Genomic DNA, 48,638 nt, shown 5'->3' with positions numbered 1-48,638 from the left:
TACCTTTAGATACTGCATCAGAAGTATTACCTTTAGATACTGCATCAGAAGTATTACCTTTAGATACTGCATCAGAAGTATTACCTTTAGATACTGCATCAGAAGTATTACCTTTAGATACTGCATCAGAAGTATTACCTTTAGATACTGCATCGGAAGTATTACCTTTAGATACTGCATCAGAAGTATTACCTTTAGATACTGCATCAGAAGTATTACCTTTAGATACTGCATCAGAAGTATTACCTTTAGATACTGCATCAGGAGTATTATCTTTAGAAACTAATGTACTATCCCGACTATTATTTAATAAATTAGCACATATTTTTATATATTCACCAATAGATGATAAAGGTATATGTTGATCTTTATTATTATAACTATAATTGATTGGTAAATTTGTATTCTTAATAGATTTTAAATTTTTTAAATTAGTCCATTCATCATTGAAGTTAGTCTTTGAATTACTGATATTAGTATTAATTTCTCTTGTTATTTCAGAAATAATCATTTTTTAACACCTTATTTAAGAATAATTATAGATAGTCTATTACTCTTATTTTTTTAAGTTTATAAAAAATCGCACAATAGTAATCAATCAACTCAATTTAATAAAAGAAGCATATATAATTTATAATTAAACATAGAAATAAAAAAAGATATCAACAAGTGATATCTTTTTTTAGTTTACTAATTTATATTCCGCTGGAATTTAAAAATAATTTATTTCTTAATCATTCTTTTAAATCATTATACACCGTAGCTCTTGAAACACCGAGGTATTGTGCGGTAATTTCCATTGCTTTACGCAGTGAAAGATAACCTTCATCCTGTAAACAGAGTAACAACTCGCGCCTTTGATGCGGTTTTAGTGCTCTTGGTGTGACTGAATAAGTCGCAGAAAACTCATCAATACGTTTTTTCAGCGAATCTTCAGTCACTGAACTAAAGGTTTCAATAATGTCATTACCTTCTTCAAGGGTTGCAAATTGGTTAAGCACCATTTGTAATCCTTTGATCATTGAAATATCAATATTCAAGCATAACGCTGCAACATAATTGCCTTGTTTGTCTTTAATACCAATAGAGGTACTTTTTGCTGTTCTTCCATCTGGAAACTGATTCGGGTAATTTGCCACAATCTGAGGAAAGTCCGACGATTCAATACGTGCCATTCCCAATTCTGTTGCTCTATCCCCTACTTTTCGACCTGATAGATTATTTTCAATGACCATAATGGTATTTTCACTATCGGTTAGATCATGAAGTACAACTTCACAAAAAGGCGATAATGTTTTACCAATGCCTTGTGCAATAAATTGTAGTTGTTCTACCAGCCACTCTTGGTCTTCTGTTTTATGTGACATAACGATCCCTGCAATAGCTAAAACGTAAATGATTTATACAATTTTAACTGATTTATTCAAATAATTAATCGTTATCTGCAGGATAATCAGATTTTGCCTGATTTAAAATAGCTTTTGCCATCCATTGAGTCATATCAATGACCTGTTGATCATCCATTTTCCAGATATCTTTCATTACTAAAAAGACTTCAGACCCATAAATTAAAGAGAACGATTTAATCACCTTATCCCACATTTCTTCAGGATAATGTGCTTTTAATGGTTCAATAACTTTGAGTAAAATCTCTTTACGGTGACCGCGAATAAACCGTTTTTCTGCATATTCACTTGATTGTCTCTCTTTTGCCCATTGCTGTAATGAGACTTGTAATGCACCACGCAGCGCGCCTTCATGTTTAAACATTTGTGGATAGGCAAGATTGAGCAATTCAGTAATGCGTTGTTGTGTATTATCTTCAGGTGTGGGGCTCCATGCAATGATCGGCGCTAAACTTGCGTCAACTGTGGCACTAATTAAATCACTTTGTGTGGGAAAATAACGATATGCGGTTGCTCTCGAAACACCTGCATGTGCCGCTAATTCCGACACAGTCGGTAACATTCCTTGCTCAAAAAGCCCCAATGCTGTTGTCACCAATAATTGATGGGTTCTTTTTCGTGTACCGGACATTGCATCCGTTTCATCACTGTAACTCATAGAAAATCCTTCGTTATTTCTACACTTTTATGTGTCTGACTTATCTTAAGCTAAATACTCACAACACTTAACGTTTACTTTAGGTGATTAATTGCACCTTATCGACTTTTAATAGATAAAAAATAAAAATAATGAGACAACAGTCTCAAAACAGTGCTATTATAAATGAAACTCAAGTCTCATTGTGATTATAATCTATCCGTCGATAATCATAAAAGGTATGGGAAGGCTTATGAAACAGTATTCTGGCTCTATCTATATTGCCACAACGCTTGATACTAAAAGTGCTGAAATTTTTTATGTCAGTGATTTAATTAAAAAAGCAGGCCTTCCTGTTAAAACCGTTGACTTGACAACCAAACCCACGGCATTAGCAAGAGAAGCCGATATCACCGCAACAGAAGTTGCACGTTTTCACCCTAATGGCCCAGAAGCCGTGTTTTGTGGCGATAGAGGGAAAGCAATAGAAGCGATGTCAATCGCATTTGAACGCTATTTAACTCAGTCTGATGATGTCTTAGCCATTCTTGGGCTAGGCGGTTCTGGCGGAACGGCACTGATTACACCAGCAATGCAATCTCTGCCAATTGGCGTACCTAAATTGATGGTATCAACGATGGCGTCTGGCGATATTTCAGGCTATATCGGTGCAAGTGATATTTCAATGATGTACTCCGTCACAGATGTATCCGGCTTAAATCGCATTTCTCGTAAAGTCCTAAGAAATGCGGCGAACCAAATAGCTGGTGCTGTTTATTTTTACCAAGAAGAACAAGTTGTTGATAAACCAGCTGTCGCATTAACGATGTTTGGTGTCACTACACCTTGTGTACAGCAACTTACTCAAAAACTTGAAAATAATTATGACTGCCTTGTTTTTCACGCAACAGGAAGTGGCGGTAAAGCCATGGAAAAACTGGTAGACAGTCACTTACTTCATAGCGTGCTCGATCTTACAACAACAGAAGTGTGTGATTACTTGTTTGACGGTGTACTTGCTTGTGATGAAGACCGTTTTGGTGCAATCGCCCGTACCAAAATCCCTTATATAGGTTCTTGTGGTGCATTAGATATGGTGAACTTTGGTCGCCCATCGAGTGTTCCGGAGAAATATAAAGGGCGTCAATTTTATCATCACAATGCGCAAGTCACCTTGATGCGTACAACACCAGAGGAAAACCGTCAATTAGGTATCTGGATCGCTGAAAAACTCAATCAGTGTGAAGGTCCATTGCGGTTTGTATTACCACAGGGCGGTTTTTCAGCTCTGGATATTGAGGGAGCCCCTTTCTGGGATCCTCAAGCAAACCAAGCTTTTTTTGATGCATTTATAACAACATTTAAAGAGACAGAGACTCGTCAGTTAGTCATCAGTCCTTATCACATAAACTCTGCTGAGTTTACTCAGCAAATTTATGATTTACACCAGGAACTTATTTGTTAACCACGGAGAAAGAAGAATGACTCATTCACGTGAAACATTACTAAAAAAATTCAATGAAATGATTGCTCGCCACGAACCAATTATTGGCGGTGGTGCAGGCACAGGGCTTTCAGCTAAGTGTGAAGAAGCCGGTGGTATTGACCTTATTGTGATTTATAACTCTGGGCGTTATCGTATGGCTGGCCGTGGCTCTTTAGCGGGTTTATTAGCTTATGGTAACGCTAATGAAATTGTTATGGATATGGCAAAAGAAGTATTACCTGTTGTTAAACACACACCTGTACTTGCTGGTGTTAATGGTACAGATCCTTTCTGTAACTTTGATAAATTCTTAGATGAAGTTAAAGCAACAGGCTTTGCTGGTGTACAGAATTTCCCAACAGTAGGCCTGATTGATGGAAATTTCCGCGCTAATCTAGAAGAAACAGGTATGGGTTATGGCCTTGAAGTGGATATGATCCGTCAAGCTCATGAGAAAGATCTATTAACCACACCTTATGTCTTTAGCCGTGAAGATGCGATTGCAATGACTGAGGCTGGCGCAGATATTATTGTACCTCATATGGGATTAACAACCGGTGGTAATATTGGTGCTGAAACAGCATTAACATTAGCAGACTGTGTGCCTTTAATTAATGACTGGGCCAAAGCGGCAAAAGCTGTACGTTCTGATGTCATTGTGCTTTGTCATGGTGGTCCAATTGCAACGCCAGAAGATGCACAATATATCTTAGATAATTGCCCAGATTGTCACGGCTTCTATGGTGCTAGTTCAATGGAACGCTTACCGACAGAAGTGGCATTAACCGCAACAACCAAAGAATTTAAAAATATTAAACGCTAATTCAAAATTATCAAGTTTGCCTAAGCGTTAATCTATATTGCCCACATAATGTGGGCAATATTTTATGCAGAATGTACTAATTACAATTAAACCAATTTTGCAATTAATGTATTCAAATCCCCTGCTAAAAAATCAACAGGTGGGATCTCAATAACCGTATAAGCACCTGCACGTTGTTTCATACTTGCTCTTGCGGCAGATACCATAAATTGAGACGTCAATGCAGGGTTGTTAATATGCATTGAATATTCAAATAATTGGTTATGTGTTTTACCTGACACGCCTTTATGGATCATCTGAACGCCATGTCCCACATCTTTTAAGCTATCGACACAATCCACTTGTTTCACATGAGTTTCATCAGAAGAAAAATAGCTATCAGCTTTAATGGCCTGCTCTACTTGATTAAAATTCGCCCCGGCATCCAACTCCACGTAAACCATACGACGATGAACCCCCGTCCCTAATGGAATAGTCATGGAAAGCGCATCTTTTACGCCATCAATCGTTTTAGCTGCTACACTATGCCCCATGCTCATACCAGGACCAAAGTTAGTATAAGTGAGCCCTTTTGGTGCCATGGCTAACATTAACGTACGAATAATAGAATCTGAACCAGGGTCCCAACCCGCAGAAATAACCGCTACACGGTCGTGTTTTTTTGCAACTTCATCTAGTTCTGTTTTTAATGACACAATTTCACTGTGAACATCAAAACTATCTACTGTATTAATACCTAAACTTAGAATAGATTTAGCTAATTCTTTAATTGCACGAGTCGGTGAACATAAGAGAGCAACATCAACATTACCTAATGTTTTAATATCGTTAGTCACGGTAATATTTTGCAGTTCTTCTGGTACATTATTGATATCACGACGAACAACCCCCATTAATTCAAAATCTTGAGCAGCTTGAACTGCTTCTAATGCAAATCGACCAATATTGCCATAGCCAACAATAGCCACTTTTATTTTAGTATTCATTAATTCCCCTGACTTTAACGTTACCATCTCTTAATGATAATAATGATTAGTTATCAATGAATAAACCATATATATATCTTTTTTGCCAGATAAACATTATTTACACTATTACCTTATAAATAAACCTTGTAGAATCTCTCATCTTCCTACGCGTTTTATTAATAATATCGATTTCACTCTGTGTTTAAGAAGGTTTTCAATGCATCAGTCTGATGTAGCGGATCGCTCACTTTTTTCCCTTAGTTGGCCAATATTTATAGATATTTTTCTACATCTAGCCACACTATTAATTAATACTTACATGGTAAGCCACGTTTCCACTGCTTACTTAGCAGCTATGGGCGTTGGTAACCAAGTTTTTGATCTTTTTATCACCATTTTTAGCTTTATTAGTGTGGGATGTAGCGTAGTTATTGCCCAATACTTAGGTGCAGGTAAAAAAGAAAAAGCCAGCCAAGCAATTCATATTTCTATCGCTTTTAACGCGTTACTTGGCATTAGTAGTGCATTAATCATTCTTTTCTTTGGCTACAATATTCTACATATTATGAATACGCCTGAGCATTTAGTGCAAGATGGCTACAACTACCTACATATTATTGGTATTTGCCTTATTCCTGAGGCTGTTTCAATTATTCTTGCCGCTTGTCTGAGAGTTTATGGCAAATCTAAAGCAGCGATGTATGTCACATTGATCGCCAATATTGTTACTGTTATTGGTAATATGATTGTGCTTTATGGCTTTTTTGGTTTACCACAATACGGATTAGTCGGCGTTGCTTGGTCAACTGTTGTCGGCCGTATTATTGCTGTTATCTTACTGTGTGGATTACTGTTCTACGGTTTGCGTATTAAATTCGAAGCTAAACAACTCGTCGTGTGGTCTAAAAATATGTTAGGGAAAATCCTACATATCGGTTTACCCGCAGCGGGAGAAAACTTGGTTTGGATTTTACATTATATGACTGCATCAGCCTTTATTGGATTAATGGGCGAAGTCCCTCTTGCAGCACAGACTCTCTATTTCCAACTGTCATTATTTTTAATGCTCTTTGGTATTGCGATTAGTATTGGTAATGAAATATTAGTGGGTCACTTAGTTGGTGCAAAACGTTTTGATGATGCTTTTACTAGAGGCTGGAAAAGCTTAAAAACGGGGGTAATATTTACCATCGGGGTGGTTATTGTCTATTGGTTTATGCGTGATCCTATTTTGTATTCCATTACAGAAGATCAACGCATTATTGACCAATTAATTCCTCTGTTTATTTTGTCGGTATTTTTAGAACCAGGACGTACTTTTAATATCGTGATGGTGAATGCCTTGCGTGCAGCAGGCGACGCTAAATTCCCGTTGATGACGGCAATCTGCTTTATGTGGGGTGTGGCTATTCCGGTAGGCTATTTCCTTGGAATAAAAATGGAAATGGGTCTAATTGGTATCTGGATTGGTTTCCTTTGTGATGAATGGCTACGTGGATTAACTAACGCATGGCGCTGGCGGTCTCGTAAATGGCAAACTAAACGTTTGGATATTTAATCTTAAAAAGCCTGATAAATCATTATCAGGCTTTAACTAGAGATCTCTACTTAAACCTTCTTTATGATATTTAGCTAAAACCAAACTAATTATCGCATTTAAAATATCGTTAACTCTTTTTATATTGTTACCTTTTGAAAGATTTATATTTTTCTCGTAGCCATTTAATATTTTATAAAAAACATTCGTCAAATAATAGTTTTTCTTATCATTCCTAAAAATCAACTCTTTTAATGATATTTCTTTTATTTCTTGAAGGAATTCATTTTTAGCAAACTATATAACCAATTAAATTCAATCTAATCACTATAAAACACACACTTATTTTTTCATCTTTTTTAATAACTCATCTAGTGTAAGTTTTTTATTTTTATTAGATATATTAAGTTGTTCATCGATTTCACTTAAAAATTCATTAAATGAATCATCATTATTTTCATTTAATTTATCATGCCCATCAAAAACTTCTTTCTGTTTCTCTGCCTCTTTTAAATGTTCAACTTCATTTAAATTACTGTTATCTGTGGCTGTGATTTTGTCTATAACACCACTTTCATCATTACTTTGTTCTTTTTTTAAATATTGCAAATAAATAATATTATTAATTTTTTTATTTAAATTAAAAAAATAATCTGAGGTTTCCATTTTTTTTAAATAATCTTCTTTATTAAAATAATCTGTTTTTTTATGTTCTTTATCTCTATTGTAATCATCTAAATAATTAGCGACTTTAGCAAGAAACACATACCCATAACTATTCTCTCCATCGGATAACCGATCTAACAATGAAATATTTTTTGTAATGTCAAGCAAGAAAGATTTAAAGCTTTCTTTTTCAGAAGGAATTACATTTTTACTGACATTAGGATTAAATTTATCATCCATATTTTCACTGATACTTTTTGACTTAGTCATTATTAAATAACCGTCATTCATACTATTATATTTCAAATTAGATGTGTTTTCATAACCACCAAATTTCACATAATTATATTCATTCTTATTATCTAAATTAGATGTGTTTTCATAACTACCAAATTTCACATAATTATATTCATTCTTATTATCTAAATTAGATGTGTCTTCATAACTACCAAATTTTACATAATTATATTCATTTTTATTATCTAAATTAGATGAAATAAAATGGCTATTGAATTCACTCGATGACTTGATGCTATTGTTTGCTGATGATTTGAACTGTCTATCTGTAATATAATCAATTAGTGATAATTTACTTTTCAATATACTATCTTGTTTACTTAAATGAATATTATTAATAGCCTCGTCAATTGGAATCAAATCTCCATTTGGAAGTTCAATATTATTCAAAATATTCTGTTTTTCTTTTAAAGGACTTTTTTTATCATTTGTAATCTTAGCCTCTACTTTTTCATTATTTACATCATTTTCTCCTTTGTTTCGAATGCTTAAATTTTTAGACTTTAAAAATGTAGTATTTTTATCAAATCTAATTTGATAATTATTCTGATAAATGAATTCATTTATTGAGTTCTTTACTCTAATAGATAATTTAGAAATAGATAATTTTATTTTTTCATTTATAGAGCCTACTTTATTAGTAATAAAGCGTGCTTTTTTACTGACTTCATTAATAATATCCATTGTTTAAATATTTACGTTAAGTTATTTATAAATAATATTTTACTCTCGATTTTTTTCTCATCTATCACTTTTCTTTTCTATTTTTTAAATAAATATCCTTAATTTTAAGAAAAGACACTAATCATTTTAAATAATATATATTAATTATGATAAAGATATAACTTTAGATAAAACGATTTTTTATGATTACCCCCATAAAAACAGAAACAGCAAAGTAACAAAAATAACTTTACAAACACAAAACACAATTTTTTTTAATAAATAAAAAACCAAAAACTAAATATTAATCAACATTAAAATTTTTTTGTAAAAATAATATTTTTTCTCTAATTCCCTATTGTTTTTTTTATGATACAAGTAGGTGTTGCCCTTTCCAATAAATGAGACAACTAAGCTTTAATAGAGAGAATACAAAAAAATCAAACACAATGGAGTCTTGTTATGAATCTCGTTGAACGGTTTATTTCTTATACAAAAGTTAACACCACCACTAATAGGGAAAATGGCGCTGCTGGCATTATGCCTTCGTCAGAAGGTCAGCGCGTGCTCGCACTACAATTGGTTGAAGAGTTAAAAGCGTTAGGTGTTGAAGATATTAAAATTCGTGATACCGCAATTGTTACCGCAACACTTCCTTCAAACCTTGATTATAAAGTTCCAACCGTTGCCTTTTTTGGTCATTTAGACACTAGTGCAGAACAAACTAATGATACGAAAGCGCAAATTCTACCTTATAAAGGTGGTGACCTTTGCTTAAATAAAGAACTTGATATTTATTTACGTCAAAGTGAATTCCCTGAATTAGAAAACTATATTGGTGACGATATTATCGTAACCGATGGTACTAGTTTATTAGGCGCTGATGACAAAGCTGCTATCGCTTCTATTATGGATATGTTGCAGTACTTTAAACAGCACCCTGAAGTTAAACACGGAACAGTTAAAATTGGTTTTGTACCCGATGAAGAACAAGGTTTACGTGGTTCAAAAGCCTTTGATACTAAAGAATTTGGTGCTGATTTTGCCTATACCTTAGATTGTTGTGGTATTGGTGAGTTAGTGTATGAAAACTGGAATGCAGGTGATGTGGAAATTACCTTTACAGGTGCATCCGCTCATCCAATGTCAGCAAAAGGTAAATTAAAGAATTCGCTATTAATGGCACATAAATTTGTTGCTATGTTACCGGGTGGTGAAGCACCTGAATATACAGAAGGCCGTGAAGGTTATTATTGGGTAAAACAATTAGCCGGAAATAGCGCACGTACCGTATTAAAAATGGATGTACGTGATTTCACCGAAAAAGGTTATGCCCACCGTATGGCTTTTTTAAAACAACTTTCAGATTATTGCGAAGGTTTATGGGGCGAAGGTTCTGTTACTTGTAAACTCGCTGACCGTTATGCCAACGTCTTTAATAGCCTACAAGGTGATAATCGCTACCCTATCGATATTGCAGTTGCCGCTTATGAAGCAAATGGCATTACTCCTCGCCCAATTCCAATGCGTGGTGGCTATGATGGTGCAGCACTCTCTCAAAATGGTCTGCCTTGTCCTAATATCTTTACTGGTGCTCATAATTTCCACTCTATTTATGAATACCTACCAGTCAAATCACTTTATGCTGCCAGCGATGTCTTAAAATCTGTCGTTAAGATCACGGCGGAGCGCTTTGCACCTGGAGCTAAAGCATGATCCAAATTCTTGCGGTCTTAATTGTCGTTGTTATTGTCGCTAGAATGATCTTAAAAGGATATAAAGCTGAGCCTGTTTTGTTAGTTGCTGGTTTAGCCTTAATGGTGCTAACCATGATGTTTGGCTGGGGAGATATTCTTCCTAAAAATGTCAAAACAACAGGTATTGGTTGGTTAGATCCTTTTGAAGTTATGCGTGATCTCTTTAGTAGTCGTGCCGCTGATCTTGGTTTGATGATCATGGCACTAATGGGATTTGCACATTATATGGATCATATTGGCGCCAATGAGGCCGTTGTGCGTGTTGCAACTCGTCCATTGAAGAATATGCGCTCACCTTATGTGTTGCTATTTTTCTCTTTTTTACTCGCGAGTATTTTGCAACTTGCTATTCCTTCAGCAACAGGATTGGCTGTTCTATTAATGGGTACGATGTTCCCGATTATGATAGGGCTTGGCTTATCTCCAGCATCTGCTGCAGGTGTAATTGCAACTTCATTAGGCGTTGCTTACACACCAACTGCCATTGATGCCATACGTGGTGCAAAAGCAGTTGACTTAGGAGTTGTTGAATATGTGCTTTATTACCAAGGGCCTGCAGCAATTGCAACTGTATTAGCGGTTGGTATTACACATATCTTCTGGCAACGCCATTGTGACCGCAAGGCCGGATTTGTGCCTCAATTAGGTAAAATATCTGAAGAAGCAAAGAGTGATAAAAATGTGCCTGGCTTTTATGCCTTACTGCCAATGTTACCTATCATTATGGCAGTAAGTTCATCAAGCCTATTTGTTGAAGGCATTCACCTTGATGTAGTCACAATTGTATTGATTTCAATGGCGATCTGTATGCTGATTGAAACATTACGCTTACGTGATTTTAAATCGGTCTGTGCGGGCTTCCAGCATTTCTTAAAAGGTATGGGTTCTGCATTTAGTAATGTTGTTGGATTATTAGTCGCTGCGGGTGTTTTTGCTCATGGTATTAAAGTGAGTGGTGCAATAGACAGCCTGATCGTTATGGCGGAATCTGTTGGCCTACCACCATTTGCAATGGCATTGGTCTTCGCTGTCGTAACATTAGCGGCAGCGATTATTATGGGTTCAGGTAATGCACCTTTCCTTGCATTCGTTGAATTGATCCCACAAATTGCTCATAGCATGGGTGTAAACCCAATTGCGATGATTTTACCAATGCAACAAGCTTCACATATGGGACGAGGTATGTCTCCTGTAGCTGGTGTTATCATTGCTGTATCTAGTGGTGCAAAATTACAACCATTTGATGTTGTAAAAAGGACTGCAATACCGCTTATGGTAGGTTTTATATTCCACAGTGCTATTATTGCTATCTTCTATTATTGATAAATATACCTGAAGCAATATTCTTGCTTCAGGTTATTTTTAAATAATAAACATATTAAAAATAAATAGAGATATTTTATTGTAATCTTTATAAATAAAAAAACGAATATCTATTTTTATAAATAAATATTTAACTGTTTATTTTTTAAATAAAAAATTAAAACTATCATCATGAAAATATTAACAAAATAACAAAGCATTATTCTTATACACTCAAAAGAAATGAGATTATCATCTATTCTGTTAAAATAAAAATGTGATATTGAAATGATTCACCCATTATTTTAGCAATCCTGAGTTAGCCCACATTAAGTATGATGATTATACTAGCAATAGAATTGTGTATTCGTTCTATTGCATTTTTATTTAATTTCACCGTTAATTTCTTAAACTCTCTTATTTACATTTTTTCATCCTCTCTCATTTATATATTTGAATACAAAAGCATCACCTCTGTAGCGATAAATCACATTAAAGAGCCAAAATGTTTGCTTTCATTTTATGTAGAAAAAATTACCAACATAGAAGCTACAAAGGGTAATATTTTCTAAAATTTTGTATAGTGATAGTAAATTCAGAAAAAACTTTCTCCAATAAATTCAGTATGATGTTGATATTAAAAATAGAATATCCCTTTGAATTCTCATACTGTTTATTGGATGTATGCAATGAAAGAACCATTATCTGCTCGTTGGAAAATATTAATAGCAGCAGTTAAACAACAAGTAAAACCCGCTTTAGGTTGTACAGAGCCTATTTCACTTGCATTAGCAGCAGCAACAGCGGCAAGTTACTTACAACATGCTATTACCCGCATTAATGCAGAAGTCTCTCCTAATTTAATGAAGAATGGCATGGGCGTAACCGTACCGGGCACAGGTATGGTGGGATTATCTATTGCCGCAAGCTTAGGTGCTGTGGGGGGTGATTGTAAAGCAGGTCTTGAAGTATTAAAGAATGCCACACCAGAGCACATTGAGCAAAGTAAAGCACTATTAGCGGCTGGCATTGTAAATGTTTCGATTAAAAAAGCGTGCCAAGAAGTTCTATATAGCGAAGTGACTGTAGAAGATGGTGAAAACAGTGCAACAGTAATTATTGCGGGTAACCACACTCATATTGTTAAAATTATTCATAACGGTCATGTTGTTCTTGATAACACTTATGCCAGTTCAGAGCGGTCTACATCGCCTTGCGAAATAAAAGAAACGTTAACCCAAACCAATACTCAAGAAATTTACCAGTTTGTTACCCAAACGCCAGTAGAAGAAATTTCTTTTATTCTTGAGTCTGCACACTTAAACGATGCTCTATCAAAAGAAGGTTTGAACAATACTTATGGTTTACATATTGGGCAAACTTTACAACGCCAACAACAGCGTGGTTTATTAGCAAAAGATTTATTATCAGAAATCATGATCCGTACTTCTGCTGCGTCTGATGCACGTATGGGGGGTGCCGTTTTACCTGCAATGAGTAACTCTGGCTCAGGTAACCAAGGGATTGCCGCAACGATGCCTGTTGTAGTGGTTGCTGAATATTTACAAGTTGGCGAAGAGAAAATGGCAAGAGCATTAATGCTTTCTCATTTACTGGCTATCTATATTCACCATAAATTCCCTGCGCTATCTGCATTATGCGCAGCAACAACAGCATCAATGGGCGCGGCTGGCGCAATCGCATGGTTAATGGATGAACGTTACGAATCTATGGCTATGGCAATTAGTAGCATGATTGGTGATATCAGCGGTGTAATTTGTGATGGCGCTTCAAATAGCTGTGCGATGAAAGTTTCAACCGGAGCGAGTGCAGCTTATAAAGCTGTGTTAATGGCTCTAGACAACACTTATGTGACAGGTAATGACGGTATTGTCGCTCATGATGTTGATTCTACAATTGAAAATCTATGTGCACTAGCAAGTCGTGCAATGCAACATACCGATGTTCAAATTATTGAAATCATGGAATATAAAGCTGTTGCCAATGGCTAATTGGAACGTTTAAAAAAACACCCCATAATGTTGGTTATTATGGGGTGAAACATAAGATCCTAGGAACAGGATCCTCCTCAAGTCAGGAGCTTATCAATATTCGTTACTGCTATTTACGGTTACTACTCTACTTCTTACTGCTTTCTAACACTCACTACAGGGTATTAGGTTAATGAGCCTTCTTTTCTGTGTTAGGCATTAATGCATCAAAATTAGCTCTTATCTCTTCTTCTGGTAATTGAATACCAATAAAGACCAATGTGCTTTGACGAGTTTCATCTCCATTCCACGGTCTATCCCAATCCGCACTATAAAGACGTTGTACACCTTGGAATAACAAGCGATTAGGTTGGTCTTTAATATTTAATATCCCTTTATAACGTAAAAGATTATCAGCAAAGCTTAATAATAATTTTTCCATTACGTCTGAAATTTCTTGTAATTCAACGGGATAATCAAAAGTTAACACAATCGAATTGATGTCATCTTGCTTCTCTGCTTGATAACGAAACAGAGGTTGTTTGACATCGAGATTATCGTTCAACATAAAACCTTTTACGTTAAACAATAACCCTAAATCAATTTGTCCATGAATAACGGTATGTACAGGTGCTCTGGCATTTATACGTCTTAATCGTGCCATTAATTCAGGAGAGGCTGGAGTGACATCTGTTTTTGTTAACAAAATACGGTCAGCATAACCAATTTGTGATTGTGCAATCGTAAATTGATCCAGTTGTTGCTGAGCATGAACATTATCAACAAGTGTGATAATGCCATCTAATAAGTAGCGCTGGCAGATGATTTCATGAGAAAAGAATGTTTGGCTAATAGGACCAGGATCTGCCATGCCAGTACATTCAATAACTAATCTATCAAACTTAATTTCACCGCGATCTAGACTGTCACATAAGTCTAATAGTGTGTTTTCTAATTCATTCGATTTACTACAACAAATACAACCATTGGTCAGTGTTTTAATTTGCGTGGCTCTATCACCAATGATTTCATCATCGATAGGTACTTCACCAAATTCATTTTCAATAACGGCAATTTTATATCCATGCTCTTCATTGAGCATATGACGTAAAAGTGTTGTCTTACCTGAACCTAAAAAACCGGTCAGTATTGTCACTGCAATAGGTTCCATCATTTATCTCCTTTACGGATCATTAGCAACAGCGAAAACCGCCTTTACCATCACCACCGCCATAACGGGCTTCCTGACGTTCACGGAAAAACTCGTTATAGGTCATAACAGGCTTATCTGGATGGTTATCTTTCATATGTTGCACATAATTATCGTAATCAGGAATACCTATTAGCATACGTGCTGCTTGTCCTAGATATTTTCCAGCTTGTCCTAAATTACCAAACATAAGTTTCTCCTAAGCCCCGCACCGGCAAGCCAGCGCGGGGGTTTAACCTATCTACCTAAATTAGTGACCTGAGGACACTTTTACATCTTTTGGCATAGGAACATATGGTGTTTCTTGTGCTGTTTCTTCTGGATTTTTACGTGCTTTCATTGCGGTACGGAAACCGTAGAAAATGATGCTGTAAACAACCAATAAGAATAGAATACTTAAACCAGCATTGGTGTAGTTATTAATTACAATATGATTCATATTGTTAATTTCAGCCGCAGTTAAGTCGGCACCACCCGCTAAAATCTTAGCTTTGTATTCATTTGCTAAGTAGAAGAAACCTTCCATTTGTGGATCATCGCTGAGAAGTTTCAGACCTAATGCCCATGTTGTACAAATTAATAACCATACTGCAGGAACAACTGTCACCCAGATATATTTAGTACGTTTCATCTTAATTAAGATAACCGTACCTAATACCAGCGCAACCGCCGCTAACATTTGGTTTGAAATACCAAACAGTGGCCACAAGCTCTTAACGCCGCCTAATGGGTCAACAACGCCTTGGTATAACAGATATCCCCATAATCCTACGCAACCCGCGGTACCAATCACACCTGGAATGAACGAGTTTGTTTTCTTCAGATAAGGGATAAAGTTACCTAACAAGTCTTGGAACATAAAGCGACCAGAACGTGTACCTGCGTCTAGCGCCGTTAAAATAAAGAGCGCTTCAAACAAGATACCGAAGTGATACCAGAAGCCCATATCCGCAGCCGGAATGATTTTATGGAATACCATCGCGATACCAACGGCTAAGGTAGGCGCACCACCAGCACGGTTTAAGACAGAAGGCTCACCGATATCTTTCGCCGTTTGTAGAATTTCTTCTGGTGAAATAACAAAGCCCCATGAACTCACCGTTGCAGCAGTATGTACAGTAACTTCTCTTAACTGCTCCATAATAACAGCTGTATTTTCACCACCTAATTCATGAAGGTTTGGCATAGTAATACCTAAACCTGCTGGTGGTGTATTCATTGCAAAATACAGACCCGGTTCAATGATAGATGCAGCCACTAACGCCATGATCGCAACGAATGACTCCATTAACATTGCACCATAACCGATAAAACGCGCATCCATTTCATTTGCGATAAGTTTAGGTGTTGTACCTGAAGCAATCAGTGCGTGGAAACCAGAAACGGCACCACAAGCGATAGTAATAAATAAGAATGGGAATAAAGCCCCTTTCCATAATGGACCAGTACCATCGACATATTGAGTAACCGCAGGCATTTTCAGTTCAGGATTTAGGATAACAATCCCGATAGCTAAACCAACGATAACCCCAATTTTCAGGAACGTAGCTAAATAATCACGAGGAGCAAGGATCAACCAAACTGGCAGTAATGCCGAAACAAAAGCATAACCAATCAAGCCGAAAGTGATTGTGGTATCTTTGAAGGTTAATGCAGGACCCCAATATGGGTCACTCGCAATAACGCCACCAAACCAAATCGCCGCGATCAGTAAAACGATACCGATAACAGAGACTTCACCGACACGACCTGGACGGATATAGCGCATGTAGATACCCATAAACAGGGCAATAGGCACTGTTGAACAAACAGTAAACACACCCCATGGGCTTTCTGCTAATGCTTTAACAACGATAAGTGCAAGCACAGCAAGAATGATGATCATGATAAGGAAACAGCCGAATAAAGCGATAGTACCCGGAACTGGACCCATCTCTTTCTTTATCATCTCACCTAGTGAGTTACCATTACGGCGTGTTGAAATAAACAACACCATAAAGTCTTGAACAGCACCAGCAAGCACAACCCCAGCTAATAGCCAAAGTGTACCTGGTAAGTACCCCATTTGAGCAGCAAGAACGGGGCCAACTAAAGGACCCGCACCCGCGATAGCTGCAAAGTGGTGACCAAATAAAACATAACGGTTAGTTGGAACGTAGTTCAAACCGTCATTGTTGACAACAGAAGGTGTCGCTCGAGTTGGATCTAACTTCATTACTTTTTGAGCGATATAAAGACTATAGTAACGATAAGCAACTAAGTAGACAGCAACAGAAGCAACAACTATCCATAGTGCACTGACGTGTTCACCACGACGAAGTGCAACCACTGAAAGACAAAAAGCACCGATAATCCCGAGGATCACCCAAGGTACGTGCTTTAAAAATGCATTTTTGTTCATGAGACACCTTTTTTTTCAGGCAAGACCGAACAGCCAAAGAGTAATGCGGGACAACAGAGAATTATTTGAGCGAATCTGAAAGATAACTACCCGCTGCTACATAATAAGAATTCTTATAAAGGAATGGGGTGACTAAATCTCTTAGCGGTTGTATAACGAATTAAGCGGTCTGTTTTCTCAGTTAAGTGGTTCTGCTATTTTTAAATGATGATTTTTTTGTGATCAAGGTAACAAATTTATGACTTTCAATAAGTTAGGAAATCACTAAATAGAAAAAAAACCACCTTTTCACTAACAAAAAAGGCGGTTTTTTATAACATTATTTCATTAAATGGTAATTATTGGCTAAATTGAACTGATATCAAAAGCACACTACCTTTTCGAGCTGGTGAACCATTAAAACGCCATTGATATGCAGCATCAATAACAGCATTATCTATGCTCATGTCACCACTGCCAGATTTCAATAACACCACAGTAGGAACACCTTGGGGATCAACATCAAGTTGTAAGATCATATCCCCTGTTTTAGGTGCTGTATTAGGTGCTTTCACTTTCGGCAATACCTGATCACGGTCATTGATATTGGCTGATGAGAAATCAATACTAAATGTCCGATTTGATTGCTCAATTTTATCGGTATTCAATGGTAAGCGAACAACTTTGCTATTCGGATCTGATGCTGGTATTGCACGTTGAGCTAATTGAATCTGAGTTAAATCAATACTGAGATAATCATCTTCTGGCTTGATTTCGATATCTTCTGGTAAGTAACGCATATCCATTCTTGCGCGCAAGGTCTGATAACGCTCTAAACGCGCGCCCTCAAGTGTATCCATCACCATACGCATTTCTAACAGTTGCATAAGAGAGCCAATACTTTCTTTCGACTTCTGCTGTGAGGCTTTGGCAAATGCACCTGCTGCAATTTCAGGATCTTCATCAAGCCATGTTATTCCCCAGCCTAACCAAACATCTTCACGATCAGGATCTAATGCAATAGCCTGTTCAAAATGTGTACGCGCATTAAGTAATAAGGTTTGCCAATATTTTTTCTCTTGAGGATAAATATTAGGCGATGTTGCTAAATTATTTGTTCCTATGTTGTAATATTGCAATTCAAAACGCGCCACTGTTCTCACAATATCGGCATTATCTTGATGAAGAGCGAGCTTTTCATTTAAAAAGCGAATACTGTTATGCCAATTTTCATGATTATTCTCGCTATTAGGCAATGCCTGCAACTCCTTTAAGATTGCTTGTAAGGCCGCACGCTTTTCTTGCTGTTTTTGCGATAGTCTAGGGTAATACGAAGCATAAGGATCATAACTAGAGCGAGTGACTTCTCTTTCATCGTCTAATTCTGGCGCTTGTTTTTTCAATTCTGAATAAATATTTTCGGTAAGTGTTATCCCTTTAGTTTCTTGTCTTGCGTAAGCTTTAACCAGTTTTATCAATGTTGATTGCAACTTAACAGCATACTCTTTCCAACCAAGGCGAGTACTTTCAAAACGCACTGTTACACGTTGACGATATCCGTCTTTATTTGGCATAAAGCGCCAATGACGAGCAGCACTCACAGCTTGATCATCAAAAGCATCAACACCACTACTGTTTTGTACCCAAAGTCCTGAAATGCGCCCTTGAGGATCGACATCAATGGATAAAATAACCTCTGCTCGAGGGATATATCTTCTGATTGTTGGATAACGGATCTCAGTTAAGTTTTTCACTTCATGAGGTGATTCAACTATCACTTCTCCGGGATACTGTTTTTCCATCATTGATTGCATTTCAAGATAAGTGGTTAAATCACTATTTATTGCGTTACTCACTGGTAATCGTTGATTTGCCAACGTTGTGACATCTTCAGGAGGAGAGCTATTTTGTCGATAATAACGATCTTCAATAACACGCGCTTGTAATATCTGATAAATCTGACGCTGGTTTTCAGTAAGCTCCGAAATCGCTTTTTTCAACAATTGTTGTGCTGAAATATCATCATGACTTTGCTTAGCCTGTTTCAACGTATCGGCCACCATTAACGCTAACATCGCTTTTTCAACTTGAGCATCGGGAGAGCGATGAGCTATATAAGTCAATGCTAAAACTTGCCATGCCTCGGGTGATAAGGGGGCAACCGCAATAACATTAATACCAGATTGCGTTAATTGAGCATCATGACTATTTGAAAGGGAAGCTAACGCCTGAGCAACCATAATCTCAGGTTGATTTAATAGCCAGTCACCATAAAAATTGAGTGTTTTTAAAGCGTCTACGCGTTCTGGTGTTCCTTTTGCATGAACTAAATAAGCGTCTTTCGCTTTTGTCGCAGTAGCCACATCATCACTAAAATAGTCTAATCCTGGTAAAGCTATTCGTGCTTTTTCAATAGCGCTAAGCGATGCCAATGCTTTAGCTTGATTAGACCGAATAACTTTACGAATATCATCTTCACTATTAACAACAAAATAATGATAATTTTGCCATTCTGACTGCTCGATGTTTTGTAAAACAAAACGACGACGATCTTCTAGTTCATTCGTTGGGATCACTGAAAATGACACGCCCAGCGCCATTAAAAGCACTAGCCCCCCGCCAAACAAATAGTAAATATTTTTAGCTCTCCATGATTGCAATAACATTACAATCGTCATAATGAGAGAGCCTAGCCATAATCCCAGTAAGAAATTACGCTCATCAAAGCGAACAGATGAGGGGAGAATTTTACTATTAAAACCATCAATCAAGCTAAAAGTTGAAACTAAGAAGGCTGGCAACCAAAAAGGGAACAGTAACGTTATAACGCCAATAATAATGAGGATCAGCTTTATTCTTTTTTTCATGTTATTTTCCCTAAATTATGGCTTTTTTTTCAAAATATGCATTGAAGGGAAAACAAAAATAACTAACAAGATAATGGCTGAAACCATTAAAAACATCACACTCAACATCGTTATTAGTATTTGTTCAATATAATCCGCTTTGATTAAATCAGCGATCCAACTAGAACCTAAACTACCGCTGACGCCTTGTGGAATAAAGTTCATCAGTAATAACCCCAAAACCACAGGAACAATCATGGCAATAGCGGTATGTAAAATGACTTTAGGTACTTTGTTTATTGCTTGTTTTATCGCAACAAAAATTGCAGGAGGTTGCATCGGTTTAGACGGCGCTGTACGTATTGTCGCTTGTCTAGCAATAGTATTTTGTACCCTTGTTTGGCGTACCTGTTCTTGTTGCGTTTGATTTTGTTTTTGAGTCGTTGCTACTTGCTGTAACTGAGCTTGCCTTACACATGCTGCACAAGCTTTACCCGCAAAATGCTGATGATTTTTGTCTTTCTGGCAAACCAACATTTGCTGTTTTTCAGGTTGAGCATATTCATAAAGCGCTGTAGCCCATGTTTTAGCACTGGGTCTTAATGAAGGAGCTCCTGAAAACGCTTTATCAAAGAGTATTCTTAATGCATCAGGTAATTGTTTATGCCCACTCGCCATACTGGGTGTAATTAAATTATGTGCTTTTATGCCATAGCCATAAAAACGCCCAGCAATACGCCTTGGAATATCTGTAGGTACCGTGTCATTTTTAGGGCGACCACTAAAAGGGTGGATACCAAAATTAAGCAACTGAAAAATAATTACCGCTAAAGCAAATCGGTCTTGCCACTCTTCTTCTGTTTCTGGAATAGTTTGCTTGGCTTGAAATTCTGGCGCTAAATATTCAACGGTAAATTGCCCTGCCGGATAACGAGTATTCTCTCCTTGTATACTAAATCCATCACAATCAAGAAGAGACATATACAAGCTTGATTTATAAAACCGCAAATTCAACGGTTTCATATCAATAATACAGTGTCCTTGCTGATGTAAAGCGTCAATCAATGAGCAAAGGTTATATGCAAGACTCACTTTCGCCCCCATCCCTGTGGGTAAACCATGAGCTTTGGCTTGGCGTTCTTGAAGAATGTATTCCAACTCAATAGTATTTTTGACATCAAGTTCCGGCATCACAAAGCCAACAAATTGCTTTTGGCTATTATATAAACGTGCTTGAGGCCATGCGAGTTGGATAATAGGCGTACCGTTAACAGAAACGGGCTTTAATGCAGGTTCTAACTTCTGCATTGCCGTGATTTTTTTCAGATAATAGGCTTTATCAATTTTATCATGATAAACTTTTGAGACTTGGGATGGGGCATTATTAATATGACTAACGCTACCTGCACCACCGCTTTTTATCAAATTACCTATTTGATAAATCTTACCGTTTTCATCTTGTAATTGCCTAGATACTGATTGAGCTATTCCTTTCTTTCTTGCTTTTACCACAACTCTTCATCCCTGATGCAAATAACTAAGGTTTTATCATCGCCTGTGATTGAATGCGTTCGAGGATCAGCTAAAGTCCCTGCTAATGCCTCACTTCCGCTATCTTCTGATACTGTTTTTAAATAACGGATCACAGGAGTGATAAACGGTTCATAAAGTGCATCACACGCTTTATTCATGGCAAAAGGCTGTACACCATCAGACATCAAAATAACTTGTTTTACCGGTTTATTTAGGGGAATGACGCGTAAATGCGCTTCCCAATTTTCTGACGTCACAAACCAAGTTTGATTCGCATATTCTCCATTTTCAGGCTGTGATACATAACGGGTGCCATCACAATATTCCACCACCGCAATACCATCACCCAAATGGAACAAATAACCACAATCATCACTTACCCAACAGGCAACCAGTGTTGATGCATATTCATTAAGCGCACACTGTTTTATTTCTGCATATTCAGCCAGTTGGTGGCGAATATCTTCAATAAGCTGTTTAGCCCCTTGTGTTATCTGTTTTTCGGTTAACAAATCAATGTTTGGCCACTCTGTAATGCGTAGCGTAAATAACCGAGCAACAAGCTGAGCACCTTGTTCACTATAACGAGAGGAGCCAGCACCATCACAAACAGCGGCGATAAGATATTCGCCTTTACGGCGAATAAAATAAGCATCCTGACAGGGAATTTGACGTTCTTGATGGGCAATACCTGTCACAGATGCCCCATAAGCTAACCAATCATTCATCAAACAGGTACACTCGCCCAAGAATCAGTAGAAGGTAATTGTGCTGTGCCGCCCGGTGTTGATTGAGAAACCACCTGCATGCTAGCACTTAGCCACAAGAACAACTCTTTAAATTGTAGCCCTTTAAGCATTTTCACCCCATTAACACCATTACGGCTAAAGCTTCCCATTACCTCTGCTGATGCACCATCAACCATGATAGGAAATACCGCTGTTTTTTGGCTTTCTTCTGCTTGACGACAAAGCTGTGCGGCCTGTTCCCATTGGTCTGTCGGAACACCATCAGACATTAAAAATAGCCAAGGACGAGTATAAGCAACACCCGCTTGTTTAAAACGCTGTTTTTCAGCTTCAATTTCTTCAAGTGCTAGCGTAATAGCTTGTCCCATTGGCGTTGTGCCATTCGCCTCTAAAACAGGTGCCGTAAAATCCATCGCATCTTTCCAATCACCATGAATAGTACATTGGTCATATCCGCCATATTCAATCACTAAAATACGCACACGCTTTGCCGCAATAACGTCATTTTTTAATTCTTGTTCAAGTAACTTAAGGCCTTCATTGAGTTGTTGAATAGGCTGCCCATACATACTACCAGAGCTATCTAACACTAAGATCAGAGGGGTTCTTTGTTCACTATTATCAACCAAGGCTACGTCAGGGATCATAAGATGCTCCATCATTCAGTTATTATTTTTCATGATAATGGTTAATGTAACATAAAGACGCAAAATTCATCAGAAAGAAAAAAGCGATAAAGTGAAGATAAAAGATATTTCTTAAAAAAAACCGTCTTAAAGCTTAATGGACTAATTTTTAGCGAAAATGGCAAATTTTTTCGAAGTTTAAGATAAAAAAAAGGCACCTCATGACATTAAGTAAAGAGGTACCTTTTTAATAAACTATTTATGATGTTAATAGTGGATTTTTTGGCGTCCAGCAATAGAGTGTGAAAGCGTTGTACCATCGACCATTTCAAGCTCACCGCCCACAGGAACGCCATGGGCAATTCGGCTGGCAGCAATATCATACTGAGCACAAATTTCAGCAATGTAATTGGCTGTTGCTTCACCTTCAACAGTCGGGTTTGTCGCCAAGATCACTTCTGAAATAGTCTCTTGGCTTAAGCGCTCTTCAAGTCTATCTAAACCAATATCCATAGGCCCAATACCATCTAAAGGGGATAAATGCCCCATTAAAACAAAGTATCGGCCCGCAAACTGCCCTGTCTGCTCGATAGCATGAATATCCGCAGGACTTTCGACAACACAAATTTGCCCATTTTGCTGACGGCGAACATTGGCACAAATAGTACAACGCTCTTCTTCAGTAAACGTTCGACAATCACAGCAATGACCAATTTCAGACATTGCTCGTGTGAGTGCTTGTGCAAGTCGCATACCACCGCTTCTATCGCGTTGAAGTAGTTGGAAAGCCATCCGTTGCGCTGATTTAGGCCCGACGCCGGGTAAACAACGCAACGCTTCCATTAATGATTCAAGAAGTGGGCTGGTTTGCATTAGAATGGCATCTTAAAGCCTGGTGGCAGTTGCATACCGTTAGAAACAGAAGCCATTCTTTCTTTTTGTGTTTCATCAATACGACGTGCAGCATCATTAAAGGCAGCAGCAATCAAATCTTCTAGCATCTCTTTGTCATCTTCTAGCAGGCTAGGATCGATTTCAACACGACGGCAATTATGAGCACCATTGATAGTGATCTTAACTAAGCCAGCGCCAGATTCACCTGTCACTTCTAAGTTTGCGATCTCTTCTTGCATTTGTTGCATTTTTTCTTGCATTTGTTGGGCTTGCTTCATCAGATTACCCAAACCACCTTTTCCGAACATAATTGTCTCTCTTTGTAAAAGCCACACAGTATGAAGTCATACAACATGTTGCGATTAAACAGGTCGGATACTCTCTTCATCCAATTCAGCATCAAAATATTGCTGTAATGTTTGAATCGTTTTATCCATAATAATCGATTGACGCGATAACGCCAATTTTTCATCATAAATGGCTTGTCGCCACTCCAACGGTGTTTTTACCGCTGGATCATCATCTTCTATAATTGTGAGTGAAATTGCTTTTCCATGCAATTCACTTAACGCATTAGTAAGCGTGCGTAACGCATTTGCTGAATTTAAATGTTTCTGTTTAGTTCGTAAATGCAAAATAACGTTTTCTTCGCTTACTGTCTCTTTATACGCATTTAAGGCCAATTGTTGCACTAATTTGGGTAGTGGCATTTTGTTTATTTCAGCCGCCCAAGCATCTCTTTCTTGCGACTCTTTAGCAATTTTCGCTGCTAATTCAGGTGTTTTTTCATATTCGAGAACCTCTTTGATCTCTTTGGGTGAAGAAACAACCTGTTCCGTTGACATTAATTCAGGATTTTGCGGACGCCACTGATACTCTTCTTTTTTCTTTTTTTCAGGCGCATTAGTCTGACGCTTGGCAACTTGCTGACGTTTTTCACTCACGGCTGCTAGCCGCTCTAATGCACTAGCAGCCGGCTTAGCCCGATTAGGCGTCGCCGGTTCAGACTTTTTTGGCGGGGTTTGTTGTTCCGTCCCCTTGATTGCCTGCCTTGCTCTTAAAAGTTGTGCTGCCGGACTATTACCTAATGACGCACTCTTTTCTATGGGTGAAGAAGATTGATTAACCATTTTAGACGAGTGAGTCTGCACAGTTTGCGGAGCATAATGTTCAGACATTCTATTCGTAGGCAAGGATGCTGAAGGTAGAGTTTGTGCTAATGGTGCTGAAGGTATTTCATCAACCACTGTTTTAGGATGAAAAGCAAGCGCACGTAACAGAGTCATTTCAACCCCCATGCGTCTATCTGGTGCATAAGCCAGTTCTTTTCGCCCAACTAATAAGGTTTGATAATAGAGTTGTAAATCTTGTGGAGAAACAGACTTAGCCAATAAGCGTAAACGTTCTTGAGTAAATTGTTCTTGAGGATTTTCTTCACTAGGCAATAACTGCAACATAGCAATTTGATGCAATAATGAGAGGGTTTCTACCAGAAAATTTTCCCAGTCAGTCCCTCTTGAAGCAACTTCATTCACCAGCGACATGACCTGTTGACCATCCGCTTTTACCAACGCTTCAATCAGTGCTAAAGGTTGAGCGTCATCAATAGTGCCAAGCATTTGGCTAACCACTTCCGTACTGACGACACCTTCACCACTTGCAATAGCTTGGTCTGTTAAACTTAACGCATCTCGCATACTACCATCAGCAGCGCGTGCAATAAGTTGACGTGCTCTTATATCATTTTCAATATGTTCTGCTAAAAGCACTTTTTCGAGTTGCGTCGCAATTTGATCAATATCTAATGCTCGCAAATGAAATTGCAAGCAACGTGATAAAATCGTGACAGGTAATTTTTGTGGATCAGTCGTCGCTAATAAGAACTTAACGTGCTCGGGCGGCTCTTCTAATGTTTTTAGTAACGCATTAAAGCTATGACGAGAAAGCATGTGAACTTCGTCAATCAAGTAGACCTTAAAACGTCCGCGAGCTGGTGCATATTGCACATTATCCAGCAATTCACGAGTATCTTCTACCTTGGTTCGAGATGCAGCATCGATTTCAATTAAATCAACGAAACGCCCTTGTTCTATTTCAAGGCAATTTGCACATTGACCACAAGGTTTACTCGTAATACCAGTTTCACAATTAAGCCCTTTGGCAAATAAGCGAGCAATCGTCGTTTTTCCGACGCCTCTTGTGCCAGAAAAAAGATAGGCGTGATGAAGTCGCTGATGATCAAGACCATTAGCTAAAGCAGTCAACACATGACGTTGACCGACAACATCGTTAAAAGTTTGTGGGCGCCACTTACGGGCAAGTACCTGATAGCTCATTGATTCCGCTAAATTTGAACAAGATTTGTCTCTATGCTAACACAGGGGCGACCTATTGAGCGAGATCTGTAAGAAACAAATGAGATATTGATGAGAGAACCCGCTGAAATTAAAGATAAGGTAAACGGTAACAATTATGCGGGCAATATACATTTATAAAAATAGAAAAACTTATAAACGATATATAAACACCCGCACTCTTACTTGTGTTTACGATAAGAGCTTAATTCGCCCTTCTCTAAACAGTGAAGAAATTAATGTCCTGGAAAATCAACCAGTGTAAAGCTGTGAACACCTTGTTTTTCTAAGCGTTCGATACCGCCTAAATCAGGTAAGCAGATAATGAATGCGGCTTCTGTCACAGTCCCCCCTAAACGGCGGATAAGACGAGCAGTTGCTTCAATGGTGCCACCTGTTGCCAGTAAATCATCGACCATTAATACTTTGTCTTGATCCGTAATGCTATCTTTGTGGATCTCTAAAGTATCTGTGCCGTATTCCAGATCATAAGTTTCACTGAGCGTTTCGCGAGGCAATTTACCTTTTTTACGAACAGGAACAAAACCAACACCTAGGCGTAAAGCGACAGGAGCACCAAACAGGAAGCCACGCGCTTCGGTACCCACAACTTTAGTGATACCCTGACCTTGATAGTGTTCTACCAATAAATCAATGGTTGCCTGATATGCAGCAGGATTATCTAATAATGTAGTGATATCACGGAATAATATCCCTTCTTTTGGATAATCAGGAATGGTCTCAATACTGTCTTTAATAAATTGCAGTTGTTGCGCGTTAGCAGTCATAATCAGTGCCATAATAAAAAACGAAACGATAGAATCTATGCAATATGCCGTTAAAATGCAACAGAAAGCCAATTAACAACTCTTTTTTGTTGCTTTAAGTCAATTCATGTTTTTATCAAAACAGGGACAAGAACCAGATGAACAAACCCGATCCTTTAAGCTTGTTTAAAAAACAGATAGACAATCTAGCCGAAACAGTGGCGCCTATTGCAAACAAAAAAATTGCAGCACCTTGCTTCGACACAGCACTATTCCACCGCCGAAGTGATTCCCTTGGTGGCTATATGCAACAGATCCGCGATAATTTTACTCAGTTAATCGCCTGTGTTGAGGCACAACGAGGCCAGCAGGTTAAATTTCTGGCCACACAAATCCTACAACAAATTGAAGCATTAACTCGTGAATTATCAACACAAACACTAAGAAAGCAAGAAAACCAGCTTACTCAACGAAAAAAAAGTGTCGATTTATACCAAAAACTTGCCCAACATCAGGATTATGAACGTCGATTACACGCCATGATCCAAGATAGAGAGCTTTCATTAATACAAACACAGAATTTTATAAATCAACAAGCGTTACAAAAAGAAATTGCCGCGCTTGAAAATCGCCTTGCACGTTGCAAAAATGCCCTGTTCTCTATCGAAAAGAGCATTGAAAAACAAGAAGATAAATTTTAAAGGAAGTGAACATGAGTTTAAAAGAAGCACCGGAGTCTGTTCAATTGGCCGTCGAACTTATCTATTTACTTGAAAGTCACCATATTGATCCTAAAACAGCACTAGAAGCACTTGAGATTGTGCGCCAAGATTATGAAAAAAAATTAGCAGCACAATCTACTCATTCATCCCTTTAATTAAGCAAAAGGCGTATTAGCTTCAGGTGTTGAGCCATCAAGAGGACGTTTTACCTCTTGTACTTCATCACCTTGTTTATTATGCAAATAAACATCAAGTTGGTTAAACGCAATATTGATATTATTTTCATTACATAGCTTATCAATAGCACGGTTAACTTCATCTATTACAATATTTCTATCGCCTAATGTTCTAACATAAAAACGCAAATCATGGTTCAGAGTACTTGCCCCAAATTCAGTAAATAGCACCACCGGCTCTGGTTCTGTCATCACTCTGACATTATCTTTGGCCGCCTTCATTAAGATCGCTTTGACCTTATCGAGATCAGAGCCATAAGCAACACCTACTTGAATAATAATACGTGTTACCGTATCAGAGAGTGTCCAGTTAATAAGCCGTTCGGTTACAAACGCTTTATTTGGAATAATCACTTCTTTGCGATCAAAGTCAGTCACTGTCGTTGCCCTAATTCGAATTCGGCTAACCGTACCGGAATAAGTACCAATAGTAACCGTATCACCGATTCTGACAGGTCTTTCGAACAAAATAATTAAGCCAGACACAAAGTTTGCAAATATCTCTTGTAAACCAAACCCTAAACCAACTGTTAAAGCCGCCGCTAACCATTGCAGTTTTTCCCATGCTACACCTAATATTCCCAGTGATACGATGGTTCCAATAGCAATAATAATGTAGGTCAAAATAGTTGTGATCGCGTAAGAAGCACCTTGTTGCAGTTTTATACGAGATAAAATTAATACCTCTAACAATCCCGGTAAATTTCGAGTCATAAACCAAGAAATGGCCATAATAGAAACAGACAATAATAGATCTGCAACAGTAACTGCCTTAACAACATTACCGAGTTCTGTCGGTAATGTGTAATTCCAGAGCGTTATGCCATCCAAATAGGTAAAAACAGTAATAAAATCAGACCAAATTCCATAGAAACTAGAAGCAAAGATGATAAATAAGATCATCGTTGTCAGCCTTAATGATTGCTGATTAATTTGCTCCATATCCATTGGTGGCTCTTGAATAGGTTCAAGACTGTTATCTTCACCTTCTTTTTTCTCTTTTAACATAGCTTGCCTACGCTCAAGCGCTCGACGATATGCAAGCCTTCTCGCCGCAACGGTTAATCCGCGCAAACTAGCGTGGTAAGCAATAAACCACAACATCAGCAGATATAAACTATCAATCCAACGATTTGCCAAGCGTAACGCCGTATAGTAATAACCAAAAATCACTAAACCCATTAAAATTAAAGGTGAAAACGTTAATAAAGTAATCACAACGGTTCTAATAACATGGTTACCTTTTTCTTGCCACATTTCACGGCAAAATGGCAGTGTGAAAAAACTAATACCAAATAATGAAATAATCGCAACTAACTGCCCAATCACATCGCCCACCAGCAACAATGGATTATTAATGCCATAAGCAGAAAGTAAAATAATCGGCAACATAGGAAAAGAAAGCCGTAATAAACGTTTACGGTTTTGTTGGACTCGCTCTACGGGAATTTTAAAATGTTTTACCGCAACACCATTGTCAGACATTAAGCGATAAGACCATTCGAACATCAGCCAAAATACCGCAAATTGCCAAGCGAAAGACCAGATAAACTCTTGTTGTACATTAAAGCTATTTATTAGCCAATATCCTATCGCTAAGACAAAACAAGACAGAGGTAAGGTTTTAAGAAAAACAATTCCCAGTGCAAGCGGTGTATGTAACTGAGAATCTTTATTGAGTTTATTTATATCTCCGTTGAGTTTTTCAAACTGAATATCAAGTTTCTTACGTTGCCAAATCAGTATTGAACCGAACAAAATTAACGCAATAAGAACAGGAAGTGATTTCTTAGCCCCGATCAGCAGATTTTCATTTGACCAATAGAGTTTAAAACCTTGAAACTCTGCAATAGCCTGAGAAGGGAATGCTGAAAACCAATTAAGATTAATTGGCTTATTACTGCTTACCCAGAAAATTTGCTGAGCCAATGTGTTTTCGAGTGAACTGACCACACTGCGTAATTGTTGTTGATCCATTTGTAGGTTAATCGAACCTGAGATTTGATTACCTAATTGGTTGTTGAGCTTATCAAGTAATTCACGTCTAGCATCAACTAGTAATTCTAATGCGCTACGTAACTCTTTTTGTTCATGGGGATCAGAGGCTTCAGGATGAGCGACTTGGTATTCATGCATCAACTGATCAATATAAACACTGGGCTGTATTATTTGATCGCGTTGTTTGTTTATTTCAAATTGCTCTAAACGTAAGTCCGCAATTTTATCGGGTAAGTTATTAATAAAAATACCATCCGGTAAATCAACTTGCTCTTCAAATAAGATACGAGAAAGCAATAAGCTTCCTTTGAGGACATCAATTTGTTCTTTCAAATTTCGCTCAGATTGAATTGCTCGATCTAAACGATTCTTGACCATTAGGCTATGGCGATTTAGCTCATTATTATTTTGCGTTGTAACAATCAACTTATCACTAAGATGTTTATTGATTTCTGTTTGCTCTAAATAAAAAGGATTATTATTAATTTCCTGATTTTCAAGTCCTGTACTTTGCGCTTCTTTCGCCGTTTCTTCTGAACTGTCTAAACGCTTATTACTAATCTCTTCTTGGATGAGTTGAGCATGTTCTTGGGAAAGGTCGATATAAGCAGAACTATAATCACGTTGGAGTTGTAATAGGCTTTGTAGTTGCACATTAAATTGTAAGGTGCGTTTTTGATAATTGTTTTGTTGTTGAAGATAATATTGTTCTACTTGTAATAATTGTACTGCTGAAGGCCGCATTTGTGCTTTATCTGCACTACTTTTATTCAACAAGATTCTTATTTGTTGCAGTCTTTCTGAGTTATTAAATAAAACAGACTGTGCTCTTTCTGGTTGTGTTTGTAACACAATAAGTTCATTGCTGTAATTGGCTAAATCGTCTTGCGCTTTTTGTAATGATTGTAAGACAGTCTCTAATTGTGACTCTAATGTTGCTAACGGTAATGCTTCTAGTGACTTTTGATAGTCTCCTGCTTCTTTATTAGCGACTTTCTGTTTTAACTGATTAAGTTGATATTGCGCATTACGCAGTTTTTCTGGTAATTGCTCGACGGTTTTATCATAACTTGCTAATTTTTTTTCTAGCTGTTGAATATTATCAAGTAATAAAAGAGATTGTTCCAAGTCAGCAATCGTTAATTTATCTTCTGCACTTAGCTCGCTACGTTTGTTTAATAAATTAAGCTGGTTTTGAATACTTTCTTGAGTGGGTAAATTACTGGGTACTGCTGCTAAAACTGAGGTGATGGAGAAACTCAAAAAAACAAACATAATAATCGTGGCGAAAAGAGTCGTCACTATTCGATTATCGAACTGAGAAAAAAAAGTTTGATTACGCATGGTTAAGCAACTTGTTCAATTAATATTGAAAAACTGTTTATTATTATAATCCAATTGCTTTAAATTGGCAGTGTAAACAGCACAAGTTGCTTGGCCTGTTTCTCGCCTGAGAAAACGAAATGATGATCAGAAAGTCAGGATTTTATCAGCATCCAGTGTCCACTGAGCTAAATCCACTAACGTACCTAATTCTGCACCATCAACAAGAGGTAAATCACTGATACCACGAGTATCTGTACAGGTTTTGCATAGTTTAACAGGCACATTTTGTGCTGTTAAAATTTCCAGCATTTGCTGTAAGTTATAACCTTCTTTAGGTTGTTGACGCGCCAAAGCCCCTGTCACTGCGTCTGACATTAAAAAAATATTTAACTCAGTTTCTGGATATTGTTCTTTCAAAGTTATAGATAAACGCAGTGCGTTAAATAATGATTCATTGCCGTAAGCCGCACCATTAGCAATTACTAATACCTTACTCATAAACCTCTTCCTCAAGTTTAATAATAAATTAAGATGACGCTGATATTCTCATATTCGCGCTGTGCTTTATCATATCAATAAAGCTATCAACCAAATATTGACTTTCATCTTTGATAGAGAAACTTTCTGGTGAAAATAACCAATTTTCGGCAAGACCCGTCATCATTGCTCTTAACATAATGGCGGCTCTTCTTAAATTAAGGTTGGCAGGAAGCTGTTTTTTTTCAACACAACGAAATAAAGATTGTTCTATTCTAGAGTGATCCGCTGCACACAATTCTCTGCGAATTTCAACAATTGGCGTCATTTCACCGACAAATTCGCATTTATGGAAATATATTTCTAAAAGTGAATTATGTTTAGGATCTTCGACAATGGATGTCAATATGTAAATAAGCAATTCTCTTAATACAAATAGTGGATCATCTGGATATTTTGTTTGATACTCTAATTCTAAAGATTCTATTTTTAAGTCGGTGAGTTCGCACGCTTCAGTAAATAAATCCACTTTATTTTTAAAGTGCCAATATATTGCGCCTCGGGTAACACCCGCCGCGGATGCAATATCTGAAAGTGATGTGGCAGAAACGCCTTGCACAGTAAACAGCCTAAGTGCAGCATCAATAATCTGCTGTTTTGTTTCTTGTGCCTGCCGTTTAGTTTTTCGTGCCATTAATCCTCGATTTTGACTGAAGTTAATTTACATACATTCATGTATGTTTGTACTATACATCGCAATCAATCATCAACTTAATTATTTTTATCCCGGGAAACAACGTTTGAATAGAGGTTTTCTTATGCGAAAAAACAGAGGGGTTTTGCCTCTGGCTCTGTTAGTGCTATCAGGCAGCTTGGTTCTTGCTGGATGTGACGACAAAGCTAAACAGTCTGCTGGAGGTCCACCTCCTGCACCGGCTGTGGGTGTTGTGACTTTAGGAGCAGAAGCTCTGACAATCACCACTGATTTACCAGGTCGTACATCAGCTTTCCGTATTGCTGAAGTTCGCCCTCAAGTTGGCGGCATTATTTTAAAGCGCAATTATACTGAAGGTAGCTATGTAGAAGCGGGTACATCTTTGTATCAAATCGACCCAGCTATTTTTGAAGCAACTTTAAATAGTGCAAAAGCTGAATTAGCAAAAGCGAAAGCGAATGCTGAAATAGCGCGCCTCACTGTAGAGCGTTATAAGCCTCTGCTAGGTACAAACTACGTCAGTAAACAAGATTTTGATACAGCTACGTCTCAATACGCACAAGCGGTTGCTGCCGTTAAAGCGGGTGAAGCAGCTGTAACGACTGCAAAAATTAATCTTGAATACACAAAAGTAACAGCACCTATTTCAGGCCGTTCAGGTAAATCTACTGTGACTGAAGGCGCGCTTGTCGCTCCAGGTCAACAAGTGGCACTGACAACTGTTCAGCAAATTGATCCGATTTACGTCAACGTGACACAATCTAGCGAAGACTACCTAAAACTCAAAAACGAAATTGAAAGTGGTGTTATTCGTCAAGAGCAAGGCAAACCTGTTGTTCATTTAACACTGACTAATGGGCAAGCTTACGCACAGAAAGGCCATTTAGAATTTTCTGATGTGACTGTTGATGAAACAACAGGCTCAATTACTATGCGTGCTATCGTACCTAACCCAAATGGGGAGCTATTACCAGGTATGTTTGTTCGCACTAAGTTAGAAAATGGTATTCGTCAAAATGCAGTTTTAATTCCACAGCAAGCCGTTATTCGTACAGCTCGTGGTGATGCAACAACAATGATTGTTAATAAAGACAATGTTGTTGAAGTTCGTACCATAGAAGTATCACAAGCTGTTGGTAATAAATGGCTCGTTAATAGTGGTGTTCAGGCTGGTGAGCGCGTTATCGTTTCTGGATTGCAAAAAGCAAAACCTAAGATGACAGTAACGCCTCAAGAAGAGAATTTAGATGCGAAGCCATCACCTGAACAAACTGAGCCAGCTAAGAATCCTCAATAAGGAGTCGGTGATCCATGCCTAAGTTTTTTATAGATAGACCGATATTTGCGTGGGTAATTGCGATAATTACCATGCTCGCAGGTCTTCTGGCACTCATCAAACTGCCTGTTGCCCAGTATCCAACGATTGCACCGCCAGCAATATCTATCTCTGCGGTATATCCTGGTGCTGACGCCACCACTGTGCAGAACACTGTAACCCAAGTTATCGAACAGAATATGAATGGTATCGATAACATGGTGTATATGTCTGCGACCAGTGACTCAGCGGGTATAATGAATATCACTCTGACCTTTGAAGCAGGTACTGATCCTGATATTGCGCAAGTACAGGTGCAGAATAAACTGCAACTTGCTATGCCGTTATTACCTCAGGAAGTGCAACAACAAGGGATTAGTGTTGATAAATCCTCAAGTTCATTCTTGATGGTTGCAGGATTCATCTCAAGTGACGGCTCAATGTCACAAGATGATATTGCAGACTATGTGGGTGCAACGATTAAAGACCCATTAAGCCGTGTTACCGGTGTGGGTGAAACCCAGTTATTTGGTACTCAATACGCCATGCGTATTTGGTTAGATCCCGATAAACTGGTGAAATATAACATGACCACACTTGATGTTATTGGTGCAATCAGAGCACAGAATAACCAAGTGGCAGCAGGACAATTGGGGGGTACACCTCCTGTTCCAGGTCAGCGTTTAAACGTATCAATTATTGCTCAAACTCGACTCAATACCGCAGAACAATTTGGCGATATCCTGATGAAGGTTAATACCGACGGTTCACAGGTTAAGCTAAAAGATCTCGGTGTCGTTGAAATGGGAGCAGAAAGCTACAGTACTATTGCTCGCTTTAATGGCTTACCTGCTTCTGGTATCGGTATTAAATTAGCAACAGGTGCTAACGCACTAGATACAGCAACCGCGGTACGTGCTGCATTAGCTGAAATGGAACCGTTCTTCCCTGCGGGATTAGAGGTCGTTTATCCTTATGATACAACGCCATTCGTTAAGATCTCTATTTTCGAAGTGGTAAAAACGCTTATTGAAGCAATCATGTTGGTATTCGTAGTTATGTATCTGTTCTTACAGAACTTCCGTGCGACGTTAATTCCAACAATTGCAGTGCCTGTTGTATTGCTAGGTACCTTCGCCATACTCTCGGCGTTCGGTTATTCGATAAATACCTTGACGATGTTCGCGATGGTACTTGCTATCGGGCTTCTGGTAGATGATGCCATCGTTGTAGTAGAAAACGTCGAACGTGTAATGCAAGAAGAAGGGTTATCACCGAAAGAAGCAACTCGTAAATCCATGGGACAAATCCAAAGTGCATTGGTCGGTATCGCCCTAGTGCTTTCTGCGGTATTTATTCCAATGGCATTTTTTGGTGGTTCAACGGGTGCTATTTATCGCCAGTTCTCTATCACCATTGTATCAGCAATGGTTCTATCTGTTTTCGTTGCATTGATTTTAACACCTGCACTTTGTGCAACGATGTTAAAACCTGTACCGAAAGGCAGTCATGGTGTGCAAACTGGTTTCTTTGGTTGGTTTAACCGTACCTTTGAAAAGAGTAGTCATCACTATACTGACAGTGTATCCCGTACACTTCGTGGTACAGGACGTTACTTATTAATTTACGTTTTATTAGTGGCAGGTATGGCGTTAATGTTTATTCGCTTACCCGCATCGTTCTTACCTGAAGAGGACCAAGGTGTATTACTGACAATGGTTCAGTTACCTGCTGGTTCAACACAAGAACAAACACAAGACGTACTAGAAAGAGTAAACGACTACTTCAATACTGATGAGAAAGAGCTCGTTAAATCTGTCTTTACCGTAAGTGGCTTCGGCTTCGGTGGTCAAGGACAAAATATGGGTCTGGTCTTCGTTGTATTGAATGATTGGGATGAACGTAAAGCAGAGGAAGACAAAGTTCCGGCTATTGTAGCGCGTGCCAACATGGCATTATCCCAAATTAAAGAAGCCTTTGTTTACTCATTTAACATTCCAGCAATTGTTGAATTAGGCTCTGCGGGTGGTTTCGAATTCGAGTTAGTGGATAAAGCTAACCTCGGTCACGATAAACTCATGGAAGCTCGAAATCAATTACTCGGAATGGCAGCGCAACAACCTCAAATGTTAATGGGCGTGCGTCCTAACGGTCAGGAAGATACTTCACAGTATCGTCTCTATATCGACCTAGAAAAAGCACAAGCTCAAGGTGTTGCAATTACGGATATCTATTCAACATTAGGTACGATGTTTGGTGGTAGCTATGTAAACGACTTTATCGACCGTGGTCGTGTTAAGAAAGTTTACGTTCAAGCTGAATCACAATTCCGTATGTTGCCACAAGATATTGGTAATCTTTATGTTCGTAACAATGTCGGTCAGATGGTTCCATTCTCATCGTTCATTGATACAAGTAAAGATCCTTGGTTATACGGCTCTCCTCGTTTAGAGCGTTATAACGGTTTACCAGCAGTTCAAATTCAAGGTAGTGCAACACCGGGTCAAAGTAGTGGTGATGCAATGCTCATGATGGAAGATCTCGCAAGTAAACTACCAAGCGGTATCGGTTATGAGTGGACAGGAATGTCATATCAAGAACGTTTATCTGGTAACCAAGCGCCTGCGCTGTATACCATTTCCTTGATAGTTGTATTCCTTTGCCTTGCTGCTCTTTATGAAAGCTGGTCAGTACCATTCTCTGTAATGTTAGTCGTTCCACTAGGTGTTATTGGTGCTCTTGCATTAACATCACTAAGAGGCCTTGAAAACGACGTTTACTTTAAGGTTGGGCTCTTAACAACCATTGGGTTATCGGCGAAAAACGCAATCTTGATTGTTGAATTCGCCAAAGACTTGATGGAAAAAGAAGGCAAAGGACTCATAGAAGCAACGTTAGACTCTGTTAGAATGCGTCTACGTCCAATTCTAATGACTTCACTGGCCTTTATGTTAGGGGTTATTCCTCTGGTATTAAGTAACGGTGCAGGTTCTGGTGCTCAGAACTCAGTAGGTACAGGTGTATTCGGTGGTATGATTGCCGCGACTTCTCTTGCTATCTACTTCGTTCCTATTTTCTTCGTCGTGATCCGTAGACGGTTTGCGAAGAAAAATGAAGATTTAGAACACCCAAATCATTCACACTAATTTGAGTGATAATGCCAAAAAGGTCGCGAAAGCGACCTTTTTCTTTATCTATGGATATATTGTTTAAAATGAAAAATTGTTTCATTATATTATTTTGAGGTAATATCTCTTTAATCAATAAATTCATTTTATTTTTTTTCTTATATGTGACTTTTTGTCAAAATGAGATAGTTCTGTTATTTATAAATAACAACGATATTTATACCTCATTTACACGCTTAAGCATTTAAAATATAATAAAAACCAATATAATCATCATGTTAAAACAAATACTCTTTAATTGGGATTTTTTGATTTTTACGAAAATAGACAAATTTCTGTCGTTCAGATAGTGACTTATGCAATAATAGTGCTATATTAAGCAAAGAAATACTTATTGTGTAAGTTTTAAACTCATTCGTGTGTGATTCCGTATGCAATTTAGTATTGTCTTTCGATATGCTATTACTTTGTTAGAAATAATAAATATAATTATTAAACCCTTTTAGCATACGAGTAAATATAAACACCCATTTTCAGTTTATGTTTTTTATTAATCCATTAATGAATTATGTGATGTATCTCATTAATAAGCTCAACTTTAAGTATTTATCTTTATTAATGAATATTTCTATTAATTCAATTGCGATATGTTATGGACGAATATTCACCAGAAAAAGTAGATTTAGCCGAATTGTCGTTTTTGTGCGAAGAGCTATTACAGCAAGCTTTAGACTCATTAGATAAAGGCAGCACGGTTTGGTACAACGATCTAAGTAGCACAAAAAGCGTTGACCTTAATGTCCTAATTGAACACATTATGGACTTTAGTTGGAAATTTAAGATTAAGTACCCAGATAAACATGTAATTAATACGCTTATAGAAGAGTACCTTGAAGAGACTTATCGTTTATTTGGTAATACATCAATTTCTTACTCAGATATCAATAATTGGAAAGAGTTAAATCAGTCACTTTTAACTCTCATTGCCCAAAACCCAAAAAGTTATATTAAGTAATTTTAATTATCTTTAGTTTTATTTTAATAATAGAGAAAAGACAACATGACTAAGACAGACTATCTAATGCGTTTAAGAAAATGTACTTCAATCGAAACATTAGAACGTGTAATTGAAAAAAACAAATATGAACTCTCTGATGATGAACTGGAACTGTTTTATTCAGCAGCAGACCACCGTTTAGCTGAACTCACAATGAATAAGCTATATGATAAAATCCCAGCATCTGTTTGGAAATTTGTAAGATAATCTAGTTCTATTTAATTGCCTTAGTTTTATTTTTGCTATTTTTATTTTTTATAGTAGTAGGGTTATTAGTTCTTAATTTAGATATCGTTTTATTCACGTTTTCTTATCAGTAGAATAATTACACACCATCATGCCGTTAACTTATTACGGCATGACCGCATTTCTTTGCCCAAATATTCCTGCCATTTATAAACACTACCGTAAATCTTCCAATAATAAAATGATACATAGAGAGCATACCGTTTTCTATTCAATAATATTGACTCTCAAATCCAAAGAGAATAGCACTCAAAAAACACATATAGAGAGTAAAAATTATAAGGAAAAATAAACCTAAGAAGATAAAAGTGATAAGAGATTCGAAATGCTGAGAAATTAAAAGTTATGAAGGGCTAAAAATTGGGTGGGGCCTTGCCAGCGACATCCCGGCACACGCGACACCTGCCATGGCTGCTTCCTTCCGGACCTGACCGAGTTAACAAGTTAGCGTTGCGGGAGAACCAACAAGACCCCATAGATTGTCTTATTGCTAAGACGTTACGCATTATGTTTTAAACTGATCCAAATAGCAAGGAAAGCGAGCCTAAGTGATTATTAATTACCCAAACCCGCACTCATTGATTATTCAATTGACTCTAAATCTTTTTTACCTGCCATAAATTTATCAAAAAGCACTCAAACAATAATCTCATCAACTCTGTTCATTTATGATTAGATTGCGACAAGATAAAAAGGGAGATTATTTTTTTATATTCTTAGGATTGTATATAATCAACTTTATAAAAAATAACCAGATCTAAAGATACAGGTACACTATGAGTCAAGCATTGAAAGATCTCATCAATTTGATGGCACTTGAAAAAATAGAAGAAGGTCTATTTAGAGGCCAAAGCGAAGATTTAGGATTACCGCAAGTTTTTGGTGGGCAAGTTGTAGGACAAGCACTATATGCAGCAAAACAGACAATAGCTGATAACCGCTATATCAACTCATTTCATAGCTACTTTTTACGTCCTGGTGATAGCCATAAGCCTATCGTTTATGATGTGGAATTTATTCGTGATGGTGGATCATTTAGTACTCGTAGAGTCAGTGCTATTCAGCATGGTAAACCTATTTTTTATATGACCGTTTCTTTTCAAGAATTTGAAGAAGGTTTTGAACATCAAGATGCAATGCCTGATGTTCCTTTTCCAAATGCGCTTATCTCACAAGATGAGATTTTAAAGAACTTAGCGCCTAAATTACCCGAACCGATTAAATCGTTAGCACTTAGAGAAACACCGTTTGAAGCACGCCCTGTGCAATATTTTAGCCCTTTTGGCTACGCTAAAGCACCTGCTGAACGCTATGTTTGGTATCGTAGTCGTGGTGAAATACCAGCCGATCCTTTCTTGCATCAATATTTACTCGGTTATGTTTCTGATTTTGACTTTTTACCAACCGCTCTCCAACCTTATGGTTTAGGTTTTATGGATACAAGTCTGCAGGTCGCCACGATTGACCATTCTATGTGGTTTCATCGCCCATTCCGTGTGGATGATTGGTTACTTTATGTGATTGAAAGCCCTTCGGCATCAGGTGGTAGAGGATTTGTTAGAGGTAAATTCTATAATACAAACGGTCAACTAGTAGCATCTTCTGTTCAAGAAGGGGTTATTCGTCAAAAACGCGCTAAACATTCAAAATAATACCTTGGTATATTCCCCCCTCAAACGAGGGGGAATAGACAATTATTGTTGATAAGCTCTTTCACCATGAGTGGTTAGATCTAACCCATCATGCTCTTCCTCTTCTGAAACTCGCAAGCCCACCAGCTTATCTGCAATTTTAAAACCGATATAAGCCACAACACCTGACCAAATCACCGTGATCACGACACTCATTAATTGAATTAAAACTTGTTTACTGAGTGTCATACCATCGCTATATCCCACGCCCCCTAAAAATGAAGCCGTAAATACCCCTGTTAATAAACACCCGGCAATACCACAAGTACCGTGAATACCGAAAACATCACAAACATCATCTGCCTTTAACCAGCGCTTTAGAACAACGACGCCCCAAAGCCCAATGATCCCTCCTATTACACCGATAAATAAAGCACCCATCACTCCAACCGTGCCAGCCGCAGGTGTAATCGCAACTAATCCTGCAATACAACCAGAACAACTACCTAACATAGAAGGTTTGCCTCTAGTGATCCATTCTGATGCCGTCCAAGAAAGTACAGCGCCTGCCGTTGCAATTACTGTATTTAGAAATGCTAAAGCCGCAATTGCATTTGCACTACCCGCAGAGCCTGCATTAAAACCAAACCAACCAATATAGAGCACCGCGGTACCGGTAAAGACCATTGGTAAATTATGAGGTTTAAGCGCTGTGTGCTGGCTATCACGTCGTTTACCAAGTAAGTAAGCACCAACAAGAGCCGCAATAGCCGCATTAATATGAACAACGGTTCCCCCTGCAAAATCTAATGCCCCATCATCGATTAACCAACCACCTTCTCCCCATACCATATGTGCAATAGGGATATAAGAAAATGTGAACCAAATAATCGTAAAAATGAGCAGTGCAGAAAAGCGAACACGCTCTCCTAATGCCCCAATAATTAATGCAACAGTGATAACAGCAAAAGATCCTTGAAAAGCAATATGCACATACTGATTAATTGAACCAGAAAGTGAATCTAGTGATACGTTATTCAAAAAAGTAAGTGACCACCCACCCCAAATTTTATTACCCGCGGTAAATGCCAAACTATAACCAAAGGTAACCCAAAGAATAACGACAACACTGAAGATCATCATCACTTGTGTAATCAAAGAAAGTACATTTTTCCCTCTCAATAACCCACCATAAAATAGAGCAATACCAGGCATCGTCATAAAAAAGACTAAAGCTGTACATATCAACATAAAACTATTATCCGCTTTATCAACAACCCCTGTTTCAGTCGCAAATGCAGATGAAGAAAAGTGTGTAAGCACTAACATTAATAGTAAAGAAAGTAAGCGTCTCATCGAATATCTCCTTTAAAGTGCTTCATCACCAGACTCGCCGGTACGAATACGGACTGCCTGTAATAATTCAAAAACAAAAATTTTTCCATCACCGACTTTCCCTGTATCAGTCGCTTGCATAATCACTTGCATAACTGGCTCTAGTTGCTCATCACAAATAGCAAGTTCTATTTTTACTTTGGGGAGAAAATTAACTTCGTATTCAGCCCCTCGATACAACTCCGCATGTCCTTTTTGTCGCCCATATCCCTTTACTTCACTGATTGTCATTCCCTTTATACCTAACTCAGAGAGCAACTCTCGTACTTCTTCTAATTTAAATGGCTTAATAATGGCGATGATATATTTCATATAAACCTCGTCGATATTTGAAAGAACAAACCCTACATAGAAAAGCAAAAGGCATGCCATTATTTAATTAATTGATATTTAAGAAAAAATAAACTTTTAAAATAATTTAAATGAAAAGAATCACCGAGTTGGTGCAAAAATACGATAGCTATTTTGATAAAAGCGAGATAATTGGGAAATCAAAAAGGGCACATACATTAAGATGATGTGCCCTCTAAAATTATATTTTTTTATTTAAGGTTATTATTCTACTTCAAGAGGAGTTTGTTCTTGTAAAGATTCTCTGACCTGCTGTAATTGATACATATTATAGTATCGCCCTTTTTGCGAGAGTAACTTAGCATGATCACCCTGCTCAACAATTGCACCACGATGAAGCACCACTATTTCATTGGCTTCAATAATAGTGGAAAGTCGATGAGCAATAACAATCAGTGTTGTTTTTTCCCTAACTACTTTTAACGCCTTCTGTATGGCTTGTTCTGTTCCAGAGTCAATATTTGCTGTTGCCTCGTCCAAAATAAGAATACGAGGAGGTATTAATAATACACGCGCCAATGCAAGCAACTGTTTTTGACCAGAGGATAAGCGACTACCTTGTTCACCAAGTTCTGTTTGCAACCCTTCAGGTAAAGCTTTAGCCCATTGATCAAGTTGAACTGTTTCTAATACATGCCATAAATGTGACTCCTCACATTCACGCCCTAACGTAATGTTGTCATACAGTGAACCCGATAATAAAACGGGATCTTGCTGCACCATCGCAATACCACTGCGCAATGCAGCATGAGAATACGCTTCTAATGGTTGCCTATCTAAAGAAATACTGCCTTTTTGCCAAGGATAATTACCCATTAATAAACTGGCTAAAGTACTCTTGCCACTTCCTGTGTGCCCAACGAATGCGACAAAATGGCGAGCAGGAATAGTTAAATTGATATCTTTTAATATCCATTGCTCATCACGATACGCAAACCAAAGAGAGCTGACATCGATATTACCTTGAGTGATAGAATGTGTTGATGAGCCGTAGTGCTGTAAAGGTGCATCCATCAGTTCAAAAACACGCTCACCCGAGACAACCGCCTGTTGTAGAATCGATTGCTGTGATGTCAATGTGATCAAGGGTTCATTTAATCGACCTAAATAACTGATAAATGCATAGATAACCCCAACACCAATAACAGCACTCCCCTGATACCCAAACAATATTAATAAACCGCACAGAACCAACGCAGAGAGCATACTTAATAAAGGACGTAATAACAGACCATCAAGTTTTAACGCTTTCATACGTGCTTGATAATGTTGCCAGCTGTCATCTGACATTCTTTCACCAAAACGAGCTTGTTGCCTAAATTGCTGAATAACTGACATACCATTAATCACTTCGTGGAAACCATCATTAATATTGGCAAGAAAATGACGCACATTACGTACAATAGGCGTGCTCAGTCGCTGATAAAGCATCATTACACCGATAACCGCAGGGAAGATTGTCATCGCAATTAATGCCATTTGCCAGTCTAATAAAAACATAGCTACTAACATTACAACCACTAAAGCAATCGCTCGGAATAATGTCGGCAACACATTCACGAACAAATCTTTAATCGTTTCGGTATCATTTGTTACACGAGAGATTAACTGCCCCACAGGCTGATTATCAAAAGCACTTAATGGCTGTTTTAGTGCCGCACTCATTACATCTGTACGTAATTGTTGTACAACCCCAACGGCAGCATGATTGAACACAATGGCTTGATAATAGTGAAGTGTGGCAGCAATCACCTGCAAAAGAATAAAAGCTAACGCTAGACCTAATGATGACATTAATTCCACATTATTCGTGGCCACTTTTGCATCAATAAAATAGCCTACAATTAATGGGCCTCCCACTTCTGCAACGGCAGCTACCCACAACATAATGACACCCCATGTCATAGGTTTGCGATAGGTTTTACCATAAGTCAAAAGACGCTTTAATGCAGGCAATAGCGCTTTAACGGATTTATTTTTATTCATCGTCATCCAGCGCGGCCTCTAATTGCTGATAATGGTACATATCTTGATACCAACCCGGTATTGAAATTAACTGCTGATGTGTACCTTGCTCTATAACCTCACCTTGTTTTAAAACTAAAATATTTGTCGCTCCAACCAATGAAGATAAACGATGAGCACTGATAATTAATGTTCTATCTTTTCGCCATTGCGACAAGTTTTGCAAGATTTGATATTCGGTTTGTCCATCAACAGCAGATAGTGCATCATCTAATAATAAAATTTCAGCATCCAATAATAGTGCTCGAGCAATAGAAATACGCTGTTTTTGTCCACCGGATAACATCACACCTTTTTCACCTACCTGTGTTTGATACCCTTCAGGTAAACGTAAAATATCTTCGTGAATATTTGCCAATTTCGCAACACACTCTATCTCTTCTTTTGTCGCATCAGGACGGCCTAAAGCAATATTTCCCGCAATGGTATCTGAAAATAGGAAGGGTGTTTGATTAACAACGGCCAATCGTGCCCGCCATTCATCAAGTTTCAATTGATAAATGGGTATAGATTGAAAACAAATTTCCCCTTCAGTCACATCGTAAAGTCGTTGAATGACGGTAAGTAATGTACTTTTTCCACTTCCCGTTATTCCACAAATCCCCAACATTTCACCCGGTGATAATGTGAAATGAATATTTTTCAGTGTTTCTGTTGACTGTTTAGGATATTGGAATCGTTTGATATCAACGGATAACACACCTCGACCTTGCTTTGGTGACAATTCGCCATCAACCATATCGATTTTTTCATTCAATAAACTATTAATTCGACTATAAGCAGCACTGCCTCGCTCAACAATATTGAACATCCATGCTAAAGCCAGCATTGGCCAGATCATTTGCCCCAAATACATCACAAAGCTGGTTAATTCACCCAATGTCATTTTGCCGTTAATAACAAAATAGCTACCGCCAGCAACTGCGAGTAAATTAGCAAACCCAATAGCCATAAAAATAGTAGGATCAAAGAGCGCATCAACTCTTGCAACACGCATATTTTGGCGTCCTGTTTCTTTTGCCACATCCTCAAAACGAGATGCATGCTGTTGCTCTAGCCCGAATGATTTGATCATACGAATACTACTCAAGCTTTCTTGAGCTTGATTATTAAGCGAAGAGAAAAGTGCTTGTGCGGTTTTAAAACGACTATGTAATTTATCGCCATATCGCTTAATCAAAATCGCCATGAGTGGCATCGGTAATAATGAAATCAGTGTTAGTTCCCAACTTAACTGAATACTCATCATGACGAGCACAGCAAGCCCCATAACCATAGAATCCACTAAGGTCAGTACACCTTCGCCCGCTGCAAAAACGACTTTATCTACATCATTGGTGGTACGTGCAATTAAATCGCCTGTACGATAGCGATGATAAAATGAGGAAGATTGTTGATTAAGTTGTTGATAAATTTGCATCCGCAGTTTTATTGCTAATTGATAAGATGCACCAAATAACCAAAGACGCCAAAAATAACGCAAAAGATAAACTGCGAGGGCAATTAATACCATCACACCAATCCAATTCATCACTTGGCTAAACGTCAGACTATGGTTATCAACACCATCAACAATAATCCCAACAATCTTTGGCGGGATCACCTGTAATACTGCGATAACCATCAATAAGAAAATGGCACCTAAATAGCGACGCCATTCACTGAGAAAATACCAACTGAGCTGTGAAAATAGAGCCACGCCTTAAATCCTAAGGTTATACAAAAAATAAAAGTGCCAGTTGGTAAAGATGAACCTTATTCAGGTATCGGCATTGCCGTTGTGTATTTAATTTTTTCCATTGCGAAGTTAGAAGTCACATCAATAAGACCCGGTACGCCATTTACCATACGCTTATAAAATAGGTCGTAACTTTTCATGTCAACTACTTCAACATGCATTAGATAATCACACTCACCCGCCATTCGATAGAATGTCAGTACTTCTGGCATTTGCTTAACAAATGAAACAAACTGTTCGTACCATTCGCTATTATGTTGCTGTGTTCTAATCATAACAATAACTGTTAGACCTAGCCCGATTTTTTCACTATCAAGCAGTGCAACGCGTTTACGAATATACCCTTCATCCTCTAGTCTTTTCAATCGTTTCCAGCAAGGCGTTGAGGTTAGGTTAACAGCCTCAGCCAAAGTATTCAGTGAGAGGCTTGAGTCTTCCTGTAACAGCGCTAATAGTTTACGGTCAATCTTATCTAACATAGATACTCCTTCAAAATATGCCCCTACAAAAAATAATGATAACCTGCCCCTTATTATAAGAGTAATCATCTAATGATAAATCGGTAACAAATTGCCATAATATCTGTACTTTTATGCGTACTAATCCTTATAAAAATTCAATATTCAGGAGTATTCTGATGAAAAAAACGGTCGTTGTCTTTAGTGGTGGACAAGATTCGACAACCTGCCTTATTCAAGCCTTGGAAAAGTACGATGAAGTACATTGCATTACGTTTAATTATGGGCAACGCCATAAAGAAGAAATTGAGGTAGCACAAAAAGTAAGTCAATTACTGGGGGCAGCTGCGCATAAAGTTTTAGATGTAAGTTTACTCAATGAACTCGCTATTAGTAGCCTAACTCGCGACAATATTCCTGTTCCTGATTTCAAAGAAAGTGAAGAAAGTGATATTCCTAGTACCTTTGTACCGGGTAGAAATATTCTTTTCCTTACTTTAGCAGCAATTTATGCTTATCAAATTGGCGCTGAGAGTGTCATAACAGGTGTTTGTGAAACAGATTTCTCGGGCTACCCTGATTGTCGTGATGAATTTGTAAAAGCACTGAATCATGCTGTCAACTTAGGTATTGCTCGTGATATTAAATTTATCACACCATTAATGTGGCTAGATAAAGCTGAAACGTGGGCGCTTGCTGATTACTATAAAAAGTTAGATTTCGTTCGTAATGAAACATTAACTTGTTATAACGGTATTCAAGGTGATGGCTGTGGTGAATGTGCGGCTTGTCATTTAAGACAACGCGGACTAAACACTTACTTAGCTGATAAAACACTTATTATGCAAACAATGAAACAGAAAGTGGGTCTTAAATAATTATCGTAATGACCTTACTTAATTATCTTACTTATTATCACTGCTACCCGCTATTCTACTCACTTATGCAGTGATAATTCATCAAACATTATCACTGCATTAAATCATCTTAGATTAGCCTAGGCATATTTAGTGATAAATTTTTAATACTCTCTATGTATTAGGATGATTGACGTACATATTCAAGCTTCTCTCTTAACTGTTCTGTTAATGTCAGCGCTTTTTTTGTATTGATATCAACAAGAACAAAAGTAATTAATGCATCAGAAATAAGTGCGCCATCTTTTTTTCTCACAATCTTTTGAGAAAGCACACCACTTTTAACTCCCACTTCAGCAATATTACAATCAATAAGTAACTCATCACCTAAACTTGCAGGTAAGCGGTAATTAATATTGATATTAGCAACCACTAATGCCAAACCATTGCGCTTAAACCAATCAAAATCTAAATGTTGTTCGATCCAATCCCATCGGGCTTGCTCTAAAAACTCAAGATAACGTGCATTATTCACATGTTCAAAAACATCTAAATGAAAGCCATAAACTTTAATTAATGTGCTCATATCAATTTATTACCTCTTGATTATTCTAATAAAGCTTTTATAGATTTTTTGCGATACCTTAAATATAGCCAAGAAAATAAATTTAGTAATTGCCTGATATAGGTTTACTCATTTTCTTTCGACAGAAAAACACTAAGAAAACGTGTTTCTCTTATCAAAACAGAGCTCAAAGAGAAACACGGAGTTTTTAATCAATATTCACGTTTCTTCTATTACTTATACTCAATAGCGTATAAGAACAAATACCTTAATTAATAACAATAAAATCACGATTTTGATCAACTAACTTCATACCAATTCCGAAAACTTTTTCAAGTTCATCGATAGTGGTAAAGCGCCCTAACTGTTCGCGGTAATCAATAATCGCTTGCGCTTTCGCTTTTCCGATCCCTTTTAACCCCATTAATTCATCTACTGTTGCCGTGTTTAAATTAACTTTACCTTCTGTACTGGCTTTGTTTTCTTTAGTATCACGAGCAACAGATGAGTGAGTTTCAATAGAAACCGTTGGTGTTGAAGTGGATGTTTCTTCTGCATAAGAGAGAGGAGAAAGACCTAATCCCAAAGCTAGGCAGATAGAGGCCATAAAACCTGACAACATTTTTTTATCCATTTTCATAGTCATAATTTCCTTTTATTCAATAATTTTAAATTTAATCGCAAACAGAGGATTCTGAATGCAAGAAAAGAATGACAACATATTGATAAATAGACAATTATCTAAAAACAAAACTACGAGAGAGTAGGAAAAATAAAAATGAATAAAAGCAGCATTACAAAAGATTTTAGAACTTGCTCTCAAGTATGAATTTTTCGAGAGACGAGATTATTTAATCTAGCAAAATGAGTCGGCATAAAAAAACCCAGCTTTATGCTGGGTTTTCACTGTAATAATTAAAATTCGATTATTGATAATCTTTATCAAAAATTTCAATTTTAGCGTTATCTTTTAGGTCACGTAACATGAGTTGTAACGCTTCTTCGCCCATCTGAGCACGATAGAGGTTAGTCATAAACTCAAGTTGTTCAGATGTTGGTTTACCATCTGTTACGCTATCTAATTGAATAAGGACGACTTTAGTACCAGGTACATTAGTCATACCATACTCTTTTTTACCTTCAGCAGGTTTTGGCATAGAGAAAATAGCCGTTTGTACTACATCTGTTGCAGATGAGTGAACAATGCTTTCTTCACTACCAAACGAAACATTAGCAGCTTTCAGTGCTTCTTCACCTTTACCTTCTTTCAATGCTGCTAAAAGTTTTTGGGCTTCTGCATTCATTGCTTGTGATGCTTTTTGCTGTTTAACCAGCATAACGACCTGATCACGCACTTTGTCTAATGGTTGGCTTGCTGAAGGCTTATAACCTTCTACACGCACGATAAATGCACTGTCATTACCTAATGTCACCATGTCTGAATTCATGCCAGTTGGGCCATTTTCATCCACTAATGAACCCCCAAAAATTAACTGGGTGAGTTTT

41 protein-coding genes and 1 other RNA gene (1 of these 42 only partly in view) are annotated in these 48,638 nt (G+C 37.7%); 15 read left to right on the top strand and 27 right to left on the bottom strand.

The annotated features are described in order from the left end of the window. Window positions 1-365 (top strand): DUF4573 domain-containing protein (locus QSH13_RS15305; RefSeq protein ID WP_286039346.1); only part of this gene is annotated, 365 nt, incomplete at its 5' end. 369 nt (window positions 366-734) lie between these two features. On the opposite strand, the gene QSH13_RS15300 is transcribed toward QSH13_RS15305, so the two are convergent. Both QSH13_RS15300 and QSH13_RS15295 read right to left on the bottom strand, forming a co-directional pair. After that, window positions 735-1,367: a helix-turn-helix transcriptional regulator gene (locus QSH13_RS15300; protein ID WP_006535016.1), complete on the bottom strand. Its 633-nt coding sequence runs from the start codon at window positions 1,365-1,367 to the stop codon at window positions 735-737. Between the two features lie 64 nt (window positions 1,368-1,431). Further along, complete coding sequence (locus tag QSH13_RS15295; protein ID WP_109397904.1) at window positions 1,432-2,064, bottom strand: TetR/AcrR family transcriptional regulator; 633 nt, start codon at window positions 2,062-2,064, stop codon at window positions 1,432-1,434. A 232-nt stretch (window positions 2,065-2,296) separates the two neighbouring features. On the opposite strand from QSH13_RS15295, the gene QSH13_RS15290 reads away from it, so the two are divergent. Both QSH13_RS15290 and QSH13_RS15285 read left to right on the top strand, forming a co-directional pair. After that, window positions 2,297-3,508, top strand: coding sequence for a Tm-1-like ATP-binding domain-containing protein (locus QSH13_RS15290; protein ID WP_109397905.1), 1,212 nt, complete (start codon window positions 2,297-2,299; stop codon window positions 3,506-3,508). Between the two features lie 16 nt (window positions 3,509-3,524). Further along, entirely contained in the window at window positions 3,525-4,352 is an 828-nt protein-coding gene (locus tag QSH13_RS15285; protein ID WP_072063635.1) for a phosphoenolpyruvate hydrolase family protein, read from the top strand. An 86-nt stretch (window positions 4,353-4,438) separates the two neighbouring features. Here the strand turns inward: QSH13_RS15285 and QSH13_RS15280 are convergent, their stop codons facing one another. Beyond that, the gene (locus QSH13_RS15280) at window positions 4,439-5,338 is read right to left on the bottom strand and encodes a diaminopimelate dehydrogenase (protein WP_109397906.1); all 900 of its coding nucleotides are present in this window, start codon (window positions 5,336-5,338) and stop codon (window positions 4,439-4,441) included. Window positions 5,339-5,537: 199 nt separating this feature from the next. Here QSH13_RS15280 and QSH13_RS15275 point away from each other — a divergent pair, with 199 nt between their 5' ends. Further along, window positions 5,538-6,878, top strand: coding sequence for an MATE family efflux transporter (locus QSH13_RS15275; RefSeq protein WP_109397907.1), 1,341 nt, complete (start codon window positions 5,538-5,540; stop codon window positions 6,876-6,878). 321 nt (window positions 6,879-7,199) lie between these two features. Here QSH13_RS15275 and QSH13_RS15270 read toward each other — a convergent pair whose 3' ends face one another. Beyond that, window positions 7,200-8,504, bottom strand: a complete 1,305-nt coding sequence (locus QSH13_RS15270) for a hypothetical protein (protein ID WP_286039345.1) — start codon at window positions 8,502-8,504, stop codon at window positions 7,200-7,202. Between the two features lie 441 nt (window positions 8,505-8,945). Between QSH13_RS15270 and pepT the strand changes: the two genes are divergently transcribed. The 3 genes from pepT to QSH13_RS15255 all read left to right on the top strand — a co-directional run bounded on the left by pepT (window position 8,946) and on the right by QSH13_RS15255 (window position 13,554). Continuing rightward, window positions 8,946-10,199, top strand: a complete 1,254-nt coding sequence (gene pepT, locus QSH13_RS15265; protein WP_109397909.1) for a peptidase T — start codon at window positions 8,946-8,948, stop codon at window positions 10,197-10,199. After that, window positions 10,196-11,563 carry a C4-dicarboxylate transporter DcuC gene (gene dcuC / locus QSH13_RS15260; protein ID WP_196543898.1) on the top strand — a complete coding sequence of 456 codons (1,368 nt, stop codon included), beginning with the start codon at window positions 10,196-10,198 and terminating at the stop codon, window positions 11,561-11,563. The genes pepT and dcuC overlap by 4 nt, the downstream gene beginning before the upstream one ends. A 668-nt stretch (window positions 11,564-12,231) precedes the next feature. Beyond that, complete coding sequence (locus QSH13_RS15255; protein WP_196543899.1) at window positions 12,232-13,554, top strand: L-cysteine desulfidase family protein; 1,323 nt, start codon at window positions 12,232-12,234, stop codon at window positions 13,552-13,554. A gap of 169 nt (window positions 13,555-13,723) precedes the next feature. On the opposite strand, the gene yjiA is transcribed toward QSH13_RS15255, so the two are convergent. The 11 genes from yjiA to apt form a co-directional block, all read right to left on the bottom strand. Continuing rightward, the gene (yjiA, locus tag QSH13_RS15250; protein WP_286039344.1) at window positions 13,724-14,704 is read right to left on the bottom strand and encodes a GTPase; all 981 of its coding nucleotides are present in this window, start codon (window positions 14,702-14,704) and stop codon (window positions 13,724-13,726) included. 22 nt (window positions 14,705-14,726) lie between these two features. Further along, complete coding sequence (locus tag QSH13_RS15245) at window positions 14,727-14,933, bottom strand: YbdD/YjiX family protein (protein ID WP_004245057.1); 207 nt, start codon at window positions 14,931-14,933, stop codon at window positions 14,727-14,729. A gap of 60 nt (window positions 14,934-14,993) precedes the next feature. Next, window positions 14,994-17,144, bottom strand: a complete 2,151-nt coding sequence (locus tag QSH13_RS15240; protein ID WP_109397913.1) for a carbon starvation CstA family protein — start codon at window positions 17,142-17,144, stop codon at window positions 14,994-14,996. 338 nt (window positions 17,145-17,482) lie between these two features. After that, entirely contained in the window at window positions 17,483-19,990 is a 2,508-nt protein-coding gene (locus QSH13_RS15235; protein WP_196543901.1) for a TonB family protein, read from the bottom strand. Window positions 19,991-20,005: 15 nt separating this feature from the next. Continuing rightward, window positions 20,006-21,481: a DNA-binding protein gene (locus tag QSH13_RS15230; RefSeq protein ID WP_286039343.1), complete on the bottom strand. Its 1,476-nt coding sequence runs from the start codon at window positions 21,479-21,481 to the stop codon at window positions 20,006-20,008. Further along, window positions 21,475-22,230 (bottom strand): PP2C family serine/threonine-protein phosphatase, encoded by a 756-nt coding sequence (locus tag QSH13_RS15225; RefSeq protein WP_196543903.1) that lies wholly within the window; start codon window positions 22,228-22,230, stop codon window positions 21,475-21,477. Before QSH13_RS15225 ends, QSH13_RS15230 begins: the two co-directional genes overlap by 7 nt. Further along, window positions 22,230-22,898, bottom strand: a complete 669-nt coding sequence (locus QSH13_RS15220; RefSeq protein ID WP_196543904.1) for a vWA domain-containing protein — start codon at window positions 22,896-22,898, stop codon at window positions 22,230-22,232. The genes QSH13_RS15225 and QSH13_RS15220 overlap by 1 nt, the downstream gene beginning before the upstream one ends. Before the next feature lie 246 nt (window positions 22,899-23,144). Then, window positions 23,145-23,750 (bottom strand): recombination mediator RecR, encoded by a 606-nt coding sequence (gene recR, locus QSH13_RS15215; protein ID WP_069368552.1) that lies wholly within the window; start codon window positions 23,748-23,750, stop codon window positions 23,145-23,147. Next, on the bottom strand, window positions 23,750-24,079 hold the full coding sequence (locus QSH13_RS15210) for a YbaB/EbfC family nucleoid-associated protein (RefSeq protein WP_023580840.1): 330 nt from the start codon (window positions 24,077-24,079) through the stop codon (window positions 23,750-23,752). The genes recR and QSH13_RS15210 overlap by 1 nt, the downstream gene beginning before the upstream one ends. Before the next feature lie 54 nt (window positions 24,080-24,133). Further along, entirely contained in the window at window positions 24,134-26,107 is a 1,974-nt protein-coding gene (gene dnaX, locus QSH13_RS15205) for a DNA polymerase III subunit gamma/tau (protein WP_286039342.1), read from the bottom strand. A gap of 254 nt (window positions 26,108-26,361) precedes the next feature. Beyond that, on the bottom strand, window positions 26,362-26,913 hold the full coding sequence (gene apt / locus QSH13_RS15200; protein WP_036911661.1) for an adenine phosphoribosyltransferase: 552 nt from the start codon (window positions 26,911-26,913) through the stop codon (window positions 26,362-26,364). Between the two features lie 137 nt (window positions 26,914-27,050). Between apt and priC the strand changes: the two genes are divergently transcribed. Both priC and rsmS read left to right on the top strand, forming a co-directional pair. Further along, window positions 27,051-27,593, top strand: a complete 543-nt coding sequence (gene priC, locus QSH13_RS15195; RefSeq protein ID WP_109397191.1) for a primosomal replication protein PriC — start codon at window positions 27,051-27,053, stop codon at window positions 27,591-27,593. A gap of 11 nt (window positions 27,594-27,604) precedes the next feature. Continuing rightward, the gene (gene rsmS / locus QSH13_RS15190) at window positions 27,605-27,769 is read left to right on the top strand and encodes a pleiotropic regulatory protein RsmS (protein WP_109397190.1); all 165 of its coding nucleotides are present in this window, start codon (window positions 27,605-27,607) and stop codon (window positions 27,767-27,769) included. On the opposite strand, the gene mscK is transcribed toward rsmS, so the two are convergent. The 3 genes from mscK to acrR form a co-directional block, all read right to left on the bottom strand. After that, the gene (gene mscK / locus QSH13_RS15185; protein ID WP_286039341.1) at window positions 27,770-31,192 is read right to left on the bottom strand and encodes a mechanosensitive channel MscK; all 3,423 of its coding nucleotides are present in this window, start codon (window positions 31,190-31,192) and stop codon (window positions 27,770-27,772) included. It abuts the gene before it with no gap. A 126-nt stretch (window positions 31,193-31,318) separates the two neighbouring features. Next, complete coding sequence (locus QSH13_RS15180; protein ID WP_196543906.1) at window positions 31,319-31,672, bottom strand: DsrE/DsrF/TusD sulfur relay family protein; 354 nt, start codon at window positions 31,670-31,672, stop codon at window positions 31,319-31,321. Window positions 31,673-31,700: 28 nt separating this feature from the next. Further along, window positions 31,701-32,345 (bottom strand): multidrug efflux transporter transcriptional repressor AcrR, encoded by a 645-nt coding sequence (acrR, locus tag QSH13_RS15175; protein WP_109397188.1) that lies wholly within the window; start codon window positions 32,343-32,345, stop codon window positions 31,701-31,703. Between the two features lie 124 nt (window positions 32,346-32,469). On the opposite strand from acrR, the gene QSH13_RS15170 reads away from it, so the two are divergent. From QSH13_RS15170 to hha, 4 genes are all read left to right on the top strand, one after another. Further along, on the top strand, window positions 32,470-33,663 hold the full coding sequence (locus QSH13_RS15170) for an efflux RND transporter periplasmic adaptor subunit (protein ID WP_109397187.1): 1,194 nt from the start codon (window positions 32,470-32,472) through the stop codon (window positions 33,661-33,663). A gap of 14 nt (window positions 33,664-33,677) precedes the next feature. After that, on the top strand, window positions 33,678-36,827 hold the full coding sequence (locus tag QSH13_RS15165) for an efflux RND transporter permease subunit (RefSeq protein WP_286039340.1): 3,150 nt from the start codon (window positions 33,678-33,680) through the stop codon (window positions 36,825-36,827). Between the two features lie 634 nt (window positions 36,828-37,461). Further along, window positions 37,462-37,824 carry an Hha toxicity modulator TomB gene (gene tomB, locus QSH13_RS15160; protein WP_109406807.1) on the top strand — a complete coding sequence of 121 codons (363 nt, stop codon included), beginning with the start codon at window positions 37,462-37,464 and terminating at the stop codon, window positions 37,822-37,824. A gap of 45 nt (window positions 37,825-37,869) precedes the next feature. Then, entirely contained in the window at window positions 37,870-38,073 is a 204-nt protein-coding gene (gene hha, locus QSH13_RS15155) for a hemolysin expression-modulating protein Hha (RefSeq protein WP_006535062.1), read from the top strand. 409 nt (window positions 38,074-38,482) lie between these two features. On the opposite strand, the gene ffs is transcribed toward hha, so the two are convergent. Then, window positions 38,483-38,579, bottom strand: an RNA gene (gene ffs / locus QSH13_RS15150) — signal recognition particle sRNA small type. A gap of 309 nt (window positions 38,580-38,888) precedes the next feature. On the opposite strand from ffs, the gene tesB reads away from it, so the two are divergent. Beyond that, window positions 38,889-39,764, top strand: coding sequence for an acyl-CoA thioesterase II (gene tesB / locus QSH13_RS15145; protein WP_109397184.1), 876 nt, complete (start codon window positions 38,889-38,891; stop codon window positions 39,762-39,764). A gap of 42 nt (window positions 39,765-39,806) precedes the next feature. Here tesB and amtB read toward each other — a convergent pair whose 3' ends face one another. The 5 genes from amtB to QSH13_RS15120 form a co-directional block, all read right to left on the bottom strand. Beyond that, window positions 39,807-41,099 (bottom strand): ammonium transporter AmtB, encoded by a 1,293-nt coding sequence (gene amtB / locus QSH13_RS15140; RefSeq protein WP_109397183.1) that lies wholly within the window; start codon window positions 41,097-41,099, stop codon window positions 39,807-39,809. A 12-nt stretch (window positions 41,100-41,111) separates the two neighbouring features. Then, window positions 41,112-41,450 carry a P-II family nitrogen regulator gene (glnK, locus tag QSH13_RS15135; protein ID WP_109397182.1) on the bottom strand — a complete coding sequence of 113 codons (339 nt, stop codon included), beginning with the start codon at window positions 41,448-41,450 and terminating at the stop codon, window positions 41,112-41,114. 243 nt (window positions 41,451-41,693) lie between these two features. Further along, complete coding sequence (locus QSH13_RS15130) at window positions 41,694-43,481, bottom strand: SmdB family multidrug efflux ABC transporter permease/ATP-binding protein (protein ID WP_109397181.1); 1,788 nt, start codon at window positions 43,479-43,481, stop codon at window positions 41,694-41,696. Further along, window positions 43,468-45,213 (bottom strand): SmdA family multidrug ABC transporter permease/ATP-binding protein, encoded by a 1,746-nt coding sequence (locus QSH13_RS15125; RefSeq protein ID WP_286039339.1) that lies wholly within the window; start codon window positions 45,211-45,213, stop codon window positions 43,468-43,470. The genes QSH13_RS15130 and QSH13_RS15125 overlap by 14 nt, the downstream gene beginning before the upstream one ends. A 56-nt stretch (window positions 45,214-45,269) precedes the next feature. Continuing rightward, a complete protein-coding gene (locus QSH13_RS15120) occupies window positions 45,270-45,731 on the bottom strand; it encodes an Lrp/AsnC family transcriptional regulator (protein WP_036911686.1) in 462 nt (153 codons plus the stop codon). 158 nt (window positions 45,732-45,889) lie between these two features. Between QSH13_RS15120 and queC the strand changes: the two genes are divergently transcribed. Then, complete coding sequence (queC, locus tag QSH13_RS15115) at window positions 45,890-46,588, top strand: 7-cyano-7-deazaguanine synthase QueC (protein ID WP_109397179.1); 699 nt, start codon at window positions 45,890-45,892, stop codon at window positions 46,586-46,588. 160 nt (window positions 46,589-46,748) lie between these two features. Here the strand turns inward: queC and QSH13_RS15110 are convergent, their stop codons facing one another. From QSH13_RS15110 to ppiD, 3 genes are all read right to left on the bottom strand, one after another. Then, a complete protein-coding gene (locus QSH13_RS15110; protein WP_109406809.1) occupies window positions 46,749-47,153 on the bottom strand; it encodes an acyl-CoA thioesterase in 405 nt (134 codons plus the stop codon). A gap of 247 nt (window positions 47,154-47,400) precedes the next feature. Continuing rightward, a complete protein-coding gene (locus QSH13_RS15105) occupies window positions 47,401-47,772 on the bottom strand; it encodes a ComEA family DNA-binding protein (protein WP_228407462.1) in 372 nt (123 codons plus the stop codon). Window positions 47,773-48,058: 286 nt separating this feature from the next. Then, window positions 48,059-48,638, bottom strand: the end of a protein-coding gene (gene ppiD, locus QSH13_RS15100; RefSeq protein WP_109406810.1) for a peptidylprolyl isomerase. The gene runs 1,298 nt beyond the window's last position; the window shows 580 of its 1,878 coding nt (coding positions 1,299-1,878); the start codon falls outside the window, past its right edge; its stop codon occupies window positions 48,059-48,061.

This window comes from Proteus faecis (assembly GCF_030286765.1).
Taxonomy (GTDB): domain Bacteria; phylum Pseudomonadota; class Gammaproteobacteria; order Enterobacterales; family Enterobacteriaceae; genus Proteus; species Proteus faecis.
Note: the sequence above shows the minus strand (reverse complement) of the source record. Positions and strands in the feature narration are given on the sequence as shown.

What these genes read in the sequence shown, in the direction of transcription:
- QSH13_RS15210 (WP_023580840.1), bottom strand. Translation starts at nt 24,079, where the DNA reads ATGTTCGGAAAAGGTGGTTTGGGTAATCTGATGAAGCAAGCCCAACAA.
- QSH13_RS15275 (WP_109397907.1), top strand. Translation starts at nt 5,538, where the DNA reads ATGCATCAGTCTGATGTAGCGGATCGCTCACTTTTTTCCCTTAGTTGG.
- QSH13_RS15295 (WP_109397904.1), bottom strand. Translation starts at nt 2,064, where the DNA reads ATGAGTTACAGTGATGAAACGGATGCAATGTCCGGTACACGAAAAAGA.
- recR (WP_069368552.1), bottom strand. Translation starts at nt 23,750, where the DNA reads ATGCAAACCAGCCCACTTCTTGAATCATTAATGGAAGCGTTGCGTTGT.
- queC (WP_109397179.1), top strand. Translation starts at nt 45,890, where the DNA reads ATGAAAAAAACGGTCGTTGTCTTTAGTGGTGGACAAGATTCGACAACC.
- pepT (WP_109397909.1), top strand. Translation starts at nt 8,946, where the DNA reads ATGAATCTCGTTGAACGGTTTATTTCTTATACAAAAGTTAACACCACC.
- QSH13_RS15225 (WP_196543903.1), bottom strand. Translation starts at nt 22,230, where the DNA reads ATGAATGATTGGTTAGCTTATGGGGCATCTGTGACAGGTATTGCCCAT.
- QSH13_RS15120 (WP_036911686.1), bottom strand. Translation starts at nt 45,731, where the DNA reads ATGTTAGATAAGATTGACCGTAAACTATTAGCGCTGTTACAGGAAGAC.
- QSH13_RS15240 (WP_109397913.1), bottom strand. Translation starts at nt 17,144, where the DNA reads ATGAACAAAAATGCATTTTTAAAGCACGTACCTTGGGTGATCCTCGGG.
- mscK (WP_286039341.1), bottom strand. Translation starts at nt 31,192, where the DNA reads ATGCGTAATCAAACTTTTTTTTCTCAGTTCGATAATCGAATAGTGACG.
- glnK (WP_109397182.1), bottom strand. Translation starts at nt 41,450, where the DNA reads ATGAAATATATCATCGCCATTATTAAGCCATTTAAATTAGAAGAAGTA.
- QSH13_RS15235 (WP_196543901.1), bottom strand. Translation starts at nt 19,990, where the DNA reads ATGAAAAAAAGAATAAAGCTGATCCTCATTATTATTGGCGTTATAACG.
- QSH13_RS15245 (WP_004245057.1), bottom strand. Translation starts at nt 14,933, where the DNA reads ATGTTTGGTAATTTAGGACAAGCTGGAAAATATCTAGGACAAGCAGCA.
- QSH13_RS15220 (WP_196543904.1), bottom strand. Translation starts at nt 22,898, where the DNA reads ATGATCCCTGACGTAGCCTTGGTTGATAATAGTGAACAAAGAACCCCT.
- QSH13_RS15300 (WP_006535016.1), bottom strand. Translation starts at nt 1,367, where the DNA reads ATGTCACATAAAACAGAAGACCAAGAGTGGCTGGTAGAACAACTACAA.
- QSH13_RS15280 (WP_109397906.1), bottom strand. Translation starts at nt 5,338, where the DNA reads ATGAATACTAAAATAAAAGTGGCTATTGTTGGCTATGGCAATATTGGT.
- priC (WP_109397191.1), top strand. Translation starts at nt 27,051, where the DNA reads ATGAACAAACCCGATCCTTTAAGCTTGTTTAAAAAACAGATAGACAAT.
- amtB (WP_109397183.1), bottom strand. Translation starts at nt 41,099, where the DNA reads ATGAGACGCTTACTTTCTTTACTATTAATGTTAGTGCTTACACACTTT.
- acrR (WP_109397188.1), bottom strand. Translation starts at nt 32,345, where the DNA reads ATGGCACGAAAAACTAAACGGCAGGCACAAGAAACAAAACAGCAGATT.
- dnaX (WP_286039342.1), bottom strand. Translation starts at nt 26,107, where the DNA reads ATGAGCTATCAGGTACTTGCCCGTAAGTGGCGCCCACAAACTTTTAAC.
- QSH13_RS15165 (WP_286039340.1), top strand. Translation starts at nt 33,678, where the DNA reads ATGCCTAAGTTTTTTATAGATAGACCGATATTTGCGTGGGTAATTGCG.
- tomB (WP_109406807.1), top strand. Translation starts at nt 37,462, where the DNA reads ATGGACGAATATTCACCAGAAAAAGTAGATTTAGCCGAATTGTCGTTT.
- dcuC (WP_196543898.1), top strand. Translation starts at nt 10,196, where the DNA reads ATGATCCAAATTCTTGCGGTCTTAATTGTCGTTGTTATTGTCGCTAGA.
- QSH13_RS15285 (WP_072063635.1), top strand. Translation starts at nt 3,525, where the DNA reads ATGACTCATTCACGTGAAACATTACTAAAAAAATTCAATGAAATGATT.
- QSH13_RS15110 (WP_109406809.1), bottom strand. Translation starts at nt 47,153, where the DNA reads ATGAGCACATTAATTAAAGTTTATGGCTTTCATTTAGATGTTTTTGAA.
- QSH13_RS15105 (WP_228407462.1), bottom strand. Translation starts at nt 47,772, where the DNA reads ATGAAAATGGATAAAAAAATGTTGTCAGGTTTTATGGCCTCTATCTGC.
- yjiA (WP_286039344.1), bottom strand. Translation starts at nt 14,704, where the DNA reads ATGGAACCTATTGCAGTGACAATACTGACCGGTTTTTTAGGTTCAGGT.
- QSH13_RS15270 (WP_286039345.1), bottom strand. Translation starts at nt 8,504, where the DNA reads ATGGATATTATTAATGAAGTCAGTAAAAAAGCACGCTTTATTACTAAT.
- rsmS (WP_109397190.1), top strand. Translation starts at nt 27,605, where the DNA reads ATGAGTTTAAAAGAAGCACCGGAGTCTGTTCAATTGGCCGTCGAACTT.
- QSH13_RS15255 (WP_196543899.1), top strand. Translation starts at nt 12,232, where the DNA reads ATGAAAGAACCATTATCTGCTCGTTGGAAAATATTAATAGCAGCAGTT.
- QSH13_RS15170 (WP_109397187.1), top strand. Translation starts at nt 32,470, where the DNA reads ATGCGAAAAAACAGAGGGGTTTTGCCTCTGGCTCTGTTAGTGCTATCA.
- hha (WP_006535062.1), top strand. Translation starts at nt 37,870, where the DNA reads ATGACTAAGACAGACTATCTAATGCGTTTAAGAAAATGTACTTCAATC.
- apt (WP_036911661.1), bottom strand. Translation starts at nt 26,913, where the DNA reads ATGACTGCTAACGCGCAACAACTGCAATTTATTAAAGACAGTATTGAG.
- QSH13_RS15290 (WP_109397905.1), top strand. Translation starts at nt 2,297, where the DNA reads ATGAAACAGTATTCTGGCTCTATCTATATTGCCACAACGCTTGATACT.
- tesB (WP_109397184.1), top strand. Translation starts at nt 38,889, where the DNA reads ATGAGTCAAGCATTGAAAGATCTCATCAATTTGATGGCACTTGAAAAA.
- QSH13_RS15180 (WP_196543906.1), bottom strand. Translation starts at nt 31,672, where the DNA reads ATGAGTAAGGTATTAGTAATTGCTAATGGTGCGGCTTACGGCAATGAA.
- QSH13_RS15130 (WP_109397181.1), bottom strand. Translation starts at nt 43,481, where the DNA reads ATGACGATGAATAAAAATAAATCCGTTAAAGCGCTATTGCCTGCATTA.